Origin of the sequence: Vannielia litorea, assembly GCF_018424695.1 — a bacterium.
Taxonomy (GTDB): Bacteria; Pseudomonadota; Alphaproteobacteria; order Rhodobacterales; family Rhodobacteraceae; genus Vannielia; species Vannielia litorea_A.
Genome location: NZ_QTNQ01000005.1, coordinates 1 through 54052 on the forward strand (window position 1 = coordinate 1; position 54052 = coordinate 54052).

59 protein-coding genes and 2 tRNA genes (1 of these 61 cut by a window edge) are annotated in these 54052 nt (G+C 66.7%); 31 read left to right on the plus strand and 30 right to left on the minus strand.

Annotation, left to right across the window (positions count from 1 at the left end; all coding sequences use genetic code 11):
* Positions 1 to 42: 42 nt before the first annotated feature.
* The 5 genes from DYI42_RS03045 to DYI42_RS03065 all read right to left on the minus strand — a co-directional run bounded on the left by DYI42_RS03045 (position 43) and on the right by DYI42_RS03065 (position 3365).
* Positions 43 to 849: a substrate-binding domain-containing protein gene (locus DYI42_RS03045; protein WP_213544450.1), complete on the minus strand. Its 807-nt coding sequence runs from the start codon at positions 847 to 849 to the stop codon at positions 43 to 45.
* On the minus strand, positions 846 to 1589 hold the full coding sequence (locus tag DYI42_RS03050; RefSeq protein ID WP_213544451.1) for an ATP-binding cassette domain-containing protein: 744 nt from the start codon (positions 1587 to 1589) through the stop codon (positions 846 to 848). The genes DYI42_RS03045 and DYI42_RS03050 overlap by 4 nt, the downstream gene beginning before the upstream one ends.
* On the minus strand, positions 1582 to 2289 hold the full coding sequence (locus tag DYI42_RS03055; protein WP_213544452.1) for an ABC transporter permease: 708 nt from the start codon (positions 2287 to 2289) through the stop codon (positions 1582 to 1584). Before DYI42_RS03055 ends, DYI42_RS03050 begins: the two co-directional genes overlap by 8 nt.
* 165 nt (positions 2290 to 2454) lie before the next feature.
* A complete protein-coding gene (locus DYI42_RS03060) occupies positions 2455 to 3060 on the minus strand; it encodes an outer membrane protein (RefSeq protein ID WP_213544453.1) in 606 nt (201 codons plus the stop codon).
* 215 nt (positions 3061 to 3275) lie between these two features.
* Positions 3276 to 3365: transfer RNA gene (locus DYI42_RS03065), tRNA-Ser, on the minus strand.
* Positions 3366 to 3586: 221 nt separating this feature from the next.
* Between DYI42_RS03065 and DYI42_RS03070 the strand changes: the two genes are divergently transcribed.
* The 7 genes from DYI42_RS03070 to proB all read left to right on the plus strand — a co-directional run bounded on the left by DYI42_RS03070 (position 3587) and on the right by proB (position 9070).
* Positions 3587 to 4486, plus strand: a complete 900-nt coding sequence (locus DYI42_RS03070; protein WP_213544454.1) for a DUF2059 domain-containing protein — start codon at positions 3587 to 3589, stop codon at positions 4484 to 4486.
* A gap of 221 nt (positions 4487 to 4707) precedes the next feature.
* The gene (locus DYI42_RS03075; RefSeq protein ID WP_213544455.1) at positions 4708 to 5394 is read left to right on the plus strand and encodes a 50S ribosomal protein L21; all 687 of its coding nucleotides are present in this window, start codon (positions 4708 to 4710) and stop codon (positions 5392 to 5394) included.
* A 21-nt stretch (positions 5395 to 5415) separates the two neighbouring features.
* Positions 5416 to 5685, plus strand: coding sequence for a 50S ribosomal protein L27 (gene rpmA / locus DYI42_RS03080; RefSeq protein ID WP_213544456.1), 270 nt, complete (start codon positions 5416 to 5418; stop codon positions 5683 to 5685).
* Between the two features lie 150 nt (positions 5686 to 5835).
* Positions 5836 to 6390, plus strand: a complete 555-nt coding sequence (locus DYI42_RS03085; RefSeq protein WP_213544457.1) for a GNAT family N-acetyltransferase — start codon at positions 5836 to 5838, stop codon at positions 6388 to 6390.
* A gap of 3 nt (positions 6391 to 6393) precedes the next feature.
* Positions 6394 to 6939 carry a GNAT family N-acetyltransferase gene (locus DYI42_RS03090; protein WP_213544458.1) on the plus strand — a complete coding sequence of 182 codons (546 nt, stop codon included), beginning with the start codon at positions 6394 to 6396 and terminating at the stop codon, positions 6937 to 6939.
* A complete protein-coding gene (gene obgE / locus DYI42_RS03095; protein ID WP_213544459.1) occupies positions 6927 to 7967 on the plus strand; it encodes a GTPase ObgE in 1041 nt (346 codons plus the stop codon). The genes DYI42_RS03090 and obgE overlap by 13 nt, the downstream gene beginning before the upstream one ends.
* Positions 7955 to 9070 (plus strand): glutamate 5-kinase, encoded by a 1116-nt coding sequence (gene proB / locus DYI42_RS03100; protein WP_213544460.1) that lies wholly within the window; start codon positions 7955 to 7957, stop codon positions 9068 to 9070. Before obgE ends, proB begins: the two co-directional genes overlap by 13 nt.
* An 86-nt stretch (positions 9071 to 9156) precedes the next feature.
* Here proB and DYI42_RS03105 read toward each other — a convergent pair whose 3' ends face one another.
* Positions 9157 to 9789, minus strand: coding sequence for a DUF1638 domain-containing protein (locus DYI42_RS03105; protein ID WP_213544461.1), 633 nt, complete (start codon positions 9787 to 9789; stop codon positions 9157 to 9159).
* Positions 9790 to 9845: 56 nt separating this feature from the next.
* On the opposite strand from DYI42_RS03105, the gene DYI42_RS03110 reads away from it, so the two are divergent.
* Entirely contained in the window at positions 9846 to 10421 is a 576-nt protein-coding gene (locus DYI42_RS03110; RefSeq protein ID WP_213544462.1) for a TetR/AcrR family transcriptional regulator, read from the plus strand.
* Between the two features lie 33 nt (positions 10422 to 10454).
* Here the strand turns inward: DYI42_RS03110 and DYI42_RS03115 are convergent, their stop codons facing one another.
* On the minus strand, positions 10455 to 11159 hold the full coding sequence (locus tag DYI42_RS03115; protein WP_213544463.1) for a corrinoid protein: 705 nt from the start codon (positions 11157 to 11159) through the stop codon (positions 10455 to 10457).
* Positions 11160 to 11367: 208 nt separating this feature from the next.
* Between DYI42_RS03115 and DYI42_RS03120 the strand changes: the two genes are divergently transcribed.
* Positions 11368 to 12495, plus strand: coding sequence for a PA0069 family radical SAM protein (locus DYI42_RS03120; protein ID WP_213544464.1), 1128 nt, complete (start codon positions 11368 to 11370; stop codon positions 12493 to 12495).
* A 170-nt stretch (positions 12496 to 12665) separates the two neighbouring features.
* Here the strand turns inward: DYI42_RS03120 and bmt are convergent, their stop codons facing one another.
* Positions 12666 to 13679 carry a betaine--homocysteine S-methyltransferase gene (bmt, locus tag DYI42_RS03125; RefSeq protein ID WP_213544465.1) on the minus strand — a complete coding sequence of 338 codons (1014 nt, stop codon included), beginning with the start codon at positions 13677 to 13679 and terminating at the stop codon, positions 12666 to 12668.
* A 146-nt stretch (positions 13680 to 13825) separates the two neighbouring features.
* Here bmt and DYI42_RS03130 point away from each other — a divergent pair, with 146 nt between their 5' ends.
* Positions 13826 to 15415 (plus strand): AMP-binding protein, encoded by a 1590-nt coding sequence (locus tag DYI42_RS03130; RefSeq protein ID WP_213544466.1) that lies wholly within the window; start codon positions 13826 to 13828, stop codon positions 15413 to 15415.
* Here the strand turns inward: DYI42_RS03130 and DYI42_RS03135 are convergent.
* The 4 genes from DYI42_RS03135 to DYI42_RS03150 form a co-directional block, all read right to left on the minus strand.
* Positions 15399 to 16352: a glycosyltransferase family 8 protein gene (locus DYI42_RS03135; protein ID WP_342344597.1), complete on the minus strand. Its 954-nt coding sequence runs from the start codon at positions 16350 to 16352 to the stop codon at positions 15399 to 15401. The genes DYI42_RS03130 and DYI42_RS03135 overlap by 17 nt on opposite strands.
* The gene (gene guaA / locus DYI42_RS03140) at positions 16343 to 17932 is read right to left on the minus strand and encodes a glutamine-hydrolyzing GMP synthase (protein WP_213544468.1); all 1590 of its coding nucleotides are present in this window, start codon (positions 17930 to 17932) and stop codon (positions 16343 to 16345) included. Before guaA ends, DYI42_RS03135 begins: the two co-directional genes overlap by 10 nt.
* 79 nt (positions 17933 to 18011) lie before the next feature.
* A complete protein-coding gene (locus DYI42_RS03145) occupies positions 18012 to 18182 on the minus strand; it encodes a hypothetical protein (RefSeq protein ID WP_213544469.1) in 171 nt (56 codons plus the stop codon).
* Between the two features lie 58 nt (positions 18183 to 18240).
* Positions 18241 to 18957, minus strand: coding sequence for a DUF2270 domain-containing protein (locus DYI42_RS03150; protein ID WP_213544470.1), 717 nt, complete (start codon positions 18955 to 18957; stop codon positions 18241 to 18243).
* A 179-nt stretch (positions 18958 to 19136) separates the two neighbouring features.
* On the opposite strand from DYI42_RS03150, the gene DYI42_RS03155 reads away from it, so the two are divergent.
* Positions 19137 to 20696 carry a trimethylamine methyltransferase family protein gene (locus tag DYI42_RS03155; protein ID WP_213544471.1) on the plus strand — a complete coding sequence of 520 codons (1560 nt, stop codon included), beginning with the start codon at positions 19137 to 19139 and terminating at the stop codon, positions 20694 to 20696.
* Between the two features lie 27 nt (positions 20697 to 20723).
* Here DYI42_RS03155 and DYI42_RS03160 read toward each other — a convergent pair whose 3' ends face one another.
* On the minus strand, positions 20724 to 21071 hold the full coding sequence (locus DYI42_RS03160) for a DUF6477 family protein (protein ID WP_244867469.1): 348 nt from the start codon (positions 21069 to 21071) through the stop codon (positions 20724 to 20726).
* 229 nt (positions 21072 to 21300) lie between these two features.
* On the opposite strand from DYI42_RS03160, the gene DYI42_RS03165 reads away from it, so the two are divergent.
* Complete coding sequence (locus DYI42_RS03165; protein ID WP_440870619.1) at positions 21301 to 22425, plus strand: DUF6456 domain-containing protein; 1125 nt, start codon at positions 21301 to 21303, stop codon at positions 22423 to 22425.
* 76 nt (positions 22426 to 22501) lie between these two features.
* Here the strand turns inward: DYI42_RS03165 and DYI42_RS03170 are convergent, their stop codons facing one another.
* Positions 22502 to 23167 carry a VIT1/CCC1 transporter family protein gene (locus DYI42_RS03170; protein WP_213544473.1) on the minus strand — a complete coding sequence of 222 codons (666 nt, stop codon included), beginning with the start codon at positions 23165 to 23167 and terminating at the stop codon, positions 22502 to 22504.
* 257 nt (positions 23168 to 23424) lie between these two features.
* Between DYI42_RS03170 and DYI42_RS03175 the strand changes: the two genes are divergently transcribed.
* Entirely contained in the window at positions 23425 to 24339 is a 915-nt protein-coding gene (locus tag DYI42_RS03175) for a hydrogen peroxide-inducible genes activator (protein ID WP_213544474.1), read from the plus strand.
* 117 nt (positions 24340 to 24456) lie between these two features.
* On the opposite strand, the gene DYI42_RS03180 is transcribed toward DYI42_RS03175, so the two are convergent.
* The 8 genes from DYI42_RS03180 to DYI42_RS03215 form a co-directional block, all read right to left on the minus strand.
* A complete protein-coding gene (locus DYI42_RS03180) occupies positions 24457 to 25539 on the minus strand; it encodes a 2'-deoxycytidine 5'-triphosphate deaminase (protein ID WP_213544475.1) in 1083 nt (360 codons plus the stop codon).
* 77 nt (positions 25540 to 25616) lie between these two features.
* Positions 25617 to 25693, minus strand: a tRNA-Pro gene (locus DYI42_RS03185).
* A 76-nt stretch (positions 25694 to 25769) separates the two neighbouring features.
* The gene (locus DYI42_RS24145) at positions 25770 to 27023 is read right to left on the minus strand and encodes a MerR family transcriptional regulator (protein WP_244867471.1); all 1254 of its coding nucleotides are present in this window, start codon (positions 27021 to 27023) and stop codon (positions 25770 to 25772) included.
* A 50-nt stretch (positions 27024 to 27073) separates the two neighbouring features.
* Positions 27074 to 27376: an integration host factor subunit alpha gene (ihfA, locus tag DYI42_RS03195; RefSeq protein WP_213544476.1), complete on the minus strand. Its 303-nt coding sequence runs from the start codon at positions 27374 to 27376 to the stop codon at positions 27074 to 27076.
* Positions 27377 to 27568: 192 nt separating this feature from the next.
* Positions 27569 to 28543, minus strand: coding sequence for a beta-ketoacyl-ACP synthase III (locus DYI42_RS03200; protein WP_213544477.1), 975 nt, complete (start codon positions 28541 to 28543; stop codon positions 27569 to 27571).
* Between the two features lie 113 nt (positions 28544 to 28656).
* The gene (gene plsX, locus DYI42_RS03205) at positions 28657 to 29751 is read right to left on the minus strand and encodes a phosphate acyltransferase PlsX (protein WP_213544478.1); all 1095 of its coding nucleotides are present in this window, start codon (positions 29749 to 29751) and stop codon (positions 28657 to 28659) included.
* Positions 29752 to 29775: 24 nt separating this feature from the next.
* Entirely contained in the window at positions 29776 to 29982 is a 207-nt protein-coding gene (gene rpmF / locus DYI42_RS03210) for a 50S ribosomal protein L32 (protein ID WP_213544479.1), read from the minus strand.
* A 274-nt stretch (positions 29983 to 30256) separates the two neighbouring features.
* Positions 30257 to 30808 carry a YceD family protein gene (locus DYI42_RS03215; RefSeq protein ID WP_244867473.1) on the minus strand — a complete coding sequence of 184 codons (552 nt, stop codon included), beginning with the start codon at positions 30806 to 30808 and terminating at the stop codon, positions 30257 to 30259.
* Between the two features lie 78 nt (positions 30809 to 30886).
* On the opposite strand from DYI42_RS03215, the gene bamE reads away from it, so the two are divergent.
* The gene (gene bamE / locus DYI42_RS03220; RefSeq protein WP_213544480.1) at positions 30887 to 31366 is read left to right on the plus strand and encodes an outer membrane protein assembly factor BamE domain-containing protein; all 480 of its coding nucleotides are present in this window, start codon (positions 30887 to 30889) and stop codon (positions 31364 to 31366) included.
* Positions 31367 to 31452: 86 nt separating this feature from the next.
* A complete protein-coding gene (locus tag DYI42_RS03225; protein WP_213544481.1) occupies positions 31453 to 32715 on the plus strand; it encodes a tetratricopeptide repeat protein in 1263 nt (420 codons plus the stop codon).
* Between the two features lie 30 nt (positions 32716 to 32745).
* Here the strand turns inward: DYI42_RS03225 and msrB are convergent, their stop codons facing one another.
* Positions 32746 to 33138, minus strand: coding sequence for a peptide-methionine (R)-S-oxide reductase MsrB (gene msrB / locus DYI42_RS03230; protein ID WP_213544482.1), 393 nt, complete (start codon positions 33136 to 33138; stop codon positions 32746 to 32748).
* A gap of 102 nt (positions 33139 to 33240) precedes the next feature.
* Here msrB and DYI42_RS03235 point away from each other — a divergent pair, with 102 nt between their 5' ends.
* Both DYI42_RS03235 and DYI42_RS03240 read left to right on the plus strand, forming a co-directional pair.
* On the plus strand, positions 33241 to 33972 hold the full coding sequence (locus tag DYI42_RS03235; protein ID WP_213544483.1) for a GNAT family N-acetyltransferase: 732 nt from the start codon (positions 33241 to 33243) through the stop codon (positions 33970 to 33972).
* 93 nt (positions 33973 to 34065) lie between these two features.
* Positions 34066 to 34419, plus strand: a complete 354-nt coding sequence (locus tag DYI42_RS03240; protein ID WP_213544484.1) for a hypothetical protein — start codon at positions 34066 to 34068, stop codon at positions 34417 to 34419.
* A 391-nt stretch (positions 34420 to 34810) separates the two neighbouring features.
* On the opposite strand, the gene DYI42_RS03245 is transcribed toward DYI42_RS03240, so the two are convergent.
* On the minus strand, positions 34811 to 35359 hold the full coding sequence (locus DYI42_RS03245; RefSeq protein ID WP_213544485.1) for a peroxiredoxin: 549 nt from the start codon (positions 35357 to 35359) through the stop codon (positions 34811 to 34813).
* 225 nt (positions 35360 to 35584) lie between these two features.
* On the opposite strand from DYI42_RS03245, the gene DYI42_RS03250 reads away from it, so the two are divergent.
* The 5 genes from DYI42_RS03250 to DYI42_RS03270 all read left to right on the plus strand — a co-directional run bounded on the left by DYI42_RS03250 (position 35585) and on the right by DYI42_RS03270 (position 39233).
* Positions 35585 to 36025: a GNAT family N-acetyltransferase gene (locus DYI42_RS03250; protein ID WP_213544486.1), complete on the plus strand. Its 441-nt coding sequence runs from the start codon at positions 35585 to 35587 to the stop codon at positions 36023 to 36025.
* A 101-nt stretch (positions 36026 to 36126) separates the two neighbouring features.
* Positions 36127 to 37080 (plus strand): lipoyl synthase, encoded by a 954-nt coding sequence (lipA, locus tag DYI42_RS03255; protein WP_213544487.1) that lies wholly within the window; start codon positions 36127 to 36129, stop codon positions 37078 to 37080.
* The gene (locus tag DYI42_RS03260; RefSeq protein ID WP_213544488.1) at positions 37077 to 37616 is read left to right on the plus strand and encodes a hypothetical protein; all 540 of its coding nucleotides are present in this window, start codon (positions 37077 to 37079) and stop codon (positions 37614 to 37616) included. The genes lipA and DYI42_RS03260 overlap by 4 nt, the downstream gene beginning before the upstream one ends.
* Positions 37613 to 38125: a hypothetical protein gene (locus DYI42_RS03265; protein ID WP_213544489.1), complete on the plus strand. Its 513-nt coding sequence runs from the start codon at positions 37613 to 37615 to the stop codon at positions 38123 to 38125. The genes DYI42_RS03260 and DYI42_RS03265 overlap by 4 nt, the downstream gene beginning before the upstream one ends.
* Positions 38126 to 38132: 7 nt before the next feature.
* Positions 38133 to 39233: a cystathionine gamma-lyase gene (locus tag DYI42_RS03270; RefSeq protein ID WP_213544490.1), complete on the plus strand. Its 1101-nt coding sequence runs from the start codon at positions 38133 to 38135 to the stop codon at positions 39231 to 39233.
* 129 nt (positions 39234 to 39362) lie between these two features.
* Here the strand turns inward: DYI42_RS03270 and DYI42_RS03275 are convergent, their stop codons facing one another.
* Positions 39363 to 40250, minus strand: coding sequence for a cytochrome c4 (locus tag DYI42_RS03275; RefSeq protein ID WP_213544491.1), 888 nt, complete (start codon positions 40248 to 40250; stop codon positions 39363 to 39365).
* Positions 40251 to 40721, minus strand: coding sequence for a c-type cytochrome (locus tag DYI42_RS03280; protein WP_213544492.1), 471 nt, complete (start codon positions 40719 to 40721; stop codon positions 40251 to 40253).
* 261 nt (positions 40722 to 40982) lie between these two features.
* Here DYI42_RS03280 and DYI42_RS03285 point away from each other — a divergent pair, with 261 nt between their 5' ends.
* On the plus strand, positions 40983 to 41894 hold the full coding sequence (locus tag DYI42_RS03285) for a tetratricopeptide repeat protein (protein WP_213544493.1): 912 nt from the start codon (positions 40983 to 40985) through the stop codon (positions 41892 to 41894).
* Positions 41895 to 41921: 27 nt separating this feature from the next.
* Positions 41922 to 42833 (plus strand): tetratricopeptide repeat protein, encoded by a 912-nt coding sequence (locus tag DYI42_RS03290; RefSeq protein ID WP_213544494.1) that lies wholly within the window; start codon positions 41922 to 41924, stop codon positions 42831 to 42833.
* A 125-nt stretch (positions 42834 to 42958) separates the two neighbouring features.
* Here the strand turns inward: DYI42_RS03290 and hpt are convergent, their stop codons facing one another.
* Positions 42959 to 43504 (minus strand): hypoxanthine phosphoribosyltransferase, encoded by a 546-nt coding sequence (hpt, locus tag DYI42_RS03295; RefSeq protein ID WP_213544495.1) that lies wholly within the window; start codon positions 43502 to 43504, stop codon positions 42959 to 42961.
* Between the two features lie 70 nt (positions 43505 to 43574).
* On the opposite strand from hpt, the gene DYI42_RS03300 reads away from it, so the two are divergent.
* Positions 43575 to 44069 carry a type II toxin-antitoxin system RatA family toxin gene (locus tag DYI42_RS03300; RefSeq protein WP_213544496.1) on the plus strand — a complete coding sequence of 165 codons (495 nt, stop codon included), beginning with the start codon at positions 43575 to 43577 and terminating at the stop codon, positions 44067 to 44069.
* A gap of 7 nt (positions 44070 to 44076) precedes the next feature.
* Here DYI42_RS03300 and DYI42_RS03305 read toward each other — a convergent pair whose 3' ends face one another.
* Genes DYI42_RS03305 through DYI42_RS03315 form a run of 3 tightly spaced genes read right to left on the minus strand, consistent with a single transcriptional unit; the run spans position 44077 to position 46192 of the window.
* Positions 44077 to 44523, minus strand: a complete 447-nt coding sequence (locus tag DYI42_RS03305; RefSeq protein ID WP_213544497.1) for a CinA family protein — start codon at positions 44521 to 44523, stop codon at positions 44077 to 44079.
* Between the two features lie 23 nt (positions 44524 to 44546).
* Positions 44547 to 45044, minus strand: a complete 498-nt coding sequence (locus DYI42_RS03310) for a phosphatidylglycerophosphatase A family protein (RefSeq protein WP_213544498.1) — start codon at positions 45042 to 45044, stop codon at positions 44547 to 44549.
* Positions 45041 to 46192, minus strand: a complete 1152-nt coding sequence (locus tag DYI42_RS03315) for a bifunctional 2-C-methyl-D-erythritol 4-phosphate cytidylyltransferase/2-C-methyl-D-erythritol 2,4-cyclodiphosphate synthase (RefSeq protein WP_342344598.1) — start codon at positions 46190 to 46192, stop codon at positions 45041 to 45043. The genes DYI42_RS03310 and DYI42_RS03315 overlap by 4 nt, the downstream gene beginning before the upstream one ends.
* Before the next feature lie 183 nt (positions 46193 to 46375).
* Here DYI42_RS03315 and dusB point away from each other — a divergent pair, with 183 nt between their 5' ends.
* From dusB to DYI42_RS03345, 6 genes are all read left to right on the plus strand, one after another.
* Positions 46376 to 47344 carry a tRNA dihydrouridine synthase DusB gene (gene dusB, locus DYI42_RS03320; RefSeq protein WP_440870616.1) on the plus strand — a complete coding sequence of 323 codons (969 nt, stop codon included), beginning with the start codon at positions 46376 to 46378 and terminating at the stop codon, positions 47342 to 47344.
* Positions 47344 to 48435 (plus strand): two-component system sensor histidine kinase NtrB, encoded by a 1092-nt coding sequence (locus tag DYI42_RS03325; RefSeq protein WP_213544500.1) that lies wholly within the window; start codon positions 47344 to 47346, stop codon positions 48433 to 48435. Before dusB ends, DYI42_RS03325 begins: the two co-directional genes overlap by 1 nt.
* A gap of 12 nt (positions 48436 to 48447) precedes the next feature.
* Positions 48448 to 49818 carry a response regulator gene (locus tag DYI42_RS03330; protein WP_213544501.1) on the plus strand — a complete coding sequence of 457 codons (1371 nt, stop codon included), beginning with the start codon at positions 48448 to 48450 and terminating at the stop codon, positions 49816 to 49818.
* 55 nt (positions 49819 to 49873) lie between these two features.
* Positions 49874 to 52159, plus strand: coding sequence for a sensor histidine kinase (locus DYI42_RS03335; RefSeq protein ID WP_213544502.1), 2286 nt, complete (start codon positions 49874 to 49876; stop codon positions 52157 to 52159).
* A gap of 23 nt (positions 52160 to 52182) precedes the next feature.
* The gene (gene ntrX, locus DYI42_RS03340) at positions 52183 to 53589 is read left to right on the plus strand and encodes a nitrogen assimilation response regulator NtrX (RefSeq protein ID WP_213544503.1); all 1407 of its coding nucleotides are present in this window, start codon (positions 52183 to 52185) and stop codon (positions 53587 to 53589) included.
* A 224-nt stretch (positions 53590 to 53813) separates the two neighbouring features.
* Positions 53814 to 54052 carry the beginning of a CHAP domain-containing protein gene (locus DYI42_RS03345; RefSeq protein ID WP_213544504.1) on the plus strand. 334 nt of this gene lie beyond the right edge of the window, so the window shows 239 of its 573 coding nt (coding positions 1-239); the start codon lies at positions 53814 to 53816; its stop codon lies off the right edge, out of view.

The window sequence follows — 54052 nt, forward strand, 5'->3', positions numbered from 1 at the left end:
CTCCGGGGGTGTGGGGGCAGCGCCCCCACTCCGACGTCAGCCTCACTCGCTGGCGTTAGGAAAGAACAGCTGCTGGCCGTTCGGGGCGAAAGCGGCAATGGCGTCCTGCCCCTCGGGGCCGAGCAGCCATTTTGTAAAGCGTTCGGCCTCTTCCACCCGCGCGGTCGGGCAGGCGGCGGGGCTGACCACGATGACGCCATATTGGTTGAACAGCTTCGGGTCGCCCTCGACCAGAATTTCATGATCGCCCTTGTTGGCGAAGGTCATCCAGGTGGCGCGGTCGGTCAGCACATAGGCGCCCTGCGCGGTGCCGAGGTTGAGCGTGGCGCCCATGCCCGAGCCGGTTTCCAGATACCAGGCACCGGAGCCCGCCGCCGGATCGGCACTGCTCTCGGCCCAGAGCCGCATCTCGGCCTTGTTTGTGCCGCTGTCGTCGGCGCGCGACGCGAAGGGTGCCTTTGCCGCGGCGATGGCGGCGAGGGCGGCGGTGATGTCATCCCCCCGCGTGCCCGCCGGGTCGTCTGCCGGGCCGACGAGGACGAAATCGTTGTACATCAGCGGGTGGCGGGCCAGCCCCTTGCCCTCGGCCACGAAGGCCTCTTCGGCGGCGCGGGCATGGGTGATCAGCATGTCGCCGTCGCAGTTGCCCGCATTCTTCAGCGCCTGCCCGGTGCCCACGGCCACCACGCGCACGTCAATTCCACTGGCCTCTTCGAAGATCGGCAGCAGGTGATCGTAGAGGCCCGAGTTCTGCGTCGAGGTGGTGCTTTGCACGGTGATGTGGCTTTGGGCATGGGCGGGCAGGGCGAGCAGCGCGGCAAGCGCGGCGGCGAGGAGTTTGGCAGTCACAAGAACAGTCTTCCGTCAAGATAGGCCCGCGCTTCGGCGGACTCGGGGGTGGAAAAGAAACGATGGGCCGGGGCGTGTTCGACAACCCGGCCCTGGTGGAGAAAGGCGACATCACCCGCCAGCCGCTCGGCCTGGGCGCGGTCATGTGTGACGAGCACCAGCTTTACCCCGCGCCCGGCGGCCCGCAGCGCGATGGCCTCGATCGCGGCGGTGGCCTTGGGGTCGAGCGAAGCGGTGGGCTCGTCGAGCAGCAGCAGGGCCGGATCGGTGGCCAGCGCGCGGGCCACGGCCAGCCGCTGTTGCTCGCCGCCCGAGAGCCTGCGCGCGGGGGCGGCGGCGAGCGACGCAAGGTCACAGAGGTCGAGCAGCTCGGTGATCCGCCCCGCACGTTGGGCGCGGGGCACCCGGGCCAGCTTCAGCGCGTGGGCGAGGTTGGCGCGCACCGAGCGGCGCAGCAGAACCGGCTTCTGGAACACCAGCGCCGGCCGGGCAAAGCGCGGGGCCAACTCGACCTCGCCGGCATCGGGCTGGATCATGCCGGCGATGACCCGCAGCAGCAGGCTCTTTCCGGCGCCATTGGAGCCGAGCAGGGCGGTGATCCCGCCGCCGCCAAGCGCAAGATCGACCCCGCGCAGAAGCGCCCGACCGCCGCGCGAGAGGTAAACCCCCTGCACCGCGATGCCCGGTTCGGCGCCCCGCGTCTCGGGGCGGGCCAGCGGGATGACGCGGCGCTCAGCCATGGGCCGGCTCCCCGATCCGCTGGCGCAGGCCCATCAGCGCCCCGTTGATCGCCAGCGAGGCCACCAGCAGCACGAGGCCCAGCGCCAGCGCCAGCGAGAGCTCGCCGCGCGAGGTTTCCAGCGCGATGGCGGTTGTCATCACCCGGGTCAGGTGGTCGATGTTGCCGCCCACGATCATCACCGCGCCCACCTCGGCCATCGCCCGCCCGGTGCCCGCCAGCGCCGCCGTGACAAGCGCGGGCCGGGCCTCCCAGAGCAGGGTGGCCATGGCCTGAGCGCGGGTGGCCCGCAGGGCGCGCAGGGTTTCGGAATACTCGCTGTCCAGGTCGGCCACGATCTGCCGGGTCAGCGCCGCGACGATGGGGGTAACGAGCACCACCTGCGCAATCACCATCGCCGTTGGCGTGTAGAGCAGCCCCAGCACCCCCAGCGGCCCGGCGCGCGAGAACAGCATGTAAAGCGCCAGCCCCACCACCACCGGCGGCAGGCCCATCGCGGCAGACACCAGCAGCGAAAGCGCCCCGCGTCCGCGAAACCGCCCCACCGCCAGCAGCGCGCCGAGCGGAAAGCCGATGGCGCAGGCGATCAGCACCGCAAGCCCGGTCACCTGAACCGAAAGCGCGAGGATCTCCAGAAAATCCGCGTCCGCCCGGACAATCAGCCCGGCCGCCTCCGATATGGCCTCGCGGAATGCAGACATGGCAGCGCGCCCCTCCCGTGGCCACCTCCGTGGCCGTTGCGCGCATCCTAGGGCGGAATCGGCGAAGGCGGAAACCAGACTTTCGACTCTGTGGCGCGGTGGAGCGACATGCAAAAGGGGCGGCGCCTGCGCACCGCCCCTTCGCTCTTTCAAATTTAATCCGCCTCAGAAGGCGTAGTTCAGGCCGATCGAGAAGGTATCGGCCTTCACATCGACGCCATCGGTATCGCCGAAATCGTCGAACTGGTGGTTCAGGTATTCACCGCGCACGCGGATGTTCTCGGTCGCGGCATATTCGAGGCCCGCGCCGAGCACGTAGCCGTCACCGCTCTCGCCATCGACGTTCAGGTTGGCAAAGCCGGCGGTGGCATAGGGCAGGAACTGCCCGGCGTCATAGCCGATACGGCCCTTCAGCGCGAAAACGTCGCCATCTTCCTCGGCGCCATCGGCGTCAAGCTGAAGGCTCTGGTAGGCGAGTTCACCGCCGTAGACGAGCGAGCCGTTGTCCCACAGGTAACCCGCCTGGGCCCCGAAGGAGTTGTTGATGTCGAAGTCGGCGTCGCCGGCATCGGTCTCGATCGAGCCGCTGCCGGTGCCGAGCGACAGACCGCCGTAAAAGCCGGTCCAGTCGGAGCCGTAATCCACCACCGGGGCAGGGGCCGTGACGACCTCTTCCACAACGGGCTCTTCGAGGTTGCCTGCAAGGGCGGGCGCCGCGAAGGCCGCGGTCAGGGCGACCGGGGCGAGGCTGGTGAGCATGATCTTACGCATAGGTATAGTCCTCTGTCCTTGTTACTGCGTCGGTGGGGGAAACGCAGGCCAAAGCCGCCTGTTCCTTCACGAAATCCGGCGTGGTCGTGATGTGACGCAGGGGCAGGAGCGTGTAGGCCGGGCGGCACAAGGGCAGCCGCTCTCACGCAGGGTGAGAGGCCCCGGGCGGAGCGCAACAAATTGCAACGATCTGGGTGCATCCCGAGGGAGGAATGTGGCGGAGAGACAGGGATTCGAACCCTGGGACCCCGTGAAGGGTCAACGGTTTTCGAGACCGCCCCGTTCGACCACTCCGGCACCTCTCCGCGATCCTGTGGCCTCAGGTGGCGCGGATGTATAAGAGCGCCGCAGCGGGCGCAACCCTCAAGATGCGCCAAGATGCGATCTGGGGTTGGATTGGCGGGCCGGAGGCGCGGAAGCGGTCGAAATCAGCCGCTTGGGGTTCAAATTCCTGGGACCGGCTTGGAAATGCTCCGCCGAAGGCCTATTGCAGGACCAGCTTTTATTTACCGGAGCCCTGCCGCCCATGTTGCGAGTCCCCGCCCCGTTTTGCGCCGCCCTGGCGCTGGCCTTCACCGCCATTCTGGTGGCCCCGGCCCCGATGGCGCTTGCCGAGGCGGCGGAGGCGGGCACCGCCGAGAGTGCGGCCGAGCCTGCGCCGCTGCCGGCCGCCGAAACCGAGGAGCTGCTCACGGCGCTGGGGATGGACCAACTCTTTCCGATCCTGCGCGAGGAGGGCCTGGCCTATTCCAAGGCGCTGGAGCGCGAGCTGTTTCCGGGGGCCGGGAACGAGGAGTGGCAGGCACTGGTTGGCGATATCTACGCGCTGGACAGGCTGGAGCGGGTCATGGCACGCCGCTTTTCCGAAGAGATGGCCGGGGTGGATACCGCACCGCTTCTGGCGTTCCTGCAAAGCGAACGGGGCCAGCGGATCATCGGGCTCGAGGTCTCGGCCCGCGAGGCGCTGCTGGATGAGACCGTGGAGCAGATGAGCCGCGAGGCGCTCGACGAGATGCGGGCCGAGGACTCGCCGCGCATGGAGGCCCTGCGCGCCTATATCGAGGCCAATGACCTCGTGGAAAGCAACATTGCCGGGGCGCTCAACTCCAACCTCGCCTTCTACCAGGGCCTCTCTGCCGGGGGTGCGCTGCCCCTGGAGATGACAGAGGAAGACATGCTGCGCGACGTCTGGTTGCAGGAGCCCGATATCCGCGAAGAAACCGAAAGCTGGGTCTGGTCCTATCTCGCCATGGCCTACCGCCCGCTGGAGGATGCCGACATCGAGGCCTACACGGCCATGTCCCAAACCCCCGAGGGCCGGGCCCTGAACCGGGCGATCTTTGCCGCCTTCGACGAGCTCTTCACCGATATTTCCCGCGATCTCGGGCTCGCCGCCTCGCGTTTCATGCTCAGCGAAGACATCTGACGCGAAACTGCGGCAGCGGCGGTGCAGGGTGGCCCGAACCCCCTTGACACAAAGGCCTTTCCGCCCGATAAGCCGCGCTCTACCCGATCCTGGGTGGAAAACGGACGTAACAAGGCCCATATGAAGGGCACGCAGTTCGAGGTGGCTACGCTCAACCAGGGCAGGCCGGCAACACCCCGCACGGGGGACCGCAGGAACGCGAAAGACGTAAGGAAAACAATATGTTTGCGGTTATGAAAACCGGCGGCAAGCAATACAAGGTGGCGAGCGGCGATGTGCTGCGCGTCGAGAAGCTGGCCGCAGAGGCGGGTGAAACCGTCCAGTTCAACGAGATTCTCATGGTTGGCTCCACCGTCGGTTCCCCGATGGTCGACGGTGCCGCCGTGCAGGCCGAAGTGATCGACCAGATCAAGGGCGAGAAGGTCATCCACTTCGTGAAGCGCCGCCGGAAGCACGGCTCCAAGCGCACCAAGGGCCACCGCCAGCAGCTCACCCTGCTGCGCGTCACCGACATCCTGGAAAAGGGTGGTGACAAGACCGGCGTGAAGGCCGCCATCGGTGCCGGTTCCGTCTCGGGTGCTGCCGTGGCTGCTGCCGTGAAGGACGCGCCTAAGAAGGCCGCCAAGAAGGCCGAAGAGAAGCCCGCCGCCAAGAAGGCCGAGGCTCCGAAAGAAGAAGAGAAAGCCGCCCCCAAGAAAGCCGCAAAGGCCGAAGGTGGCGACGACCTCAAGCAGCTCTCGGGTGTTGGCCCGGCGCTTGAGAAGAAACTGCACGAAGCGGGCGTGACCACGTTCGCCCAGATCGCTGCCTGGACCGAGGCCGATATCGCCGAGATGGACGAGAAGCTCTCGTTCAAGGGCCGTATCGAGCGTGAAGGTTGGGTCGCACAGGCCAAAGATCTGGCCTGAGCCGAGAAGGAGTAGAGAGATATGGCACACAAGAAAGCAGGCGGTTCCTCCCGTAACGGCCGCGACTCCGCGGGCCGTCGCCTCGGCGTCAAGAAATTCGGCGGCGAAGCCGTGATCCCGGGCAACATCATCGTGCGTCAGCGCGGCACCAAGTGGTGGCCGGGCGAAGGCGTGGGCCTCGGCAAGGATCACACCATCTTTGCGACCGCCGAGGGCCAGGTGACCTTCCACAAGGGCATCAAGGGCCGCACCTTCATTTCGGTTCTTCCGGTTGCGGAGGCCGCCGAGTAAGCCGAACCCGAAGCGAAATCACATTTCCGGGGGGGACGGCAGGCGCCGATCCCCCCCGCTGCGTTTTCGGGCCATGTTGGCCCTGCGGCGGGAGAGGGGGCCCACCGCATGCCGGAGAGGAGATCCGGCGCACCGGAGGAGTAACGACACATGCAACAAGACCGGATTTCGGGTCAGCCCGTCATCACCGCAGAGCGGGTGACCCTGCGCCCGCTCCAGCAGAGCGACGCGGGCCTGATTACCCTTTACGCCAGCGACGAGCGCGTGGCGCGGGCCACCCGCCACCTGCCGCACCCGCTGCCGCCGGGCACGGCGGAGGCCTTCATTCGCGGCTCCCACGCCGAGAACCGGCGCGAGGATGTCTGGGCCATCGACGGCACAGCTGCCGGCATGGGCGAGTTGGTGGGCATCGTCGCGCTGGCCCGGATGGAAGACGAGGAAGAGCGCCGCAGGCAATCGGAGATCCGCTACTGGGTTGCGCCGGCGATGTGGAACACCGGCCTCGCCTCCGAGGCGGTATCGGCAATGGTCGAGGCCAACCCGCATGAGGCGCACACCATGTTTGCCGAGGTGTTTCAGGATAATCCGGCCTCGGCCCGGGTGCTGACGAATGCGGGCTTCGAATACCTTGGCGATGCCGAGGCCTATTCCGTTTCCCGCGGGGGCACCGTGCCCACCTGGACCTACCTGAAGAAGCTGGCCTGACCCATGCAGGCGGAGCAGCTCGACATCCTGACCGAGCGGCTCCGCATACGCCCGCTGGAGGCCGGTGACGCGCCGCGGCTCGCCGCGCTTGGCGGGCGGCCCGAGGTGGCGCGGATGATGCTCACCTTCAAGGCCCCCTGGCCCGAATCCGACGTGCTGGCCTGGATCGAGGCCTCGCGCTATCGCGGCGCGCCCGGCTTTCGTCTTGCGATCGAGGCGCGGGAAACGCCCGGCCTCATCGGCATCATCGGGCTGGGCGCGAACCCGGCGACGCTGATGTATTTCATCGCCGCCGCGCAGGGCGGGCGCGGCTATGCCACCGAGGCGGGCCGGGCGTTTCTGGCCTGGGCTTTCGCCACCTTCGGGCTCGAGGCGGTGGAGGCCGATCACTTCCACGACAACCCGTCATCGGGCCGGGTGCTGCGCAAGCTGGGCTTCGAGATCATCGGCCAGGGCAGCGCCACGAACCCGCTGAGGCTTGAGCCCGAGCCCATCACCCTATATCGCCTGACGCGAAACGCTTTCGAGGCCACGCAATGCAATTCCTAGATCTGGCAAAGGTTTACATCCGCTCGGGCGCGGGCGGCAACGGGTGCATCTCGTTCCGCAAGGAGAAGTACATCGAGTTCGGCGGGCCGGACGGCGGCGATGGCGGCACCGGCGGCGATGTGATCGCCGAGGCCGTGAGCAACCTGAACACGCTGATCGACTTTCGCTACCAGCAGCATTTCTTCGCCAAGAACGGCCAGCCCGGCATGGGCCGCCAGCGCACAGGGGCCGATGGCAAGGATATCATCCTGCGCGTGCCGGTGGGCACCGAGATTCTGGAGGAAGACGAGGAGACGGTGATCGCCGACCTCACGGAAGAGGGCCAGCGCGTGGTGCTGGCCAAGGGCGGCAACGGCGGCTTCGGCAACCTGCACTTCAAGAGCTCCACCAACCAGGCCCCGCGCCGCGCCAACCCCGGCCAGCCGGCGGTGGAGCGCACCATCTGGCTGCGGCTGAAGCTGATTGCCGACGCGGGCCTGCTGGGGCTGCCGAACGCGGGCAAGAGCACCTTTCTCGCCGCCACGTCGAACGCGCGGCCCAAGATCGCCGACTACCCGTTCACCACCCTGCACCCCAACCTCGGGGTGGTGGGCGTGGATGGGCATGAGTTTGTCATGGCCGACATTCCCGGGCTGATCGAGGGCGCCCATGAGGGCCGGGGCATCGGCGACCGCTTTCTTGGCCATGTCGAGCGCTGCGCGGTGCTGTTGCACCTTGTCGATGGCACCTCGGAGGACGTGGCGGAGGATTATCGCACCATCACCCACGAGCTGGAGATGTATGGCGGCCACCTTGCCGAAAAGCCGCGCGTGCTGGCGCTGAACAAGGTGGATGCGCTCACCGAGGAGGAGCGCGCCGAAAAGCAGGCCGAGCTTCAGGAGGCCGCCGGGCAGCGGCCCTTCCAGATTTCCGGCGTGGCGGGCGAGGGCATCCAGGAGGTGCTGCGCGCGCTACGGGCGCAGATCGTGCGGGCGCGCAAGGATGAGCGCATGGAGGACGACGACGAGGACGCGCCGTGGCAGCCGTGACATCGGGGCTGAGCGCGGCCCGCCGCCTCGTCGTGAAGATCGGCTCGGCCCTGCTGGTGGATCGGGAAACAGGCGCGCTCCGGCAGGAATGGCTGGTGGCCCTGGCCGAAGACATCGCCGCACTCAGGGCGCGGGGCTGCGAGGTGCTTCTGGTCTCTTCCGGCTCCATCGCACTGGGGCGCGGTGTGCTGGGCCTGGGCCTCACCGAGCTGCCGCTGGAGCAGAGCCAGGCCGCCGCCGCCGTGGGCCAGATCCGGCTGGCCCGCGCCTATGAAGAGGTGCTCACCCCCCACGGGCTGAAGGCCGCCCAGGTGCTGCTGACGCTGGAAGACAGCGCCTCCCGCCGCCGCTACCTGAACACCCGCGCGACGCTGGAAACGCTGCTGTCGCTCGATGTCATCCCCATCGTCAACGAGAATGACACGGTGGCGACCGACGAGATCCGCTTTGGCGACAATGACAGGCTCGCCGCGCAGGTGGCGGTGACGGTGGGTGCCGATACGCTGGTGCTTCTCTCGGATGTCGACGGTCTCTACACCGGTAATCCCGCCACCGATCCGGCGGCCACCCGCTTCGACGTGGTCGAAGAGATCACCCCCGAGATCGAGGCGATGGCGGGCGATGCGGGCTCGGGCCTGTCGCGCGGGGGGATGAAGACCAAGCTGCTCGCCGCGCGGACGGCGACCACCGCTGGCTGCGCCATGGCGATCACCCACGGCTTTGCGCTCGGGCCGCTGCGGCGGCTGGAAGAGGGCGCCAATGCCACATGGTTCACCGCCCAGACCACGCCGCAGGCCGCCCGCAAAGGCTGGATCGGCTCGATGAAGCCGCGTGGAACGGTCACGGTGGATGCGGGGGCCGCCAAGGCTCTGGCAGAGGGCAAATCGCTGCTGCCCGCCGGGGTGCGGCGCGTGGAGGGGGCCTTTCTGCGGGGCGATCCTGTGGAGATCGTCGGGCCAGCCGGGCACCTCGGGCAGGGGCTGGTGCGCTACACCGCCACCGAGGCCGGGGTGATCGCCGGGCACCGCTCGGAGGAGATCGAGGCGCTTCTGGGCTACCCGGGGCGGGCCGCGCTGATCCACCGGGATGACATGGCGTTATAGCGGCAACTCATCGGCCCTCGCGGTCCTCTTCGCAGCTGCGTCGTATATGCGATGAGTGGCCGAATGGCCTCGAAGAGCAGCCCGGCTCACGCCTTCGCTAGCGCCCCCTCCAGGTCTCCGTAGCCGGTAAAGCGCCGCTCGAAGGCCAGCCCGAGCGTTTCGGCGTGCTGCATCGCCAGCGCGGTCAGCGCCGGATCATCCGTCTGCGCCTGGTAGACCAGCGTTTCGTAATGGCCGAAGTACATCTCCTTCAGCTCCGGGTGCTTGTCGAACTTCAGCGGCCTGGTCACGAAGGCGTCGAACTGGCGCACCAGGAAGTCGGTAAGATAGAACGCCGTGATCTCGTCGTCATGGGCGGCGAAGGCCGCATTGCCCTCGAAGAAGCTGTAGCAATGCGGGCCGCGGACCATCTCGACGCCCAGCCTGGCGCAGCGCGCCTCCAGCAGCCCGCCGGTGCCGCAATCGGCGTAGACCACAAAGATCCGTTCGAAGCTGTCGCGATGCTTCTCCACCGCCGCCTCCACCGCATCGGGGATCTGCTCCGGGCGGTTGTGCAGGATCGCGGGCAGGCAGGTGAGGGCCATGTGGTGCCAGCCGTTGGCCTCGATCAGGGCGAGGATTTCGCGGGCCAGCGCCCCGCAGGCGATGAGCAGCAGCTCGCCCCGGCCCGCCCGGGCCAGCCCGTCTTCGGTCAGGGCCTGATCGCTGGGAAGTTTCACACCGCGTGCCCCGGAAACGAATTGACCATGGTCATGTTTTGCGCCACCAGACCGCCATGACAGAACCCGTTCAGCGCCGTGCCCGCGCCACCCGTGCCAATCTTGTCGCCGCCGCCGAAAGCATCGTGGCCCGCGAGGGCTTCGGCGCGCTCAGGGTGGAGCAGGTGGTGAAGGCCGCAGGCGTGGCCAAGGGCACCTTCTTTGCCCATTTTGCCGATAAGGACGTGCTGATGGAACAGCTCGTCGCCAAGCGGATCTCCCGCCTGCTCGACGCGCTGCAAACCGCGCGGCGGCCCTCCAGCGCCAAAGGCCTGGCGGCCACGCTCGGGCCGATCGTCGAGCTGCTCACCTGCGAGCGTTATGTCTTCGATCTGGTGCAACGTGCCTCCCTTGCCGACGGCCCGGTGGCCGAGGCGCTCTCGCGGCTCGATCTCATCCTCACCGGCTGGTTCGGAGGCCTCTTCGGCGCGCCGCCCTTTCGGACCGACCTGCCGCCGAAGGTGATGGCCGAGGGCATCCGCGCCTTCACCCTCATGGCCATGGCCCGCCACGTGGCCAACCCCGGGAAGGGCACCAACCCGGGCCGCGCCCTTGCGGTTCATGTCGAAGCCTTCCTGATGCCGCCAGAGTAGGGCGGGGCACCTGGCCCCGCCGACAGGCAAGCGTCAGCCCGCCATCTGGTTGTGCTTGCGGGCAATGAAGTCCTTCGCCGTTTCCACCGCCACGGCAGCATCGCGGCAATAGGCATCTGCGCCGATGGCGCGGCCGAACTCTTCGTTCAGCGGCGCACCACCAACAAGCACGATGTAATCGTCGCGCATGCCTTGCTCGACCAGCGCGTCGATCACCACCTTCATGTAGGGCATGGTGGTGGTCAGCAGGGCAGACATGCCGAGGATGTCGGCCTCTTCGGCTTTCAGCGTGTCGATGTATTTCTCGACCGGGTTGTTGATGCCGATGTCGACCACCTCGAAGCCTGCACCCTCCATCATCATCGAAACGAGGTTCTTGCCGATGTCGTGGATGTCGCCCTTGACGGTGCCGATCACCATCTTGCCCATGCGGGGCGCGCCGGTTTCGGCCAGCAGCGGTTTGAGGATCGCCATGCCCGCCTTCATCGCGTTGGCGGCCAGCAGCACCTCGGGCACGAAGAGGATGCCATCGCGGAAGTCGTCGCCAACCACCTTCATCCCGGCGACAAGTGCCTTTGTCAGCACGTCATAGGGGGCCCAGCCGCGTTCCAGCAGGATGTTCACGCCCTCCTCGATCTCCTCCTTGAGGCCATCGTAGAGGTCATCGTGCATCTGGGCGGTGAGATCCTCATCGGAAAGTTCGGACAGGATGATGTCGTCTTCGTCATCCGCAGACATGGGCATTTCCTTTGCTTGGCCGGGGTGCGGCCGGTGCGGTTTCTGTTACGAGCCATTGCCAGAATGTCGCAGGCGGACTTTCCGATTTACGACATGGCGCGCGCATTTGCCGACTTATAGCCGGGATTTGGGGCAAGGTGGCGGGAAAAATATGCATGAAGGTCATGTGGTTCTTTCAAATGTTCCGTATATGTTCTATGTTCGGCACATGGAACGGCGCGCGACACATGGGTTTGAGGAGGCGGCCACCGCGGGCTGGGCGGTGCCTGAGCATCGCCGCCGCGGGCGTGCGGCCATCTCCAATGTGGCCAACCGGTTCGATCCCTATGCCGTCGAGCGAGCTGATGATGGCTGGGAGAGCGGGGCGGAGGCCGATCTGCCCCCCTTGCGCACCGAGGTGGCGCTGGAAAGCCCCCGCAAGATCATCACCCGCAACAGCTCGCCCGATCTGTCGTTCGACCGTTCGATCAACGCCTATCGCGGCTGCGAGCATGGCTGCATCTACTGCTTTGCCCGGCCCACCCATGCCTACCTCGGCTTCTCGCCGGGGCTGGATTTCGAAACCCGGTTGGTGGCCAAACCGAACGCCCCCGAGCGTCTGGAGGCCGAGCTGGCGAACCCGCGCTACGAGGTGGCGCCCATCGCCATGGGCACCAACACCGACCCTTACCAGCCGATCGAGCGCAGCCACCGCATCACCCGGCGCCTGCTGGAGGTGCTGCGGGCGCATAACCACCCGGTCGGCATCGTCACCAAGGGCAGCCTGATCGAGCGTGATCTGGATATTCTGGGCGACATGGGTTGGGAGGGGCTGGCACGAGTGGGCATTTCGGTGACCACGCTGGATGCCGGGCTGTCCCGAAAGATGGAGCCGCGTGTGCCATCGCCTGCGCGCCGCCTCAAGATGATCGAGCGGCTTGCGGGGGCGGGCGTGCAGGTGCGGGTTATGGCCTCGCCGATGATTCCGGGGCTGACCGACCATGAGTTGGAGAAGATTCTGGAAGCGGCGCGGGATGCGGGCGCCGTGGCGGCCAGCTACATCGTTCTGCGGCTTCCGCGCGAGGTCTCGCCGCTGTTTCGCGACTGGCTGGAGGCCAATGTGCCCGAACGCGCGGCCCGGGTGATGGCGCGGGTGCGCGAGATGCATGGCGGGCGCGACTATGATCCGGAATGGGGCCGCCGGATGAAAGGGCAGGGCACCCATGCGGCGCTGCTCTCGCACCGCTTCGAGGTGGTCTGCAAGCGGCTTGGGCTGAAGCGGAACCTGCCGCCGCTGAGGTGCGATCTGTTCAAGGTGCCGCCGAAACCGGGGGACCAGCTCAGCCTGTTCGGCTAAGCTGGCGGCTGCTCAGCAATCCCTTCGGGCTTTCTTCGCATGCGCGCGGGCGAAGACGCCTCGGAGGGCGGATGAGCCCGCCTCCCGGGCGGCTCATCGGAGCCTTCGGCTTCTCTTCGCAGATGCGATGAGGGCCGCAAGGGCCGAAGAGCGGCCCCGGGTGCGTTCCGTCAGCTCCTGCGGCGGCCGCGGCGCTGGCGCTCGGGGCCCGGCTCGTCGCCGGTGCCGTCGCTTGCGGAGGAGAAGCCGCCGAGCTTTTCGGCGATCTCTTCCAGCGTCGGCGCGGGCGCGGCGGGGCGGGTATCGAGCGCTTCGCGCATGGCGGCGAGGTGCTCGGGCGTGGTGCCGCAGCAGCCGCCGATGATCCGCGCGCCCATGTCACGGGCCATGCAGGCGTAATCGGCCATCAACTCGGGCGTGCCGTTGTAGTGGATGTGCCCGTCAACGTATTTCGGAATGCCCGCGTTGCCCTTCGCGATCACCGGAATTTCCGGCCCTTCGGCCAGAAAGCCCTTCACCGTGCGGAGCAGGTCGGAGGCGCCGACGCCGCAGTTGGCCCCGAAGGCCAGCGGCGGCCTGGGCAGCTTGGTGACCATCTTCACCATGTCGGCAGAGGTCACGCCCATCATCGTGCGTCCGGCGGTGTCAAAGCTCATCGTGCCGACCCAGGGCATGCCGGCCAGCGCGCAGGCCTCGGCGGCGGCCTTGTATTCTTCGGGGGCCGAAATGGTTTCGACCCAGAGCACATCGGCCCCGCCCTCCTTCAGCCCCTCGGCCTGCTCGTGGAACATCTCCACAGCATCCTCGTGGCTCAGCGTGCCGATGGCGCCCATGATGTCGCCCGTCGGGCCCATCGAGCCGGCCACCACCACGGTGCGGCCCGCCTTGTCGGCCACCTCGCGGCCAATCTCGGCGGCCTTGCGGTTGAGCTCGCGCACCCGGTCTTGCGCATCGTGCAGCTTGAGGCGGGAGGCATTGCCGCCAAAGCTGTTGGTCAGGAACAGATCGGAGCCCGCCTCGACGGCGCCCGAGTAGAGCGCGGCAATCCGGTCGGGGTGCTCGTCGTTCCACAGTTCGGGCGCATCGCCTGATTGCAGCCCCATGTTGAACAGTGTGGTGCCGGTGGCGCCATCTGTCAGCAGAAAGGGGCGTTCGGCGAGGAGGGTGCTCAGGGCGTCAGGCATCAGGGGCTCCGGTAGATCGGTTGCGCAGGGGGTGCCACAGGCGGGCCGGGGGCGCAATCTCGAATGCTGCAAGATGATCTTGAGGCCCGCACACCCGTTGGCAAACCAGGGCCTTCGCGGCACTGTGGCTGCAGGGAGGACATGGGATGATCGAGATCGAAGGGCGGGTGATCGGCGAAGTCTTCGCCGAGGCGGTGGCCCGGGTGCCGGAGGCGGAGTTTCTGGCGGCACCGGGGGGGCTGTCGTTCAGCTATGCCGCAGCGGCGGCGGCGGTGGCGGAGGCCAGGACTGCGCTGGCCGCGGCTGGCTACGGCCCGGGCCACCGGGTGGCGCTGCTGCTCGGCACGCGCCCCGAGCACTATGTCCTGAAGCTGGCGATGAACGCCCTCGGCATCTCCTGCGTGCCGATCAACCCCGATTATCGCCCCGGCGAGCTGGCCTATGTGCTGGAGGATTCCGCCGCGCTGCTCCTCGTTGCCGCGCCTGAGCATGCGGGCCTGGCCAGTGACGCGATGAAGGACATGACAAAACCGCCTCTTCTCAGCCTCTTCGAGGGCGATCTTGAAGTGCCGCCCGCGCCCTGTCCGGCGGGTGCCGGGCCGCTCACGGCAGAGAGCGAAGCCAGCCTTCTCTACACCTCCGGCACGACCGGGCGGCCCAAGGGCTGCATCCTGAGCCATGACTACGAGCTGCTGATGGGCGCCAGCTACCTGCGCCCGCGCGGCGCAATGGCGGTGACAGGGGCGGACCGTGTGTTCAACCCGCTGCCAGCCTTCCACGTCAACGCGGGCGTGCTCACCTTCTTCGGCGTGATGCTCGCTGGGGGGTGCCTGATCCAGCCGCCACGGTTTTCGGCCAGCTCCTTCTGGGACGACTGCGCCGAAACCCGCGCGACGCTCTTTCACTACCTCGGCGTGGTGATCTCGGTGCTGATGGCCGACCGCACGGCGGGGTCGGACCGGCTGGGCGCACTGCGGGCGGGCCTCGGCGCCGGGGTTGAGCCAGCGCTGCACGTGGCGTTCGAAAACCGCTTTGGCATCCCTCTGGTGGAACTCTGGGGGATGACCGAGATGTGCCGGGTGCTCTCGATGGAGGAGGAGCCGCGCCACATTGACACGCGGGCCATGGGCCGGCCGCGCGACGACCTCGAAGTGCAGGTCTGGGATGATGCTGGCCGCGAGGTTTCGCGCGGCACGCCCGGCGAAATGGTCATCCGCCACTCCCAGGCGACGCCCCGGCGCGGCTTCTTCTCGGGCTATCTGAACAAGCCCGAGGCCACCGCAGAGGCCTGGGAGGGCGGTTGGTTTCACACCGGCGATACGGTGGAAATGGATGAAGAGGGCGTCATAACCTTCTTGGATCGCAAGAAAAACATCATCCGAAGGGCAGGAGAAAACATCGCCGCCGCCGAGGTTGAGAACGTGCTGTTCGAACATCCGGCGGTGGAGAACGTGGCGGTGGCACCATGCCCCGATGAGACCCGCGAGGAGGAGGTGCTGGCCGCCATCAAGCTGGCGCCGGGCCATGCGGCCAGCGCCGAAACCGCCCGCGCCATCTTCGACGCCGCCTTCGCCCGCATGGCCTATTACAAGCCGCCGGGCTGGGTGCTCTTCGTCGAGGAAATCCCGGTGACAGGCACGCAGAAGGTGCAAAAACACGCGCTCTTCCCCCCCGGCGAAGACCCGCGCGAAAGGCCGGGCATCCACGACCTGAGGGCGCTCAAGAAACGGCGCTAGCGGCTTTGCGGCGGGCGAGTGCAGTGGCGAGATCTTCGCCCATGCAGGCGACAGCCAATGCCATCTCTTCACGGTAGCGCGCGAGCACACCCGCCGCCGGCGGGTTGATGGGCGTGGCATCGGGAGCCCATGGTTTGACGCTGCCCCAGCAGTGCAGGATTTTCGGTGCATTGCGGGAAGCACGATAGGCGAGGCGGCGATGCAGCGGCATAGGGGTCTTGCCGGAACGGTGGTTGCACCAGCCAGAGTTCCATTCCGGCGCAAGCTGGGTGATCGCCCCGCGCATGACGTGGTTGATCCAATCCTGATCGACAAAGGGTGTTTCATGGGTTTCCCGAAACGCCAAGGCCGCCTCTACATCGCAGAGCTTGTCGAACAGCGCCGCATGGTTTGGGTTTTCGAAGTCCACCACGAGAACACCGGTGTTGATGTAGCTGTCCAGATCAACAAGATGCCCGATCCGTTGCAGTTTTGTGGGCAACCATGGCTCCCGCTGTGCAGGGTCTCGGCCACGGCGCACGAAGGCCTGCATGCGCTCGCAGGGGTAGTCGCGCACGCCTCCCACCGGATTGCCCCTCAGTTTGGCCCGAAAAAGCGGGCCGATATCGGCGCAGACCAGCGTGTCTCCATCGAGGTAGATGAGGCGCTTTCCAACAAGGTCGCGGAGCAGAAGGCGGCCATAGGTCGCCAGGGTCCAGCTTGGCCCCACTGATCCGGTGGGGAGGTTCATTTTTGTCAGGTGGAAACGCGCCTGGGGGAATTTCGCCCCCAACCGCTCGACCCATCGCTCGGCATGTGGAGTGATTTGATCGAGGCAGAGCCAGATCTCCGTTGCACCGCTCCTGTGCCGCAAGAGGGAGTGCGCCGTCACCAGAGAGGGGGCAAGAAAGCCGTCATCGCAGCAAAGTGCAACGCGCGGTATCTCGCTCATTCCCATTCGATGGTGCCGGGAGGTTTCGAGGTGATGTCATAGGTCACCCGGTTGATCCCCGGCACCTCGTTGATGATGCGCGTGGCGGTTTCGCCCAAGAAGTCATGGGTAAAGGGGTAGTAATCCGCCGTCATCCCATCGACCGACGTGACGGCCCGCAGCGCGCAGGCGTAGTCATAGGTGCGGCCATCGCCCATCACCCCCACCGTGCGCACCGGCAGGATGGCGACGAAAGCCTGCCAGATCTCGTCGTAAAGCCCGTGCTTGCGGATCTGGTCGATGTAAACGGCATCGGCCTCGCGCAGGATATCGAGCTTCTGCGGGGTGATCTCGCCGGGGCAGCGAATGGCAAGGCCCGGGCCGGGGAAGGGGTGGCGCCCGATGAAACTGGCGGGCAGGCCCAGCTCGCGGCCAAGGGCGCGCACCTCGTCCTTGAAGAGCTCGCGCAAGGGTTCCACCAGCTTCAGCCCCATCTTCTCGGGCAGGCCGCCCACGTTGTGGTGGCTCTTGATCGTGACCGAAGGCCCGCCGGAGAAGGACACGCTCTCGATCACGTCGGGATAGAGCGTGCCCTGCGCCAGAAACTGGACGCCCTCAATCTCGTCGGCGTGCTTCTGGAACACGTCGATGAAGAGCTTGCCGATGATCTTTCTCTTTGTTTCCGGGTCGCTTACGCCGTTGAGTTCACCCAAAAACAGGTCCGCCTCATCGGCGTGGATCAGCGGCAGGTTGTAATGCTCGCGGAACATGCCCACCACTTCCTGCGCCTCGTCCTTGCGCATCAACCCGTGGTCGACGAAGACGCAGGTCAGCTGCTCGCCGATGGCCTCGTGGATCAGCACGGCAGCCACCGAGGAATCCACGCCGCCCGAGAGCGCGCAGATCACCTTTGCGTCGCCCACCTGCTCGCGGATGCGCGCCACCGCCTCCTCGCGATAGGCGCCCATCGTCCAGTCGCCGGCAAAGCCCGCGAGCTTCACGAAATTCTGGTAGAGCGTCGCGCCGTTGGGCGTGTGGTGCACCTCGGGGTGGAACTGCACGGCAAAGAAATTGCGGCTGACGTCGGCGGTGATCGCGAAGGGCGCGTTGGGCGAGGTGCCATAGACTTCGAAGCCGGGCGCGAGCTTGGCCACGTGGTCGCCATGGCTCATCCACACCTGCTCGGGCCCGTCGAGGAACCAGCCTTCGAGCAAGGGCAGGCGCGCCTCGCTCGGCGTCACCTTGGCGCGGCCGAACTCGGCCGTGCCGCCGCCGCCGGTGTTCTTGCCGCCGTGGACCTTGCCGCCCAGGTCTTCCATCATCGCCTGCTGGCCATAGCAGATGCCGAGGATCGGCACGCCGAGGTCATAGACCGACTGCGGCGGACGCGGCGAGCCTTCGCGGGTCACCGTATCCGGCCCGCCAGAGAAGATCACCGCCTTGGGGGCAAACTCGGCCAGAAAGGCATCATCCACCGTGTTGAAGGGGTGGATCTCGCAATACACGTTCAACTCGCGCAGCCGCCGCGCGATCAGCTGCGTCACCTGGGAGCCGAAGTCGATGATGAGAAGGCGCTCGTGGTGGCGCTCGGGAAGGGATGTGCTCATGGGGCAAGGCAATATTGCGCGGCGGGGCAGGGTGCAAGCCTGCAAAGCTTCGCAACCCAAGCCGCGCGGGCATGCACTCCTAGCGGGTGAACAGGTTCACCAGCACCGCGCCCATGATCCAGATCGCAAATGCGACAACGATCGCCGTGGTGAAGGAATAGGCACCGCCCGGAACGCCGATCAGAAAACCCACCACCCCGGCGCCACCGACAAGACCCATCAGCTCCCTGCGTTTGGCTTTCAAACTCATCGCAGCCTCCATTCTTCTGGAGCCTGCCACGCCCACGCCCGCGCTGCCTTGATCTGCCTCAGCCCATCGAGCTGGAACTCTTCTTGCCCCGGCGTTCGGCGAGAGCCGCATCGTGGCGGTAACTCCAAAGCGCGATGCCCGCCCAGCTCACCACGTAGATCACCCCGATCCCGATCACCACCTCACCGGGCAGCGGCCCCACATCGGCCCGCGCGACGACCTGTGCCCAGCTTTCCACCGAGGTCGGGTGCACCACAAGCTTGCCGCCATAGGCGAGGGACTGGATCAGCAGGATCCAGAGGTAGTTGCGCCGGATGCGCCGCCCGAGGGCCACGAACATGCTCACATGGTAGCGCGGGCGCAGGTAATCCTCGCTCAGCACCTTCTGCCACTCGTCTTCCATGTGCAGATCGCCGTCATAGAGCATCGGCGCGTAGAAATGGGTTTCCATCCATCGCGCCCGCGCCCGCCAGACGTTGAAGTAACGGTAGCGCCGCGCCTCCAGCATCAGGAACAGCAGGATCAGCACGCCCACCAGCACCAGCGGCAGGGGCGAGGCTTCGCGGGAGGAGTAGGAAATGGACAGCGCCACGCCCAGTGTCACCACGGCCCAGTTGGTGGTGGTGTCCAGCCGGGTGCGCCAGATCGTGCTGCGATAGACCTCGCCGCGATAGAGGTGCGCCAGCGCGGTGATCTCCGAGGAGGTGAGCGTCAGCCGTTCTTCCGTGCCGCGCCGGGCCTCTCGCGCAGGGGCGGTGCTGGCGGATGCTGTCATGGCGGCCTCCCTCCGCAATGGAAGGCCATTGTGCACGGGGCAGCGGCCCCGGTCAAAGGTCGTGCCTGGGGTGGTTCATGTCGCTTTTCCCCCCGAGGCGGCGCAATCCGGCCTCGGCGTGCCGCTGCCATCGGCTATCAGGCTGCAAAGGCAACCCTTCTGAGGGAAAGGATTCGCATATGGCCGAGGCAGCAGCGGCAGAGGGCAGGCGGCGCGGACGTTCGGGCGGCGGAGCCGCGCGGCGGGCCGAGCGGACGGGGATGAAGATCGAGGCGGCCAGGTTCATCACCCGCGCGATCCCCAACCTGGAGATCCTCAACGAGGAGGCGCTGGAGATCATCGAGGCCAATGCCGAGACCGTTCTGGAAGAGATCGGTGTGGCCTTCGTGGAGAACCCCAAGGCGCTGGAGCGCTGGCGCGAGGCAGGGGCCACGGTGGAAGGCGAGCGCGTGCACATCCCGCGCGGCCTGGCCCGCAAGCTCTGCGAAACCGCGCCCGGCCAGTTCACCCAGATCGCCCGCAACCCCGAGCGCAACGTCGAGATCGGCGGCAAGAACCTCGTGCTCGCCCCGGTCTACGGCCCGCCCTTCGTGCGCGACAACTCGGGCGGCCGCCGCTATGCGGTGATGCGCGATTTCGAGAACTTCGTGAAGCTTGGCTACATGTCCAAGTGGCTGCACCACTCCGGCGGCACAGTCTGCGAGCCGACCGACATCCCCGTCGCCAAGCGCCACCTCGACATGCTGATGGCGCATATGACCCTCAGCGACAAACCCTTCATGGGCTCCGTCACCGAGCCGAGCCGCGCCGAGGATTCGGTCGCCATGGCCGAAATCCTCTTCGGCGGGCTCGAAGGCGGGCTGAACGGGCGCTGCGCGATGACCTCGCTCATCAACATCAACTCGCCGCTCACCTTCGACTCGGTGATGATGGGGGCGCTCGAGACCTATGCCGAAGCGGGCCAGGCCTGCATCATCTCCCCCTTCATCGTCGGCGGCGCGATGGCGCCCGTTTCGGTGGCGGGCACGCTGACGCAGGTGCTGGCCGAGGTGATGGCCGGCGTGGCCTACTCCCAGCTCGTCAAGCCCGGCGCGCCGGTGATCTTCGGGGCTTTCGTCACCTCGATCGACATGAACTCCGGCGCACCCACCTTCGGCACCCCCGAGGCCAGCCAGGTGACCTATGGCGCAGGCCAGCTCGCCCGCCGCATGGGCCTGCCGTTCCGCTCCTCGGGCTCGTTCAACGGCTCCAAGCTGCCCGATGCGCAGGCCGCCTATGAAACCGCCAACTCGCTGAACATGGGGCTGCTCTCGGGCGTCAACTTCATGCTGCACGCCTGCGGCTGGCTCGAAGGCGGGCTGGTGAGTTCTTATGAGAAATTCGTGATGGACGCCGACCAGCTCGGCATCCTCCACCGCCTCGCCGCGCCGGTTCCGGTGGATGACAACGGGCAGGCGATGGATGCCATCCGCGAGGTCGGCCCCGGCGGCCACTACCTCGGCTGCGCCCATACCCAGGCCAACTACCAGACGGCCTTCTGGAAATCCGAAGTGCTCGACTACAAGCCCTTCGAGACCTGGGAGGAAGAGGGCGGGCGTGATACCTCCACCCTCGCCTCCGAGCGGGTGGCCAAGCTGTTGGCCGCCTATGAGGCCCCGGCGCTCGACGCGGGTGTGCGCGAAGAGCTTGAGGCCTTCGTGGCCAAGCGCAAGGAAGTGCTGCCCGACTCCATGTCTTGAGCAGGCCTGAGCGGTCGGGCGACGGCTTCAGCCCGGCTGCACGGGGCCCTGCGGCAAGAGCCGTGCCTCCGCCATGAGGGCAATGAGCACCTCGACATGGCGGATGACCGAGTAGGTTGAAAGGCCCGACTGGCGCCCCTCTTCCATTTCGGCTTCCGTGTCCATCAGGTCGCGCAGGGCCTTGGTCGGTGCGGGCAAGGTCGTCACCCGCATGATCCGCTTCAGGTCGCGGGTGCGCGAGTAATCGGACAGCCCGAGGCGCGCGGCGCGAATCAACAGCCTGGGGCGGCGAAGCCCTCCCAAAGGGCCGTCGGTCTTTCTCTTCTGGTGGCCGCCGGTGGCTTGCGGGTTTGGACTTGGGGTCTGGTCGGTCATGGTTTTGCTCCTCGTGATTGCCGGTTGAGCCTGACACAGCCAGAGCGGGTGTTGCGCAATCAGTGGGAGAGCGAACGCAGCCGCAGCGATTTATCATGAATTTTCTACAATTCTGAATCACACGACGCATTGTTAACTTCTGGGTAACTAATTCGCCTCTAGGTTGTATGTGCTGGAGACATACAAGACAGACCAAAGACTGCCGAAGGGGACGGACGGAATGACCGGAATTCACGGAGACGTGGAGGACTCCGAAGCGGTGCCTGACTGGGTGCCCAGAAGTGCCTTGCACTACCTGAACCACATCGAGGCGGGCCATTCGATCCGCGGACTTGCGCGGCGCGAGGGCGTCCATGCCTCCACGATCCTCAGGCAGATAAGGCGATTTGAACAGCGTCGGGATGATCCGCTTGTCGATGAGGCTCTTGCCAGCCTCGGGCAAGCTCACTTCAACCTCAGGGCTGCCACCGGCCAGGGCCGGGGCGCCAGGGAGACGCTGTCCATGAGCCGCCATTTCACCCCCGACCGCAAAGTCTGTGACGAAGCAACCATCGCCCGCGAGGGCCGCCGCATCCTGCGCCGCTTGTCCGAGAGCGGCGCGGTGCTCGCCATCGCCGTCGACATGGAAAAGGCCGCCGTGGTGCGCAGCCTCGCCGATGGCCGCTCCACCCGCACCGCCGTGGTGGACCGCGAGGTGGCGCAGGCCTTTGCCCTGAAAGAGTGGATCGCGCTGCGCAAGCCGGGCCGGGTGGCCAGCTACGCCATTACCGCCGCAGGCCGCGCCGCGCTGAAGCGGATGCTGGCCGAGACCGAAGGGGCAGGGGGATTCGCCGAGGCGATGACCCCCTTTGCGATGCAGCATGCCGACATCGAAAAGGCCGATGCCGGCGAAGAGCGGCCTCGCAAGATCCGCTACAACCGCGCCGAAAGCCCGATCACCGCGCTGGCCCGCCGCCGCGAGAAGGATGGCAAGCCCTTCCTCTCCGCCGATCTCGTCGCCGCCGCCGAGCGCCTGCGCGAAGATTTCGAGATGGCCCAGATGGGCCCGCGCGTGGCCCAGAACTGGGATAATTTCCTCACCGCCGGCACCCGCGGCCAGTTCAACGCCGCCTCGGGCCCTGCAAACGGACCCTCCGCCAGCCGCGAGCGGGTGGCGGGCGCGCTGCGTGATCTTGGGCCGGGCCTTGGCGACATGGTGCTGCGCTGCTGCTGCTTTCTCGAAGGGCTGGAAGCCGCCGAAAAGCGCATGGGCTGGTCGGCCCGCTCGGGCAAGATCGTGCTGCGCATCGCCCTCCAGCGCCTGAAGCGCCACTATGAGGAAACCTACGGCCCCGAGGCCAACATGATCGGCTAAGCCCGGCCGTCTAGAAAACAGGGCGAGCCACCGGCTCTGCCGAAACCCGCGCGTGCCCTGCCTCGCGCGGGTTTTCTCACCCCACGATCGCGCCCACGGCAAAGGCGACAAGGGCACAGAGCACGCCAACGCCGAGCACTTCGGCCAGAGCCCGCCACAGCGCCTCGCCGGTGGCCCGGGCCCGCAGCGCGCCGAGCGCAACCAGCGCCAGCAGGCTCGCGCCCACCGAGGCGCCGAGGCTGCCGGCCTCCGGCCCTGCCAGCAGGTAGGGCAGCAGCGGCACAAGCCCGAAGGTGAGAAACGCGCCGAATGTCACCAGCCCGTCCACCAGCGGCCGCGCGCCGCGCAGGTCGGGCATGGCCACGCCCGCCCCTGCCAGGAGGTCCGCCACCAGGTCCGGGCTTTCCTCCAGACAGGCGGCGGCCCGTGCCGCGGTGGGCTGCGACAGGCCCCGGGCCTCCAGCATCCGCACCAGCGCAGCCCCATCGGCCCCCGCCAGCACCCGGGCACGTTCGGCCCGGTAGAGCGCCCGGGCAGAGCGGGTGGAGAGAAACTCGCCCAGCCCCATCGACACGCCGTCGGCAAAGAGATTGGCCAGCCCGAACACGAGCACGGCCAATGCGCCAATGCCCGCCGCGCCTTCTGCCTCGGCCCCTGCGAAGCCCGCCACGATGGCGAAGGTGGTGACGATGCCGTCATTGCCACCGTAGGTGATCTGCTTGAGATGCTGCGTGAGCCGCATGGGGGCCTCCGTTGCAAGTGGGGCCATTATCCCCGCGCCAGCCTGCCACGCCTTGCGCAAGGTCAAAAGGCGGGTGCCGGCTGGGGACAGGCACCCGCCAGAAACCAGGCCTTCTGGCACGGTTTCATTCGTCGAGACCGAACCCAGAGGGTTCGCCTCCTGCCACGCGGCGCGGCGGCGGCGCTTGAGCGGGGGTGTGCCAGAGCATTGGCATAAATTGAAATTGCATATTCTATAGCCTGCCATTAGCTGAAGTTATGAACCTGACCCTCCGACAGCTCCGCTCCTTTGCCGCGCTCGCCGAAACCGGCAGCTTCGTGCGCGCCGCCGAGCGGGTACATGTTTCGCAACCGGCCCTGAGCCAGCAGATCAAGGAGATGGAGGCCCAGACCGGCCTCAGCCTCGTGGAGCGCCAGCCGAGGCGTGCCGTGCTCACACCGGCGGGCCATGAGTTGCTGACCCATGCGCGCGCAGTGCTGGGCGAAATGGATGCGCTGGAACGGGCCGCGCGCTGGCAGGAGGGGCTCGGCGGGCGGCTGGCGCTTGGGGTGATCCCAACGATCGCCCCCTATCTGCTGCCTGTCGCCCTCCCGCTGATCCGGTCCCGCAACCTTTCGCTGGAGCTTCGTGTGCGCGAGGCCCAGACCGAGCGCGTGCTGGATGGCCTGGAGTCCGGTCGGCTGGATGCGGCGGTGGTGGCGCTGCCCTCCGGGCGGCCCGGCTTCGTGGAAGAGGAGCTGTTCGAAGACCGGTTTCTGCTGGCGGGGAATGCGGCGACGCTGACGGGGCAGGGCGCCGGGCTTCGTCCCGAGGCGCTCGATCCGGGCCGCCTTCTGCTGCTGGAAGAGGGCCATTGCCTCGCTGATCAGGCGTTGGAAGTCTGTGCGCTGCGGCGGTCCGACACGCGGGTCGATCTTGGGGCCTCCTCGCTCGCAACGCTGGCCGGGCTCGTGGCCGAGGGCTTCGGCTTTACCTTCCTGCCCGAGCTGGCCGCCGCCTCCGAATGCGCCGCCTCGCCCAACCTCGCCCTGCGCCGCTTCGGTGCACCTGAGCCAGCCAGGCGAATCGGTCTGTTGCGCCGCGCCACATCGCGGGACGATGGCTGGTTTACCGGGCTCGCAACGCTCTTGCGCGAAGCCGGACAGGCCCGCCTCGCCCAGGCCCCGGTCTGAGCGCCAAGTAGAAGAAAATTCCCGAATTTTCTTCCTGCCCTCAAAAATCTTCCTGAAGATTTTTGCGTCCGGGTGGCTGGTGTGAAAAATCTTCGTGAAGATTTTTCTGTGCCGCCCTCAGGTCTGGAAGTGTTTCGACAGTTTCAGCCCCTGGCCCTGATAGTTCGAAGCGATTTCGGCGCCGTAGAGCCGCTCGGGTCGTGCGGCCATCTGCTCGTAGATCAGCCGCCCCACGACCTGCCCGTGCTCCAGCACGAAGGGTGCCTCGTGACAGCGCACCTCCAGCACGCCCCGGCTGCCCGCACCGCCCGCCTCTGTGTGGCCGAAGCCGGGGTCGAAGAAGCCCGCATAATGCACCCGGAACTCCCCCACCAGTGCGAGGTAGGGCGCCATCTCGGCGGCGTACATCGGCGGAATCGTCACCGCCTCCCGGCTGACGAGGATGTAGAAGGCCCCCGGGTCGAGGATGATTCGCCGCTCATCGGTCTCGATCCGCTCCCAGAACGCGGCAGCCGGGTAGGCGCCGATCCGGTCGAGGTCGATGATCCCGGTGTGCGGCTTCGCGCGGTAGCCCACCAGCCCGCCATCGGCCGGCGCCAGATCGACCGAAAAGCCAAGCCCGTCGTCGATCACCGCTTCACCGTTCACCAGTGGCACCTCGGCATGGAGCGCGCGCAGCGCCGCGTCATCGAGCACGGCCTGACCCTGGCGGAACCGCAGCTGGTTCAGCCGCATGCCGGGCCGCACCAGAACCGAAAAGCTGCGCGGGCAGATCTCGGCATAAAGCGGGCCCTCGTAGCCTGCCGGCACCCGATCGAATTCGACGCCCCGATCCGTCACCAGCCGGGTCAGCAGATCGAGCCGCCCGGTGGAACTCTTGGCATTGGCCACAGCCGTCAGACCGGGCTCCAGCGCGAGGCTCTCCATCAGCGGCACCAGATAGACGCAGCCCTTTTCCAGCACCGCGCCTTCCGCCAGCGAAACCTCGTGCATCTGAAACTCGGCCAACCGCTCACGCACCGTGGCTTCCTTGCCCGGCAGAAATGAGGCCCGGACGCGGTAAGCGACTGTGCCCAAACGCAAATCAAGGCTCGCGGGCTGGATCTGCTCTGCCGTGACATCGGGCTTTCCGCGCAGACTTCCCCGCGCGATCATTGCCGCAATCGCCTGTCCCGGCAGCACGCCCAAGCCTTCCGTCATCGCTCACGGCCTCCTGTTCGGACCTGTTCAATGCAAACGCCCGCGACCCTTTCGGGTGCGGGCGTTCATGAAACTCTTGGTCGGGCTAGCAGGACTTGAACCTACGACCTTCCGTCCCCCAGACGGACGCGCTACCAGACTGCGCCATAGCCCGACGTTCGGGCTTTTTAGACGATTCTGCGGTCCATGCAAGGGGAGATCGGTGCCCTCTATTTGCGGAGCCGAAAACCTCAGCCCATCCTCTCGCGCAACGCCAGCAGGCGCTCGTAGAGCGGGCGCAGCTGCCCGGTGTCGAGGGTGGCCTGAGGGCGGGCGGTGAGCCGCTGGGGCATCGGCATCTCCGGGTCGGGAGAGACAGCGGCGGCAAAATCCACGGGCTCGGGGGCAGGGGCCTCGTCTTCGGGCGCCTCCTCGGTGACGTCTGAATGAGCCTCGGCCCTGTCCGGCATTTCTGCCGCACCAACGCCCGCAAACCGCGAGTCGCCCAGCGGCGGCGGCCCGGGGCTGACAGGCGGAATCGTCGTTTCGCGGCCTTCCATCGGCTTTCGGATGAAGCTCGGCAGTGCCAGTTCGTCGTCGTCCTCTTCCGCCGTGGCGGCAGGATCGGCAGGTGAGATGGGCGCCACCTCGCGCGCGGCGGCGGCGGCCTCCTCTTCCGTGTCGGCGCTGAAGATATTCTCAGGCGGTTCCGGCTCCACCGCAGGCGCAGGCTCTTCGCCGGTCATGTCCACGGCCTGCTCCGGGCCATCGCGCTGAATGTGCACCTCTGCCGCGGGCGCAGGTTCTTCGCCTTCCATGCTGACGGCAGCCTCGAAGACGTCGGGCTGGCGCTCCACTGCCGGGGCGGGCTCTTCGCCGGTCATGTCCACGGCCTGCTCCGGGCCATCGCGCTGGATATGCACCTCCGCCGCCGGTGCAGGCTTTTCACCTTCCATGCTCACGGCAGCCTCGAAGAGATCAGGCTCTACCGCCGGGGCGGGCTCTTCGCCCGTCACGTCCACGGCCTGCTCCGGCCCGTCGCGCAGGATATGCACCTCCGCCGCAGGGGCCGGGTCCTCGCCGGTCACTTCGATTGTCGCCGCGGGCGCGGCTGAGGGCTCAGGGGCCGGATGAACATGCACCTCGGCCTCCGTCTCGGGCACCATTGCTGCTGCGGCCTCGACGCCTGAGGCGGGGGTTTGGGCGTCCGCCGGGGCCTCTTCCGCTGCGTCAACGGGGGGCGACAGCGCGGCCACGGCCTTTACGCCGTTCTCGCGGATGAACTTCTGCGCGCCCTTGATCGTCAGCCCGTCTTCATGCAGCAGCTTGCGGATGCCGCCCAGCAGCTCCATGTCGGCGGGGCGGTAGTACCGCCGCCCACCGGCCCGTTTGAGCGGTTTGACCTGCGAAAACTTGCTTTCCCAGAAGCGCAGAACATGGGTCTGCACGCCCAGCCAGTCGGCCACTTCGGAGATGGTGCGAAAGGCGTCGGGCGCTTTTCCCATGGGCTATCCCTTGCTCTATTCCCTCTCGGCCCCCGCTCTCGCGGCGGGAGTCACTTCCGGTTGCCGTCGGCGACCCGGTCTTTCATCAGGTGCGAGGGCCGGAAGGTCAGCACCCGGCGCGGGCTGATCGGCACTTCCTGGCCGGTCTTGGGGTTACGGCCCACCCGGGCGGCCTTGTCGCGCACCGAGAAGGTGCCAAAAGACGAGATCTTCACGCTCTCGCCCGCCACCAGCGCATCCGACATATAGGCCAGCACGCTCTCGACCAGCTGTGCGCTTTCGTTTCGGCTGAGGCCCACCTCGCGGAACACCGCTTCGCTCAAGTCCATCCGCGTCAGTGTCTTGCCGGCCATGTTCGGTCCCCCGTTGGTTTCGGATCAGGATGGGGCAGGGGATATTCCGAGTCAATATCAGGGGCTTGGAAGGTGCTGTTTATTCACCAGTTTCAGCTAAAGAGGGCGGAGGAGGCGCGGGATTTCCTGCCCGCGTGGTGAAACTGAGCGCCCAAGCCGCGCCTTCGCCAAGGGTGAGTCGGCCCGCGCGGGCTACCAGCGCAGCACCACCGCGCCCCAGGCCAGCCCGCCGCCGATCGCCTCGCAGACCACGACCTGCCCGGGTTGAATATGGCCTTCGGCCACGCCCACGGAAAGCGCCAGCGGGATCGAGGCGGCGGAAGTATTGCCGTGGTCCTGCACGGTCACCACCACCTTTTCCATCGGCAGGCCCATTTTCTTGGCGGTGGCGCTGATGATCCGAAGATTGGCCTGGTGCGGCACCAGCCAATCCACCTCCGCGCCACTCAGCCCGGCCTTGTCCAGCGCGGTGTGGGCGGTGGCGGCCAGCTTTTCCACCGCGTGGCGGAACACTTCCTTGCCCTGCATCCGCAAGAAGCCGGTCGTGCGGGTCGCCGAGGGGCCACCATCGACGTAGAGCAACTCGCGGTAGCGCCCGTCGCTGTTGAGATCGGTTGCCAGCACGCCCCTGTCGGCAGAGGTGCCGTCGCCCTCTTCGGCCTCCAGCACCAGCGCGCCCGCCCCGTCGCCGAAGAGCACGGCGGTGGCGCGGTCTTCCATGTCGAGAATGCGGCTGAAGGTTTCTGCGCCGATCACCAGCACCCGTTTTGCCTGCCCGCCGAGGATCAGCCCCTGGGCGTTCGACAAGGCAAAGACGAAGCCTGCGCAGACCGCCTGAATGTCGAAGGCAAAGCCGTTCTCCATCCCCAGCTCGGCCTGCACCATGGTCGCGGCGGAGGGAAAGGTAAAATCCGGGGTCGAGGTGGCCACCACGATGGCGTCGATGTCCGAAGGTGCCAGTCCGGCCTGCGCCAGCGCGGCGCGGGCGGCCTTCGCGGCCATCTGGCTGGTGGTTTCGCCCGGGGCCGCGAAGTGCCGCCGCTCGATGCCCGAGCGCGAGACGATCCATTCATTGGACGTGTCCAGACGATCCTCGAACCAGGCATTCGGAACCACGCGGTCGGGCAGATAATGCCCGACGCCCTTCACAACGGCTCGCACCACCATGCTCTCAGATGCCTCTTGTTGTTCGTTGTCGGACGCCACAGCGCCCGCCGTCATTCTATTCGGGCGCTCTAGCGCCCGCCTTCATTACATTACGGGCGCCCCAGTGCCCGGGGTCAGTCGCTATCAGGCGCATCCTGCCCCGCGTGGCCCACCGATGCAAGGCGGGCTGCCAGCCGCTCGGTAAAGCCCGACTGGGCGAGCTGAAACGCCAGCTTGATTGCGGCGGACACGCCAGTGGCATCGGCGCTGCCATGGCTCTTCACCACCGTGCCGTTGAGCCCGAGGAAAACGCCACCGTTCACCCGTCGCGGGTCGATCCGCTTGTTCAGCCGCTTCAGCGAGGTGAGCGCCAGCAGCGCGGCAAGGCGCGACAGCGGCGTGTGCTTGAAGGCCTGGCGCAGCAGATCGCCAATCAGCTTGGCGGTGCCTTCGCCGGTCTTCAGCGCGATGTTGCCGGTGAAGCCGTCGGTCACGATCACATCGACCCGGTCACTCGGAATGTCGCCGCCCTCGACGAAGCCGACGAAGTCGAAATCGTTCTTCGCCGCGGCGTCCTCGATCAGATCATGGGCCACCTTCAGCTCGGCCCGGCCCTTCGTCTCCTCGGTGCCCACGTTGAGCAGGCCCACCCGCGGACGGCTGAGGCCCATGCCGTTGCGGGCATAGCTCATGCCCATCAGCGCGTATTGCAGCAAGTCCTGCTGATCGGCGCGAATATCGGCGCCGACGTCGAGCATGATATTGAAGCCCGCCGGGTTGCGCGAGGGCCAGAGGCAGGCGATGGCGGGGCGGTTCACACCCTCGATCTTGCGTAGCCGCAGCATGCTCACGGCCATCAGCGCGCCGGTGTTGCCGCAGCTCACCGCCACCGCGGCCTCGCCGTTCTTCACCGCCTCGATCGTCGACCACATCGAGGTGCTCTTGCCGTGGCGCATCACATGGCTGGGCTTGTCATCCATCTGCACCACGTCCTTGGCGTCGCGCACCACGACGCGCGCGGCCAGCCGGCGCTTCTCGACAAGCGGACGCAGCTCGGCGGCGGGGCCGTGCAGGATGAAGGCGATGTCGGGATTTTTCTCGGCGGATTTGGCGATGCCGGCCACAACTGCAGCCGGCCCCATGTCGCCGCCCATCGCATCGACAGAAATGACAACCCGGCCCGAAAGGGCCGGGAGCTTGGGTGCGTCGGTATCGGCGGCGTCACTCATGTCCGCGCGCGCGGGCCCTTACGCTCAAGCAGCGTCTTCGTCGAAATCGATCTCGTCCGCAGCCGCGACGATTTCCTTGTCGTCATAGTGGCCACAGGCGCCGCACACGTGGTGCGGACGCTTCAGCTCGCCGCAGTTCGAGCACTCGGCGGGGTTGTCGGCCACCAGCGAGTCATGCGACCGGCGCATGTTGCGGCGCGACTTGGTGATCTTGTTCTGAGGGACAGCCATGTCTCAACCTCGGGTCTGGGCAGGGCACGCCTCTTGCGGCCCCGGCGTCTTCGGGAATCTCGTCCGGCGCGTCATACGCCGCCCTGCGGCACCGATCAAGCGCCGATCCGCAGGGAGGCGGCAAAATACGAAAGTTTCTGTGAAAGGCAAGGAGAGAGTTCCCGCACCAGGGCCAAACCACCCGACGTCTGGCTGGCTGCCCGAACCCGCAGCATTTTCTTGCCCCAAATATCTCCCGCCGGAGGCCCAAACTCTCTTCGGGCCCGCCGCAAGCCTACTCTTCCATCCGCTTCTTCAGCGCGGCCAGCCCGGCAAAAGGCTTCACCTTCTCCTCGGTCATCGGCTCCGCGCCCGGCTCGGTGTAGACCGCCTCGCCAAGCTCCACGCCCTCGGCCCGGGGGAAGGCGGGCAGGGCGAGCGCGAGCGCCTCCTGCATGACCTCCGACAGGTCGAGCACGGCGGGCAGGGGCTCGGCCTCGTCATCCTCGGGCATCTCCGACTCCTCCTCCTCGGGAAAGGTGAAATCGGCCAGGTAGCGGCGCACCACCGGCTCTTCGATCCGGGTGGTCACCGGCTCGAGCGTGACCACGCAGTTCTGCACCACCGTGGCGCCCAGCTCGCCCTCCAGCCGCCAGTCCTGCCGGCCCATCGGGGTGAGCGTGCCGGCAAAGCGCAGCTTGCGCAGGCCAAGCACCCCCAGGGCTTCCACCAGCCGGGCGAGGTCCCCGGTGCCGGGCACCAGCTCAAACCGCGTGGGCCGCTTGGTGGTCAGCTCCGAAAGCCGCATCACGTGGGAGTGTCCGGAGGTATCGGGGTCAGAGGCCATGCGCTTCCTTTCTTGATGTGGGCACTATCCTTCTGTAAGCCGATTAACAGACAAAAGAAACTGAGGCACGAGGGGAAGATGGCGGCTTTCAAGGCGGCTCTGGCGGGAGCAGGCTCCGGCGCGGCAAGGGGGCTGGTGCTTCTGGCACTGGTCGTGTCGCTCGCCGCGTGCACCGCGCGCATGCGCAATTACGGCTACACCCCCACCGATTCAGACCTCGCCGCGCTCCAGGTGGGCGTGGACACCCGCGAAACCGTGATCGAGGCCGTCGGCTCGCCCGCAGGCTACGGCGTGCTGCGCGAAAGCGGCATCTACTACCTCTCCGCCAAAACCCGCACCTGGGGCCCGCGCGAGCCCGAGTTTGTCGACCGGCAGCTGGTGGCGATCTCCTTCGATCCGGCCGGGCGCGTCAGCAACATCGAGCGGTTCACCCTGCGAGACGGCAACGTGGTGGCGCTCTCGCGGCGCGTGACCGACAGCAACGTTCGGGGCGTCAGCTTCCTGCGCCAGTTGCTCGGCAACCTCGGCCGCTTCCGCGCAGAGAACTTCCTCGACTAAACGCCTCCGCCCGGCGTGGCAGGCAGCGTTTTGCGAAAGCTGTCGCCTGCGCTAAGCTTTCCCCCGTAAGACCGGCGGAGGGGCGAATGGCACAGCAGGATCTCTACGGAAACGCGCTGTCCACCCGCAGCCCCGAGGCCGTCGCCGGGTATGACGCCGGGCTAACGGCCTTCCTCGCCGCGGCCCATGGCGCCTCCGATCACTTCCGGTCCGCCGTCACCGCCGACCCCGAATTCGCCCTCGGCCACGCCGCCCTGGCCCGCGCGCTGATGATGGAGGGCCGGATGGCAGAGGCCCGCACCGCGCTGGAAAAGGCGCAAGGATGCACCGCTGCCGCGAGCGACCGCGAGGCGAGCCATATCGGCATTCTTGTCCTTCTCTTCCAAGGCCGCGCCGCCGAATGCCGTGCCGCTGTGCAGGCGCATGTGCAAACCCATCCGCGTGACGCGCTCATCGCCCAACTGTGCACCAACGTCTTCGGGCTCATCGGCTTTTCCGGCGAGGTTGCGCGCGAGGCCGAACTGCTGGCCTTCACCGAGGCGCTGCTGCCGCAGTACCCCGGCGACTGGTGGATGATGTCGATGCACGCACTCTCGCTCTGCGAAACCGGCCAGATCCACGCTTCGCAGGTGCTCATGGAAAAGGCCCTCGCGCTCAACCCCGCCAACGCCCATGGCGCGCATTTCCGGGCCCACGCCCAATATGAGGAGGGCGACACCGAAGCCGGGCGCGCGATTCTCGCCGACTGGCTGGCAGGCTATGACAGCCGCGCGCTGCTCCACGGCCACCTCAGCTGGCACCTTGCGCTCTGGACGCTGGAAGACGGCGACGCAGAGGCGCTCTGGCCTCTGCTCGATGCCCAGATTGGCCCCGGCGGCTCCAGGGGCCTGCCCATCAACATTCTGACCGACACCGCCGCGCTGCTCTATCGCGCCGAACTGGCCGGTTTCGAGGTGGACCCGGCCCGCTGGCGCGCGATCAGCGACTACGCCGCCGAGAAATTCCCCGAGCCCGGCCAGAGTTTTGCCGACCTGCATGCCGCACTCGGCCACGCGATGGCGGGCGAGGGGGCGCGGCTGGCAAAGCTGGTTGAGGCCAGCAAGGGCTTTGCCGCCGATCTCATCGGCCCCGTCGCGCTGGCCTGGGGCAATGTGGCGCGCGCCGAATGGACCGAGGCGCTTGAAGAGTTGCTGCGGGTCATGCCCACCGCCCAGCGCCTCGGCGGCAGCCGCGCCCAGCGCGACCTGCTGGAGCTGACCTACGCCAATGTTTTGATGAAGCTCGGCCACAGCGACGAGGCCCGCCGCACCCTTGCGCTGCGCCGCCCGGTGCTCGTCCCGCCAACATAGGGTGCGCATTTATGGCGCACCCCATGCGCCTCACGCCTCCGGCTCGAACTCCAGCGCCACGCCGTTGATGCAATAGCGCAGCCCGGTCGGCTGCGGCCCATCGGGGAAGACATGGCCCAGATGCGCCTCACAACGGGCGCAATGCACCTCGGTGCGGGTCATGAAAAACTTGCGGTCCACGCTCTCACCCACCTCGGCCCCTTCCTTGGGCGCCCAGAAGCTCGGCCAGCCGGTGCCGCTGTCAAATTTCTGACCCTGGTCAAAAAGCGGCGCGCCACAGCAGGTGCAGAAAAACGTGCCCGGATCCTTCGGAAAATCATCATGGGTGAAGGCGCGTTCGGTGCCGTGCTTGCGGGTCACCTTATAGGCAAGGTCGCTCAACTGCGCCCGCCACTCCGCATCGCTCTTCTCGATCTCGGCCATCCGGCTCCCTCCATGTTCCCGTCATATCTTGCGCCTATCGTCGCGCCCAACCATATCTAGGGGCACACCCAGATTTCGCAATCACGCGGGGAGGCCGGGCAGATGAGGGCGCTGACAAAAGGCCGTTACCGGGTGCGGCTGGCCGGTGAGGCCGACCTGGCAGATGTCTTCGCCCTGCGCGCCCGGCTGTTTCGCGGCGATGCCAGCGCCGCCGATACCGACAGCTTCGATGCCCGTGCCATGCACGTGGTCGTCGAGGATCTGGCCGCCGGCAAGCTCGCCTGCGCCTTCCGCCTGCTGCGCCTCACCGGCGGTGAAGACATTGCCACCGGCTACACCTCCCAGTTCTACGACACCGCGCCGCTGGCCGGTTACGCGGGGCCGGTGCTGGAGATGGGCCGCTTCTGCATCGACCCGGCCTTTCGGGGCGACCCGCATGTGCTGCGCACCGCCTGGGTCGGCATGACCGACTATATCGACAGCCACGGCGTCCGCTTTCTCTTCGGCTGCTCCTCCTTCCACGGCATCGATCCGGTGCTGCACATGGATGCGCTTGCCCTCCTGCGCGCCCGCCACACCGGCCCCGCCGCGCTGCTGCCGCAAGTGAAGGCCGCGAAAGTGCAACGCTTCGCCGATCTGCCCGCGCACACCCCCGACAAACGGAACGCCACCCTCCAGATGCCGCCACTTCTGCGCAGCTTCCTCATGCTCGGCGGCTGGGTCTCCGACCATGCGGTTGTGGATGACGACCTCGGCACGCTCCACGTATTCACCGGGCTGGAAATTGAGGCAATCCCCCCCAACCGCGCCGCCGCCTTCCGCGCCACCGTGTGAACCCGTCGTGAAACCGTGTGCGCCCGGCGGGCTGCCGCTTGACGGGCCGGGCAGGGGCCGCAGGCTTTTCCTCATTTCACGAGGAGAATTGCCATGACCCACCCCTTCGACATCTGGGCGCCGATCCTGAAGGCCCCGTTTTCCGGCGATGTCACCCAAGAGATCGTGCCGCGCATCCTGTCACCCGAAATCGCCGGCATCCCCGAGATCGAGCAGGAGATCCAAACCGAAGTCGCCAGCTACGGCACTCAGCTCGGCAAGGTTCTGGAGGCCTTGAAGGCACTGTCAGCGGCCACGGGCACGCCGCTGCCGGAGATCGACGCGCTGGTGGCCGAGGTGGAAGAGGTCAAGGAAAAGAGCCGCGCCGCGTATCGTGCCGAGGCGGTGGCGGCACTGGAGCGGCTGAGGCGCGTGGACGAACCCGCATGGCGGGCGCTGACCGCGTAGGTCGGGACGTATCCCGACTTCTCCCCCCCGCAAAAGAAATGGGGGTGTCCGCATATCGTGTTGGTCCGCCTTGCGGACGAAGCAGACATTGATCCGCAAGCCGTGCAGCGCCGTCCCGCGGGGTGGCGCCCGACCTGATGAGCGGCGCGCTTTATGGTAGCCAAGCACCTTCTTCCCTGGGAGCTCAGCGCCAACGGCAGCCAAGCGCCGCCCCAGGGGGCGGGACGGCGCTGCGCGGCGGCTTCGCCTTGATTCCGCGCGGGTCCAGGCGGCAAAACGGGCTCATAGCCGACCAACACGATTTTCGAACCCCTCAAAAGAAAGAAAAAGGCGCGAGGTCTCCCCCGCGCCCGTGGGGCGGGACTTGTCCCGCCGCTCCGGTCTTCCCGGCTTACGCAGCCACGGCCGCGTTCGCCTCCTTCAGCCAGGCCAGCACCGTCTCTGGCGAACTCACCCCATAGGGGTCTTCGCCGTGGTTGTCGCAGAGCCCCGGCTCCTCGAACCACGCTTCCACCACGCCGTCTTTCACAACGGCGGCATAGCGCCACGAGCGCAGGCCGAAGCCGAGGTTGTCCTTGCGCACCAGCATCCCCATCCGCCGGGTGAACTCGCCCGAGCCGTCCGGGATCACGGCCACGTTCTCCAGCCCCTGCGCCTTGGCCCACTGGTTCATCACGAAGCTGTCGTTCACGCTCATGCAGTAGATCGCGTCGACACCTTCGGCCTGGAAGTCGGCAAAGCCGTTCTCGAAACCGGGCAGCTGGTAGGTCGAGCAGGTGGGGGTGAAGGCGCCGGGCAGGGAGAACAGCACAACGCGCTTGCCGCCAAAGTAATCGGCGGTGGTCTTGTCTTCCCAGCGGAACGGGTTGGGGCCGCCCACGGCCTCGTCGCGGACCCGGGTGTGGAAGGTGACGTCAGGAAGTTTCATTCCGGTTTTCATGGGCTTGCCTCGCAAAGTTCATCCAGTCAGGCCCATAGGAGGGCACCGACCGGACCTGTTTCATCCGATCTGCCACCCCGTCGGGGCAGCGCTCCTCCTGCGGTCTGCCTAGAACGATTCCAACTGCCCCGCAACCGCCTCGCACCCAGCCCTGCGCCCTGCGCATGGCCACCGCCCCGAGCCTCCCGTCTGGATCATGGCGCTCCCGCGTCCTAACCTGCGCCCATGTCCGTCACCTACCGCCCCGCCACGTCCGAGGACGCGACCGCCTACGCCCGGATCATCCGCGCTTGGGGCGCGGAGGTCTCCGACTGGATCGACCCGATGGACGCGCTTGCCCCGATGGCCGCCTTCTGGGCCGAGGTCTTTCGCCAGCACCCCACCTGGGTGGCCGAGGAGGGCGACGCGATTGTGGGCTTTGCCAACCGCGAAGATCACCACCTCTGCGGCCTCTATGTTTCCCGCGCGGCGCGGGGCAGGGGCATCGGCAAGGCGCTGCTCGATCTCGCCCGCTCGGGCCAACCCCGCCTGATCGCTTGGTCCTACGAGCAAAACCGCGCCGCCCGCCGCTTTTACCGGCGAGAAGGCTTCGTCGAGCTTTGCCGCGAGCGCGAGCCGGGCACCGGGCTAATGAACGTCGCGCACCTCTGGACCCGCCAGGCGTGACCCAGCCCTGCACCCGCTGCATGGGCCCGGCGGCAAACCCTTTCCCCCACGCGGCCCACGCGCTATCTAGACCCAAGACGCGCCCCGAAAGGCCAAGCCAGATGAACGATCAGACACCGCCCCGCCTGCGCCACCCCGAGAAGGCCCGCAAGCCGGACAATCCGCAGCCGAAAAAGCCGGACTGGATCCGGGTGAAGGCGCCGACGTCGAAGGGCTACCACGCCACCGCGAAGATCATGCGTGAGAACAGCCTGAAGACGGTCTGCGAAGAGGCGGCCTGTCCGAACGCGGGCGAATGCTGGAGCCAGGGCCACGCCACCATGATGATCATGGGCGATGTCTGCACCCGCGCCTGCACCTTCTGCAACATCGCCACCGGCAAGCCGCCCGAGGCGCTCGACGTGTTCGAGCCGGGCCGGGTCGCCGATGCTGTGAAAAAGCTCGGTCTGAACCACGTGGTCATTACCTCTGTGGACCGGGATGACGTGGAAGACGGCGGCGCCGAGCACTTTGCGATGACGATCCGCGCCATCCGCAAGCAGGCGCCCGGTACCACCATCGAGATCCTCACGCCCGACTTCATCCGCTGCGACCCGGCGGTGCTGGAGGTGGTCGTCGAAGCGAAACCGGATGTCTTCAACCACAACCTCGAAACCGTCCCCGGCCTCTACCCCGAGGTCCGCCCCGGCGCGCGTTACTTCCACTCCCTGCGCCTGCTGCAACGGGTGAAGGAGCTGGACCCGACGATGTTCACCAAATCCGGCATCATGGTCGGCCTCGGCGAAGACAAGCAGGCCGTCCACGCCGTGATGGACGACATGCGCGCCGCCGATATCGACTTCCTTACTATCGGCCAGTACCTCCAGCCCACGCCCAAGCACCACGCGGTCGACCGCTTCGTGACGCCGGAAGAATTCGCCGCCTACGAAAAAGCGGCTTATGGCAAGGGCTTCCTCATGGTCTCCGCCAGCCCGCTCACCCGGTCGAGCTACCACGCGGGGGATGACTTCGCGCGCCTGCGGGAGAACCGGCTGAAGAAGCTGGGGATGGCGTGAGAGGACCGCTCCGCGCCGCGCCGGGGCTGCCCGGCCTGGCGCTCTGCCTGTCGCTGGCGTTTCCGGCCATGGCACAAGGCACTCCGTCGGGCTGGGCGCTTAACATCCAGCCCGACGCCGCCACCTGCACCGCCAGCCTCACCTCCGAAGAAGGCGCCGCGCTGGCGATCACCGCGCCTGCCTTGGTCGAAACCGCGCCAGAACCGCTGCCCTTCACGCTCGACCTCTGGCTCTCCGCCACGCTGCGCGACCTGCTGCCGCTGCCCGATGGCGACACCGCCATCGCCTTCCGCCCTGCCGGGGCCGCCGCCGTGCAGCTCGAGGGCACGCTCGCCCCTGATGCCGCCTTCTGGCGCTTCACCCACAGCTTCGCCTCCCCGCAGGACGCGGGCCGCTTCTTGCTCGCCACGCGCTCCGGGCGGCTGACGATCTTCCACCCCGAGGCGGGCGTTCTGGCGGGTTTTGAAACCGATGGGGCCGATGAAGCCCTCGCCGGGCTTCTGGCCTGCGCTCCCCTGCCGGAGGTCACCCGATGACAAGGTTCCTCGCCGCCCTTGCCCTCGCGCTGCTCCCCTCCGTCGCCTCCGCCACCGGTTGGACGCTGCAAAAGCACTCCGCCCGCGCGCCCGGCGTAGGCCGCTGCGAGCTGCACGCCCGTGACGAGATCGGCAACCGGCTGATCCTCTCGATGTGGGATCACAACCGCCGCAAGTCGCGCTTCCGTCTCGTACTCATTCTCACCCCCGGCGGGCGGGCGACCCTCCCGATGCCCAACGGCCCCGTCGCGCTCGGTTTCGCGCCCTCCGGCATGAAGGCGAGCCCGCTCGAAGGCCGCCTGTCGGGGTCCGACGAAGTGCCGCGCTTCACCCATGACTTCCCCAGCCTCGACGCGATGCGCGCCTTCACCGGTGACATTACCGGCCCCACGCTCTTCGTCGCCCAGCCCGATGCCTCGCCCCACACCGAGCTTCTCGCCCGCTTCGCCCTCTCCGACGGCAAGGCCGCGATGAACCGGCTGCTCTCCTGCTCCTTCCCGCTCCGCTAGGCCCGATATGACTGAAACCAAAGCCGCCGAACTCCTTCACCTGAGGGGCCAGACCCTCGCCAAGGGCGATCCGATCGCCCCGCCGATCACCCTGGCGTCGATGTATCACCTGCCGGGCGAGCCGGGGGGCGTGCCGGGCTATGGCCGCTCCGACCAGCCGACATGGGAGGCGACCGAGCACCTGCTGTCGCACCTCGAAGACGCGCCCGCGCTGCTTTTCCCCTCCGGCATGGGCGCGATCTCGGCGGCGCTCTTCGCCACGCTAAAGGCCGGCGACCGGCTGCTGGTGCCGTCGGACGGCTATTACAACGTGCGCAAGCTGGCAGACGGCTTCCTGAAGGGCCTCGGCGTGGAAGTGGTGGAACGGCCCACGGTTGGCTTTGCCGAGGGCGGGTTCGAGGGCTTCGCCGTGGTCTTCATCGAAACGCCCTCGAACCCCGGGCTCGATCTGGTGGACCTCGCCGCCACCTGCGCCGAGGTGCGCGGGGCAGGGGGCGTGACGGTGGTGGACAACACAACCATGACGCCCCTGGGCCAGCGCCCGCTGGAGCTGGGGGCCGATGTGGTGGTGGCCTCCGACACCAAGGCGCCGGGCGGGCATTCTGACACCCTCATGGGCCATGTCGCCAGCCGCGACGCGGCGCTGATGGAGCGCGTGGGCGCATGGCGCACCGTCGCGGGCGGCATCCCCGGCCCCTTCGAGGCCTGGCTTTTGCATCGCAGCCTCGAAACCCTGCACCTGCGCTTTGCGGCCATGTGCACCAACGCCGAGGCCCTCGCCCCGCGCCTTGCCGCCCATCCCGTCGTGGCGCTCTGCCGCTACCCCGGGCTGCCGGGCGACCCCGCGCAAAACCTGGCGGCCAGCCAGATGGCGACCAACGGGTTTCTTATCGGGGTGACGCTGAAAGACGCGGACACCGCCGAACGCTTCATCGATGGCTGTCCGTTTCTGCGCCCCGCCACCTCCTTCGGCGGCGTCCATTCCTCCGCCGAGCGCCGCGCCCGCTGGGGCGATGCCGTTGCGCCGGGTTTCGTGCGGCTCTCCGTGGGCTGCGAGCCGGTGGAGCCGCTCTGGGCGGCCCTTGAAGAAGCGCTGGACGGGCTGTGAGCAACTGGTGGTTGCCACCCCACCTGCGTTCGGCTCGGGCGGGGCCGTTGGAGCGGGGGGCCAGCCCCCCGCACCCCCCGGAGATATTTAGAGCAAGAAAATGAACAGGCCGCGGCAATGTGACCGCGGTCAGTTCTCTACCGGCGGCACCGCCTTCAGATAGGCGGCAATCGCAGCGCGATCCTCGTCCGTCAGCATCGCGGTGCTCTCCACCACAACAGCCATCTCGCCGCCCGCGGTGTCGAACTCTGGGGTGAAGCCGCTTTTCAGGTATTCGGCGATATCGCCTTCCGACCAGTCCAGCCCGCCGGGGGTGATGTTGGGGATGCGCCCCTTGCCATCGGGGGCGGGCGCGCCTGCGAGCCAGTCGCTCGTCCAGCCGCCGAGCGCATTGCGCGGCGTGTGGCACTCGCCGCAATGGCCCATCACCTCGACGAGGTAGCGCCCGCGCAGCTGCTCGTCGGTCAGGTCATCCTCCACCTGCCAGCCCTCGCGCATGAACAACATCTTCCAGCCCCCGAGGCTGCGGCGGATGTTGAACGGAAAGCCCACCTCATGCGGCTGGCTCGGCGTGGCATCGGGCGGCAGGGTTTGCAGGTAGGCGTGGATATCGGCCACGTCCTGCATCTCGGCCATGTCGTAGGAGTTATAGGGGAAGGCCGGGTAAAGATGCTCGCCCTCGCGGCCCACGCCCTTCACCATCGCGCGGGCGAGGTCGGGCAGGCTCCAGCCACCGATGCCCTGCTCCGAGGGGCTGATGTTGGGCGCCAGGAAGGTGCCGAAGGGCGAAGGGAACTTCTGCCCGCCCGCAAGCACCAGCTTGGCCTCGCCCTCCGCGCCCGGCGCGGCGTGGCAATTGGCGCAGCCAGCGGCCCAGAACAGGCCTTCGCCGCGCGTCGGGTCGCCCTCCAGCCCGGCCAGGGCCTCCTCATCCACGTCACCCGGGATGGTCACGACCCAGAAAACGGCGGCGCCCAGGAGCGCCACCGCGATGATCCAGCGAAAAAACGGATGCATTTACTCTTCCGGCGCGCGGTAAACCTTGTGGCAGCCGCCGCAGGCGCCGCCCAGGTCTCCCATCGAGGCCTGAACTGCCTGCAACCCTTCGCCCGTGGCGGCCTGTGCGCCTTCGATGGCGGCGATCAGCGTGGCGCCCTTGTCCTTGAAGTCGTCGTAATTGGCCCAGATCTCGGGCAGGGCGCGGCTGTCGTCGACCGACATGCTGTCGATGCCCTCTTCCCACATGTCGTCGGCCAGCACCTTCACGGCGGCCTCGTGCAGCGCATCCGCGGCGGCGGCGGCGGCGGCACCGTCAAAATCCACCTCGCCCTTGGCCATCTTGCCCAGAACGCCGAGGTTCTGGCCCATCACCTTCATCAGGTCTTCGCGGGCCTTTTGCTGCTCCATCGCATGGCTGGCGGCAAAGGCGCTGCTGGCCGCGAGGCTCGCGGCAAGGACAAGGCCGACGCGCTTGGCTGTGATCTTCATGTAAACCTCCAACTGTGGGTTGAACCGCGATCAGGCTACCTCACCCGACGCAATCTTCCTGTTCGTCATTTCCGCAGCCACTTGGTGCGGTTCCGCACAGACTGACCTTCGCGCGCGCACTTCGACAAGCGCTTTCCTTGGCGGCAGGCGGCTGCTCGCTCAGATGTTATCTGCCTTGCATGACAGTTTCTTTCACTTCCCTCATGCGGGCAGGCTGTTACAGTGAAGCTGAATTTTTGGTCGATATTCAAAGGACATCCCTTGCTCCGCAGTGCAGCCGTTTCCCTCAGCCTCCTGTTCGCCCTGCCTCTTGCGGCCCAATCCGCCGAGGAGGTGGAGGCCGCTCGGGCCCTGTTTCGGGACGGGCAGTTCGGGGCCGCGCTGGAGGTTCTGGACCCGGCGGCCAAGGCGGGCGATGCGGCGGCCCAGAACGCCCTTGGAAACGCCTATCACTACGGGCGCGGTCGCCCGGTCGATGCCGCTGCCGCCATCGCCTGGTATGAAAGATCCGTCGCGCAGGGCAACCCGCTGGCCATGCTGAACCTCGCCCAGCTCTTCCGCTGGGGCATGGAGGGGCAGGGGCCGGATCACCCCCGCGCGCTGGCGCTCTTCCGGCAGGCCACCGAGGCCGGGCTGGCCTATGCGCACGGGCCGCTCGGGCAGATGCATGAGCTGGGTCTCGGCACCCCGGTCGATTACGCCCGTGCCGCCGCGCATTATGCCGCCGCCGAGGGCAATACCGAGGCGCTTGTCGACCTCGGCAGCCTCTACCTTCGCGGCGACGGCGTTGCGCAAGACGGCGCCCGCGCCCGCGCACTCTTCGAGGAGGCCGCTGCCGCCAACCACCCGCGCGGCTTGACCGCGCTGGCCCAGATGCTCGATTTCGGCCTGCTCGAAACCCCGCCAGACCACGCCCGCGCGCTGGCCCTTTATCAGCAGGCTCAGGCCCAGGGCTATGCCTATGCGGGCCAGCTTCTCTCGCAGTTCCTGTCGACCGATGCCCGCCCCGGCCCGTGGCATGATCCGGTCCGGGGCCATGCCTTTTGCCTCTGGGCGCTCGCCGTCGCGAACAGCGATGAGCACCCCCGCATCGCGCCCACCTGCGAGGCGCAATCTGCTGCGCTCACCGCGCCACAGCGCGCCGAAGCTGCCGAAATCGCCAAGACACTCTAAGATTCGACCATCCGAAAGGAGCCGCCCATGCGTGCCACAACTCTCGCCCTCTGCCTTCTCGCCAGCCCGCTTGCCGCCCAGACCGCCGAAGAGGTGGAGGCGGCCCGCGTCGCCTATAACGACGGCCATTGGGATCTGGCGATGACAGTGCTCATCCCCGCTGCCGAGGCCGGCCACCCCGATGCGCAGAACGTCTATGGCATTGCCTTGAAAGACGGCGAGGGCGCCGAGAAAGACCCGGTGGCCGCCGTCGAATGGTATGAGAAGGCCATCGCCCAGGGCCACGTGAAGGCCATGCACAACCTCGCCCATCTCTACCAGTATGGCGCCGAGGGCGTGCCGCAGGATTTCGACAAGGCCCGCGCGCTTTATGAGCAGGCGCTCGACGCCGGGTATGGCGCAGCGGGCAACGGGCTGGCGCTGATGTATGAGCGCGGCGAAGGCGTCGAGAAGGATCTCGCCAAGGCGGTCGAGTATTTCACCATCGGCGCCGAGGCGGGCGAGCGGAACGCGCTCTATAACCTCGGCAATTACTACCGGCTGGGACAGGAGGTGGAGGAAGACCTCGCCAAGGCACTCGAACTCTACACCGAGGCCGCGCTGGCCGGCCATTCGCAGGCCTGGAACGCGGTGGCGCTCTTCAACCAGCACGGCATGGTCAGCGCCCCCAACCCCGAGGCCGCCTATATCGCCTTTCGGCAGGCGGTGAACGGCGGGCTGGCGCTTGCGGGCATCAACCTTGGCGAGTTCGTCACCGCCACTGAGGGCTGGTGGCAAGACCCGGTCGAGGGCTACGGCTATTGCCTTTGGGGAATCAACAACGCCGCCGACCGGGACCGCGAGAATTTCATCCAGACCTGCGAGCCGCTGGTGGAATACCTGACGGTGGAAGAAGAAGACGCCGCCAAGCGCTTCGCCGAGGCCATCGGGGCCGAATAGCCGTGATCACAGGGGCGCGCGGTGCATTGATTAATCCGCTCTATGTCATCCGACATGTGCATGGGTTGTGCATCACTTGTGCACGGGGGTGTTGCCCTCTGCTTTCCAGGGTTAACGGCGCGAAATTAACCTTCGTCGGTAAAACGCACCTTGCCGATATAGGGCAGGTCGCGGTTGCGCTGCGCATAGTCGATGCCATAGCCCACGACAAACTCGTCGGGAATCTCGAAGCCTATGAAATCGGCGGCAAAATCCACCTCGCGGCGGGAGGGTTTGTCGAGCAGGGCGATGGTGCGCAGCTTGGCGGGCTCGCGCGCCTTCAGCATGTGGATCACGTGATGCAGGGTGAAGCCGGTGTCGACGATGTCTTCCACCACCAGCACGTCGCGCCCGTGTATCTCACCGCGCAAGTCCTTGAGCATGCGCACTTCCTTGCTGCTTTCCATCGCGTCGCCGTAACTGGATGCCTCGATGAAATCCACCTCCAGCGGCAGGTCCATCTCGCGCACCAGATCGGCGATGAACACGAAGGAGCCGCGCAGCAGGCCGATCACCACCAGCTTGTCGGTGCCCTTGAACTCGGCTTCGATCTTGCGCGCGAGCTCCTCGATCCGTGCGGCAATGGCCTTGGCCGAGATCATCTGGTCGATGACATACGGTCGCTGCGGCATGGCTCCCCCTTGCATTCTCCGGCGCGTTGAGGCTCATCATGGCCCAATCTTTCGCCATGTTACAGGCCCCATGACCCGCCACGCCGAAACCCGACAACTCCCTTATTCCGCTCAGGAAATGTACGATCTGGTCGCTGATGTCGGGTCTTACCCCAAGTTTCTGCCCTGGACGGCGGCGGCCCGCGTGCGCTCCCGCCGCGAGGTGCCCCAGGGTGAGCTGGAGCATGGCCAGCAGCGCTTCGGCCCCTGCGAGATCATGGAGGCCGACCTGGTCATTTCCTTTAAGGTCTTTCGTGAAACCTTCCTGTCGCGGGTCTGGCTGTTCCGTGAGGTGAAGCGGATCGAGACGCGCTACATCGACGGGCCGTTCAAGCACATGCGCTCGGTCTGGCAGTTCAAGGATGTGAAGGGCGGGTGCGAGGTGCAGTTCGAGGTGGACTTCGAATTCAAGAACCGCATCCTGCAAGGCGCGGCGGGGATGTTCTTCAACGAGGCCATGCAGCGCATCGTGCGGGCTTTCGAGAAGCGGGCGGAAGAATTGTATGGGGTGAAGAAGGGCGTGTAACGTGCTGTTATTTTTTGGTAATTGAAGATATAAGCAGCTCGATCGCATGGTTAACGGTGGCCTGCCGCACCGCGCTGCGGCCAATCGGGCCAAACTCCATGGTTTCTGTGATCACACCTGCGTCGGAGGCCAGCCCAAAGCACACGCGCCCCTCCGGCTTGTGCTCCGATCCGCCCGGTCCGGCGATGCCGGTCACCGACACGGCCAGGCTGGCAGCCGAGCGCTCCAGCGCGCCGCGCGCCATCTCGGCGGCCACCTCTTCCGACACCGCGCCATGGGCCTCCAGCGTGGCCTCGCTCACACCCAGCATGTCGCGCTTGGCGGCGTTTGAGTAGGTCACAAAGCCACGGTCGACCACGTCCGACGAGCCTGCAACCTCCGTCAACGCCCCGGCGATTAAACCCCCGGTGCAACTCTCTGCAGTGGCGATCATGACGCCGGATTGCCGTGCCATATCAAGTAGTTCCGCCACGCGGCTCACATCAGCACCCCATGCGCCAACCCGGCGAGGAGGGTCACCACCACGGCGGCAAACACCCCGGCGATCACGTCATCGAGCATGACTCCCAGCGCATCGCCGCGCCGGTCCGCCCAGCCGACGAGCCAGGGTTTCCAGATGTCGAAAAGACGGAAGAACAGGAAGGCCGCGACCCACTCGGGCCAAAGCCGCCACAGGTCGGCTCCCATCATTCCGGCGCCGTAAGCCACTGGAAACAAGGCAATCCACTGGCCCGCCACCTCGTCGATGACAATCTCGGACGGGTCATGATCGGCCTTGCCTCGCGTCTCCTCGCCGGTCGCCCAGAGCCCCAGGGCAAATGCCGTGATCGTGGCCACCAGAAGGCCCCAGAATCCGGTGTAATGGGCAATCGCATAGCCCGCCGGAAGTGCGGCAAGCGAGCCCCAGGTGCCCGGAGCGGGCCGCAGGTGGCCGACCCAGAAAAACGTGGCTATTCCGTGGGTTATCGCCTTCATGCTGCCACCAGAACAACCGTCGCCATGGCTGCGATTCCCTCTTCTCGCCCGGTGAATCCAAGCCGCTCCGAGGTGGTCGCCTTCACTGAAACGCGGCCCCCGTCGCAGCCCATGATCCGCGCCATCTCTGCCTGCATCGCCCCCGCGTGCGGTCCGATCTTCGGGCGCTCGCAGATCAGCGTGAGGTCCACATTGCCCAGCCGAAACCCGCGCGCACCGGCCAACTCCACGGCATGCTTGAGAAAAATCTCGCTCGCCGCGCCTTTCCACTGCGGGTCCGAGGGCGGGAAGTGCCGCCCGATGTCCCCCTCCGCCAGCGCGCCATAGATCGCATCGGTCACCGCGTGCATGCCAACATCCGCATCCGAATGCCCCTGAAGTCCGCGGCCGTGGGGCACGGTGACACCGCAGAGCACCACGTGGTCACCCGGCCCGAAGCGGTGCACGTCAAACCCGTTGCCAACCCGCATATCCATCTGATCTTCCTTCAAAATCCGTTCCGCGCGGGCAAAGTCGCCTGGGTGCGTGACCTTGATGTTCCGCTCTTCGCCCGGCACCAGCGCCACCGCCAGCCCCGCCGCGAGTGCCACCTCCACATCATCCGCCGCCACGCCCTCGAATGCTGCGTGGGCTGCCCGGATGGCCTCCAGCGCAAACCCCTGAGGCGTCTGTGCCCGCCAGAGCCCGTCGCGCGGCTGAATGCCCGTGACAGCGCCGTCTCCTGCGCGCCAAAGCGCATCCGTGACCGCCAGCGCCGGGGCCGCGCCCTGCGACTCCTCCAGCGCCTGAATCACCTGTGAAATCAGCGCCTTCGACACGAGCGGGCGGGCGCCGTCATGGATCAACACGTGGCTCACTCCCTCCGGCAGCGCCGCCAGCCCGGCTGCCACCGACGCCCCGCGGGTCGCGCCGCCTGTGACCCGCGCCACACCCTCCGGCAGCGTCGCCTCGGCCAACGGGCCATCGCCCTCTCCGATCACCACCACCACAGCTGCCACTTTTTCATGCGCGGCAAAAACAGCCACCGTGCGGCTGAGCAACGGCATTCCGCCAAGGCTCTGGTATTGCTTTGGAATCCCCCCACCAGCGCGGGTCCCGCGCCCGGCAGCCACGATGAGCGCGGCAATATGGGGGGTGTCTGCTGGCACCCGTTCCCTCTAATCCCTGCCGCCAGCCGGGGCAATACAAAGCCCTTGGCCGGTATGAACCGCACAAAAAATGGGCGGTTGGTGTCTGGAGCGTTAAAACCGCTGCCCAACTCTTTGCAATTCGGCGCGAACCGTCCGATATGTAGCAGGCGTTGCTCAAGGATTAAGCATTTGTCCGTTTCCGTGGCAAACATAGATCTGGCCCCACCGGTCCTCCTCGCCCCGCTTGCGGGCATCACCGACTTGCCGTTCCGCCAACTCGTGGCACGCTTCGGGGCAGGGCTCGTGGTGTCGGAGATGGTGGCGAGCCAGGAAATGGTGCAGGCCAAACCCGGCGTGCGCGAACGCGCCGAACTGGGCTATGGCGAGCAGGCCACCTCGATTCAGCTCGCCGGGCGCGATGCCACATGGATGGCTCGCGCCGCCGCGATGGTCGAGGACAACGGCGCAAAGATCATCGACATCAACATGGGCTGCCCCGCCAAGAAGGTGACGGGCGGCCTGTCCGGCTCGGCCCTGATGAAGGATCTCGACCATGCGCTCACGCTGATCGAGGCCGTGGTGGACGCGGTCAGCGTGCCGGTGACGCTCAAGTGCCGCTTGGGGTGGGACGACGACCGGATCAACGCGCCAGAGCTCGCTGCCCGCGCCGAGCAGGCGGGGGTGCGCATGGTCACCGTTCACGGCCGCACTCGCTGCCAGTTCTACAAGGGCGGGGCGGATTGGGGCGCAATCCGGGCCGTGAAGGAGGCCGTTTCGATCCCCGTGATCGCAAATGGCGACATCACCGATGCCGCCTCGGCCCGCGCGGCCCTCAAGGCGTCGGGGGCAGATGGGGTCATGGTGGGCCGTGGTGCCCAGGGTGCCCCGTGGCGGCTGGCGGAAATCGCCCATGCGCTGGGGCAGGGGCCTGCGCCCGACATCCCGAGGGGCGCCGCGCTGGCCGGAATGATCCTCGATCACTACGATGCGATGATTGCCTTCTATGGCCCCGAGCTGGGCAACCGCGTCGCCCGCAAGCACCTCGGCTGGTACATGGACAGCTGCGGCACACCCGGCTCCCTGCGCCGCCGGATCCTGACTGAAACAGATACGCGTCAGGTGCGCATGCTTATCGCCGATATCCCGGCCCGACAGAGCGAGGCGGCCTGATGGTGGACGAGAACATCATCTGGGTTTCCCTGCCGATGCCCGCGCTCCTGCTCGATGAAGAGGATCGGATCGTCGATATCAACCCGGCGGCGGAGACCTTCCTCAACACCTCCCTGCGCTCGCTTGAAGGCCACCACGTCTGGGACAAGATCATGGTGGCCGCGCCGCTGGAGGGCGGGTTTGAGCGGGTCCGGAAAAACCAGTCGGCCCTTTTCGTGAATGACGCCGAGGTGGGCACCGGAGAGCGCCCGCCGATGCATTGCAACCTCCAGGTCGCGCCGCTGAATGATGACAGCAAGCGCCTTATCATGCTGATTTCACCGCGCGAAATCGCCGGCAAGCTGGGCCGCGCCCATTCGGTTCACGCCACCGCCAAGAGTGCCATCGGCATGGCCGAAATGCTGGCCCATGAAATCAAGAACCCGCTGGCCGGGATCACCGGGGCAGCGCAGCTCATCTCGATGAACCTGCCCAAGTCGGAGCTGGAGCTGACCGATCTGATCGTGGAAGAGAGCCGCCGGATCGTGAAGCTGCTGGAGCAGGTCGAGCAATTCGGCAATGTGCGCCCGCCGCTGATGAAGGCGGTGAACATCCATGACATCCTCGACCGGGCCCGCAAGTCTGCCGAAGTGGGCTATGCCGCCGGGATCAAGTTTACCGATGATTACGACCCCTCGCTGCCGCCCACGCTGGGAGACGCCGACCAGCTGCTCCAGGTCTTCCTCAACCTCTTCAAGAACGCTGCGGAGGCCGCGGCGAAGATGGGCCCTGACCACGAGGGCACCATCAAGATCCGCACGTTCTATGACCTTTCGCTGCGGCTGCGGGGCAAGGATGGCAAGGGCGCGGCGGTACCGCTTCAGGTGGAAATCACCGACAACGGCCCCGGCCTGCCCGAGGAGATCGCCGAAGACATCTTCGAGCCCTTCGTGTCGGGCCGCGAAAACGGCACCGGCCTTGGCCTTGCGCTGGTGAGCAAGATCATCGGCGAGCACAACGGCTGGATTCAGGTGGAATCGGTGCCCGGAAAAACCGTGTTCCGGGTGTCGCTCCAGGTGGCGCCCGATTTGAGCAACAGTGAATATTACTAGGAGCAACGACCGATGGACGGAACGGTACTGGTAGCTGACGACGACCGCACGATACGCACGGTGCTGACCCAGGCGCTCACCCGGGCAGGCTGTCGGGTGCATGCCACCTCGTCGCTCGTCACGCTGATGCGCTGGGTCGAGGAGGGCAAGGGCGACCTGGTGATCTCCGATGTCGTCATGCCGGATGGCAACGGCTTGGAAACATTGCCGAAAATCTCATCCGAGCGGCCCGGCCTGCCGGTGATCGTGATTTCGGCGCAAAACACCATCATGACGGCAATCCAGGCCGCCGAGGCCGAGGCCTACGATTACCTGCCCAAGCCCTTCGACCTGCCCGACCTGATGAAGCGCGCGGCCCGCGCGCTGGAAAGCAAGCGGCGCTTGGCCTCGCAGAAATCGGAGGCCTCCGAGGCCCCGCAAGCAGATGGCGATCTGCCGCTCGTCGGCCGCACACCGCAGATGCAGGGGCTTTACCGGCTCGTCGCCAAGGTCATGAATACCGATCTTCCGGTGCTCATCACGGGCGAGAGTGGAACTGGCAAGTCATTGATAGCAAAGGCTATTCATGACTTCTCCGACCGGCGCACCCTGCCTTTCGTGGTGGTGTCGCCCGGTGATCTGCAAGGCGCCGACGGGCCGGCGCAGGTGGTTGCCCGGGCGCGCGGTGGCTCGCTGCTGTTTGACGAAATTGCCGATCTCGATGACGAGGCGCAAGGCCGGATCGTGCGGATGCTCGATGCCTTCGGAGACACCGCGCCGCGCGTGATGTCCACCTCCCAGGGCAATCTGATGGAGCGGATGGAGGGCGGCGGCTTCCGGCAGGATCTGTTTTACCGGCTCGGTGGCGTCACCATCAACGTGCCGGCGCTGCGCGAGCGGGTCGATGACATCCCGCTGCTGGCCGAGCATTTTCTTGCGCGCTCCGAGCCGGGAAGTGCCCCGCGCCGCATCGGGTCTCAGGCCATGGAACTGATCCGCGCCTACAGCTGGCCCGGCAACGTTCGCCAGCTCGAAAACACCATTCGCCGCCTTGTCGTGACCGCAACCGAAGAACAGATCGGCCTGCCCGACGTGGAGGCGGTGCTGTCTTCCCAACCCGAGATCGAACCGCTGGTCGGCGGCGGCGATGGCGAGAAGCTTTCGGCCTCGGTGGCAAAGCACCTGCGCCGCTATTTCGATCTGCATGGCGGCGCCCTCCCGCCGCCCGGCCTCTACACGAGGATTCTCAAGGAAGTGGAGCTTCCGCTGATCGAAATCGCCCTCGATGCCACTGGAGGAAACCAGGCCAAGTGTGCGGATTTGCTGGGCATTAACCGAAATACCCTCCGCAAGAAGATAAATGACCTCGATATTCAGGTGACACGCCGCCGCAAATTGATGTAAAAGGGCAACAGAGCCGTGGCAGAGGGGTCTCAGACCCCCGGTGAGATCACGGGATATGGCGGTATGCCCCTTCGGGGGCACAAGATATGTGAGGCATGCGGTGGGATCCTCCGCACGAGCGTTTGGGTGGGAACGCCTGGTAAAACTGCGTAGATTGCGCCGTTTGCGCAACGCGGCGACGCTCGCGTTGGTGGTTCTCGGCCCGGCGCTGGCAATCGGAACATACCTGACGCTCGGACCCTTCGGGCAGGGTGCAAACTCGCCTGCGCTACGCGCGATTCTCCTCGCCGACATCGTCTATGTGCTCATCGTCGCGGCCCTGGTGCTGTGGCAGGTGGGCAAGCTGGTGGCCGCGCGCCGCCGCAAGTCGGCGGGCTCGCGGCTTCACCTGCGGCTCACCGGCGTCTTTGCCCTGATCGCCGCGGTGCCCACCATTCTCGTCGCGGTCTTTGCCGGGCTCACCATCAACCTCGGGCTGGAAAGCTGGTTTTCCGACCGGGTGCGCGAGGTGGTGGGCGCTTCGCTGGAGGCGGCACAGGCCTACAAGGCCGAGCATCGCCACGATCTCGAACAGGACGCCGCCGTGCTGGCGGGCTATCTCAACGTCGCCCGCGCAGCGCGCGGCGCGGTGACCGACGGGCAGATACGCCAGGTGCTGGGGCAGGGACAGGCCCAGGTGCAGCGGGGCCTGCGTGAGGCCTATGTGATTGACGGTGGCGGGGAGCTCCGGGCGCGTGGCGAGCGCTCCTATCTCTTCGATTTCGAGAAACCCTCCGAAGAGCAGCTGGAGGCCGCGCGGACAGGCGAGACGGTCATCATCGAAGATTGGGAGAACAGCGAGTTCCGCGCGCTGCTTCGGCTACAGGCATTTCCCGACCGCTACCTTTACGTGTCCCGCGAGGTCGACGGCCAGCTTCTGGGCCTGCTCGACGACACCGAAGAAACCGTCACAGTCTACAACCAGCTGGAGCAGGAGCGCGGGCGGCGGCTGTTCGAGTTCGGGGTGATCTACCTCGGTTTTGCCGTCATCCTCATCCTTGCCTCGGTCTGGCTCGGCCTGTGGTTTGCCGAGCGCCTCAGCCGCCCCGTCGGGCGCCTGACCGGCGCGGCGCAGCGGGTGGGCGAGGGGGACCTCGAGGTGCGGGTGATCGAGGATTCCGGCGATGATGAGATCGCCATGCTTGGCCGGATCTTCAACCAGATGACCCGGCAGCTGAAAGGCCAGCGCGACCGACTTCTGGATAACTCGGCCAGGATCGAAGAGCGGCGGCGGCTGTTCGAGCAGGTGCTCTCTTCGGTGACTGCGGGCGTCATCGGGCTGGACCCGGACGGGCGCGTTCAGTTCATGAACCGCTCTGCCCACACCCTTCTCGACCTCGAGGAGGAAAGCGATCCGCTCGTGGCCATAGGGCAGGCTGTGCCCGAATTCGCGGGCCTTCTGGAGCGGTTGCGGATGGGCGAAAAGGACGTGACCCGGGAAGAGATCAAGATCAACCGCAAGGGCAAGCTGGAAACGCTGCTGGTGCGCATGGCCCGGCGACGCGGCGAGGAAGGCGAGATCGAAGGCTACGTGGTGGCCTTCGATGACGTTTCCGAGTTGGTGACGGCCCAGCGCATGGCCGCCTGGGGCGACGTGGCCCGCCGCATCGCCCACGAAATCAAGAACCCGCTCACCCCGATCCAGCTTTCTGCCGAGCGCATCCGCCGCAAGTTCACCCCGATGGCGGGCGATGAGGCCGAGAGCCTGGATCAGCTCACCGGCGTTATCGTGCGCCAGACCGGCGACCTGCGCCGGATCGTCGACGAGTTTTCCAAGTTCGCCCGCATGCCGGAACCTGACCGCAAGCCGGTGGATCTGGCCGCGGTGCTGCGCGATGCGGTTCTGCTGCAACGCGAGAACCTCGGCGAGGCTCTGCAGTACACCGATGACACCGGCGGTGTGGTGGCGGACCTCGATGAAACCATGGTCAGCCAAGCGCTTATCAACCTCATCAAGAACGCAGGCGAGGCCATCGAGAGCCTTCAGGAAAAGGGCGCTCCGGAGGGCCACGCGCCGGAAGTCCGGGTGCGGCTCTTCATCGACGGCAGCGAGGCCGTGGTGGAAGTCGCCGACAACGGAATCGGCCTGCCGGAAGACCGCGGGCGCCTGTTCGAGCCCTATGTGACGACCCGCGAAAAGGGCACCGGCCTCGGCCTGCCCATCGTGAAGAAAATTATCGAAGAACATGGCGGCAGCCTCGACCTCACCGATGCCGAGCCCTTCACGGAAGGCGCGCACCGTGGCGCGCTGGCCGTGGTGCGGCTTCCGCGCAGCGTCGAGGTCAGCGCAGCCGCCGAATGACAGGAAAGGAAGGAAGAGCAGAGATGACCGATATTCTGATAGTGGACGACGAAAGAGACATTCGCGAGCTGGTGGGCGATATCCTGCGCGACGAGGGCTTTCAGACCCGGTTGGCCGGCAATTCCGACGATGCCATGGCGGAAATCAACGAGAGCCCGCCGGCGCTGCTGATCCTCGACATCTGGCTGAAGGACAGCCGGATGGATGGCATCGACATCCTCAAGACCGTGAAGCGCGACAACCCCGACATCCCGATCGTCATCATCTCGGGCCACGGCAACATCGAAATCGCGGTGGCGGCGATCAAGCAGGGGGCCTACGACTTCATCGAAAAGCCCTTCAACATCGACCAGCTCATGGTGGTAATCCGCCGCGCAATGGAAACATCGCGCCTGCGCCGCGAGAACAGCCAGCTCCGCCGCAAGGAAGTGAGTGTGACCGACATGGTCGGCACCTCCACGGCCTTCAAGGCGCTCAAGAGCCAGCTCGACAAGGTCACCAAGTCGAACGGCCGGGTGATGCTGACGGGCCCGGCAGGCGCCGGCAAGGAAGTGGCAGCGCGCTACATCCACGCAAATTCGTCGCGCGCCTCGGCGCCTTTCGTATCCGTCAACTCCGCCTCGATCGAGCCGGACCGGATGGAAGAAGTGCTCTTCGGGCGCGAGAGCGACGCGCGTGGGGTGGAGCCGGGCCTGCTGGAAGAGGCCCATGGCGGCGTGCTCTACTTCGACGAGGTGGCCGACATGCCGCTCGGCACACAATCGAAGATCCTGCGGGTGCTGGTGGAGCAGCAGTTCCAGCGCGTTGGCGGCAACGATAAGGTGCGTGTGGATCTGCGGGTCATTTCCTCTACCAACCGCGATCTGGAAGCGGAGATTGCGCGCGGCAGCTTCCGTGAAGAGCTGTATCACCGGCTGAACGTGGTCCCGATCCGGGTGCCGGGGCTGGAGGAACGGCGCGAGGATATTCCCGAGTTGGCGCGACATTTCATCGCCGAGTTCAACGCCAGCCAGGGCCTTACCATTCGCGAGCTGTCGCAGGAGGCCGATGCCCTGCTGCAAACGATGCACCTGCCCGGCAATGTCCGGCAGTTGAAGAACATCATCGAGCGCGCCCTCATTCTGGGCGAAACCACCGATCCCATCGACGCGCGCGAGCTGAAGAGCGGCGAGAGTTCGGAAGAAGAGGACGGGCGCGTGGTGCTCTCGGGCGGGCTGGCCACACTGCCGCTGCGCGAGGCGCGGGAGCTGTTCGAGCGCGAGTATCTGCTGACCCAGATCAACCGCTTCGGCGGGAACATCTCCCGCACGGCGACTTTTGTTGGCATGGAGCGGTCCGCGCTGCACCGCAAGCTGAAGTCGCTCGGCGTGGTGACCTCCACCAAGGCCGGAGCCCGGGTGGCGCATATAGAGAGCCAGGCGGCGGAATAGGGCGGCGCGCGGCAGGGGCGGAAGGGGAAGGCCGGGCCGGAAAGCGCCTGGCCCCGGCACGCCAGCGTCACCATCTGCCGGGCGTAGACTGCTCAAAAAAGCGGCGAGTTGGCAGAATGTCGCCCACGAGCAGGCAGGATTACCGCCACGATTTCAGCCGAGCTTGAAATTTGTTCACGTATCGGAGAGAAAAACCGCAGCGAGAACAAATACTCGAGGGACGGATGAGGCTGGGGACAACCAATCGGGCAAAAGCCCTGCGATTTCCGCTGCTTTGCGCAGCACTTTTGCTGACGGCGGCCTGCGGGGCCAAGCGCGGCAATGAGACCCTTTCCACCATGACGGCGCCGCAGCTCAAGCCCGAGTTGCTCGACTATGCCATCTCGGAAGCGCGCAGCCTGCGGTCGCGCGGCGCGCGCGTGTGGTGTGTGCCCTTTGCGCGCAACGCGAGCGGCGTGGAAAT

Coding starts and splice junctions, on each gene's coding strand:
- DYI42_RS03050 (WP_213544451.1), bottom strand. CDS start 1,589: ATGGCTGAGCGCCGCGTCATCCCGCTGGCCCGCCCCGAGACGCGGGGC.
- DYI42_RS03055 (WP_213544452.1), bottom strand. CDS start 2,289: ATGTCTGCATTCCGCGAGGCCATATCGGAGGCGGCCGGGCTGATTGTC.
- DYI42_RS03060 (WP_213544453.1), bottom strand. CDS start 3,060: ATGCGTAAGATCATGCTCACCAGCCTCGCCCCGGTCGCCCTGACCGCG.
- DYI42_RS03070 (WP_213544454.1), top strand. CDS start 3,587: ATGTTGCGAGTCCCCGCCCCGTTTTGCGCCGCCCTGGCGCTGGCCTTC.
- DYI42_RS03075 (WP_213544455.1), top strand. CDS start 4,708: ATGTTTGCGGTTATGAAAACCGGCGGCAAGCAATACAAGGTGGCGAGC.
- rpmA (WP_213544456.1), top strand. CDS start 5,416: ATGGCACACAAGAAAGCAGGCGGTTCCTCCCGTAACGGCCGCGACTCC.
- DYI42_RS03085 (WP_213544457.1), top strand. CDS start 5,836: ATGCAACAAGACCGGATTTCGGGTCAGCCCGTCATCACCGCAGAGCGG.
- DYI42_RS03090 (WP_213544458.1), top strand. CDS start 6,394: ATGCAGGCGGAGCAGCTCGACATCCTGACCGAGCGGCTCCGCATACGC.
- obgE (WP_213544459.1), top strand. CDS start 6,927: ATGCAATTCCTAGATCTGGCAAAGGTTTACATCCGCTCGGGCGCGGGC.
- DYI42_RS03110 (WP_213544462.1), top strand. CDS start 9,846: ATGACAGAACCCGTTCAGCGCCGTGCCCGCGCCACCCGTGCCAATCTT.
- DYI42_RS03115 (WP_213544463.1), bottom strand. CDS start 11,159: ATGTCTGCGGATGACGAAGACGACATCATCCTGTCCGAACTTTCCGAT.
- DYI42_RS03120 (WP_213544464.1), top strand. CDS start 11,368: ATGGAACGGCGCGCGACACATGGGTTTGAGGAGGCGGCCACCGCGGGC.
- bmt (WP_213544465.1), bottom strand. CDS start 13,679: ATGCCTGACGCCCTGAGCACCCTCCTCGCCGAACGCCCCTTTCTGCTG.
- DYI42_RS03130 (WP_213544466.1), top strand. CDS start 13,826: ATGATCGAGATCGAAGGGCGGGTGATCGGCGAAGTCTTCGCCGAGGCG.
- DYI42_RS03135 (WP_342344597.1), bottom strand. CDS start 16,352: ATGGGAATGAGCGAGATACCGCGCGTTGCACTTTGCTGCGATGACGGC.
- guaA (WP_213544468.1), bottom strand. CDS start 17,932: ATGAGCACATCCCTTCCCGAGCGCCACCACGAGCGCCTTCTCATCATC.
- DYI42_RS03145 (WP_213544469.1), bottom strand. CDS start 18,182: ATGAGTTTGAAAGCCAAACGCAGGGAGCTGATGGGTCTTGTCGGTGGC.
- DYI42_RS03150 (WP_213544470.1), bottom strand. CDS start 18,957: ATGACAGCATCCGCCAGCACCGCCCCTGCGCGAGAGGCCCGGCGCGGC.
- DYI42_RS03155 (WP_213544471.1), top strand. CDS start 19,137: ATGGCCGAGGCAGCAGCGGCAGAGGGCAGGCGGCGCGGACGTTCGGGC.
- DYI42_RS03160 (WP_244867469.1), bottom strand. CDS start 21,071: ATGACCGACCAGACCCCAAGTCCAAACCCGCAAGCCACCGGCGGCCAC.
- DYI42_RS03170 (WP_213544473.1), bottom strand. CDS start 23,167: ATGCGGCTCACGCAGCATCTCAAGCAGATCACCTACGGTGGCAATGAC.
- DYI42_RS03175 (WP_213544474.1), top strand. CDS start 23,425: ATGAACCTGACCCTCCGACAGCTCCGCTCCTTTGCCGCGCTCGCCGAA.
- DYI42_RS03180 (WP_213544475.1), bottom strand. CDS start 25,539: ATGACGGAAGGCTTGGGCGTGCTGCCGGGACAGGCGATTGCGGCAATG.
- DYI42_RS24145 (WP_244867471.1), bottom strand. CDS start 27,023: ATGGGAAAAGCGCCCGACGCCTTTCGCACCATCTCCGAAGTGGCCGAC.
- ihfA (WP_213544476.1), bottom strand. CDS start 27,376: ATGGCCGGCAAGACACTGACGCGGATGGACTTGAGCGAAGCGGTGTTC.
- DYI42_RS03200 (WP_213544477.1), bottom strand. CDS start 28,543: ATGGTGGTGCGAGCCGTTGTGAAGGGCGTCGGGCATTATCTGCCCGAC.
- plsX (WP_213544478.1), bottom strand. CDS start 29,751: ATGAGTGACGCCGCCGATACCGACGCACCCAAGCTCCCGGCCCTTTCG.
- rpmF (WP_213544479.1), bottom strand. CDS start 29,982: ATGGCTGTCCCTCAGAACAAGATCACCAAGTCGCGCCGCAACATGCGC.
- DYI42_RS03215 (WP_244867473.1), bottom strand. CDS start 30,808: ATGGCCTCTGACCCCGATACCTCCGGACACTCCCACGTGATGCGGCTT.
- bamE (WP_213544480.1), top strand. CDS start 30,887: ATGGCGGCTTTCAAGGCGGCTCTGGCGGGAGCAGGCTCCGGCGCGGCA.
- DYI42_RS03225 (WP_213544481.1), top strand. CDS start 31,453: ATGGCACAGCAGGATCTCTACGGAAACGCGCTGTCCACCCGCAGCCCC.
- msrB (WP_213544482.1), bottom strand. CDS start 33,138: ATGGCCGAGATCGAGAAGAGCGATGCGGAGTGGCGGGCGCAGTTGAGC.
- DYI42_RS03235 (WP_213544483.1), top strand. CDS start 33,241: ATGAGGGCGCTGACAAAAGGCCGTTACCGGGTGCGGCTGGCCGGTGAG.
- DYI42_RS03240 (WP_213544484.1), top strand. CDS start 34,066: ATGACCCACCCCTTCGACATCTGGGCGCCGATCCTGAAGGCCCCGTTT.
- DYI42_RS03245 (WP_213544485.1), bottom strand. CDS start 35,359: ATGAAAACCGGAATGAAACTTCCTGACGTCACCTTCCACACCCGGGTC.
- DYI42_RS03250 (WP_213544486.1), top strand. CDS start 35,585: ATGTCCGTCACCTACCGCCCCGCCACGTCCGAGGACGCGACCGCCTAC.
- lipA (WP_213544487.1), top strand. CDS start 36,127: ATGAACGATCAGACACCGCCCCGCCTGCGCCACCCCGAGAAGGCCCGC.
- DYI42_RS03265 (WP_213544489.1), top strand. CDS start 37,613: ATGACAAGGTTCCTCGCCGCCCTTGCCCTCGCGCTGCTCCCCTCCGTC.
- DYI42_RS03270 (WP_213544490.1), top strand. CDS start 38,133: ATGACTGAAACCAAAGCCGCCGAACTCCTTCACCTGAGGGGCCAGACC.
- DYI42_RS03275 (WP_213544491.1), bottom strand. CDS start 40,250: ATGCATCCGTTTTTTCGCTGGATCATCGCGGTGGCGCTCCTGGGCGCC.
- DYI42_RS03280 (WP_213544492.1), bottom strand. CDS start 40,721: ATGAAGATCACAGCCAAGCGCGTCGGCCTTGTCCTTGCCGCGAGCCTC.
- DYI42_RS03290 (WP_213544494.1), top strand. CDS start 41,922: ATGCGTGCCACAACTCTCGCCCTCTGCCTTCTCGCCAGCCCGCTTGCC.
- hpt (WP_213544495.1), bottom strand. CDS start 43,504: ATGCCGCAGCGACCGTATGTCATCGACCAGATGATCTCGGCCAAGGCC.
- DYI42_RS03300 (WP_213544496.1), top strand. CDS start 43,575: ATGACCCGCCACGCCGAAACCCGACAACTCCCTTATTCCGCTCAGGAA.
- DYI42_RS03305 (WP_213544497.1), bottom strand. CDS start 44,523: ATGGCACGGCAATCCGGCGTCATGATCGCCACTGCAGAGAGTTGCACC.
- DYI42_RS03310 (WP_213544498.1), bottom strand. CDS start 45,044: ATGAAGGCGATAACCCACGGAATAGCCACGTTTTTCTGGGTCGGCCAC.
- DYI42_RS03325 (WP_213544500.1), top strand. CDS start 47,344: ATGGTGGACGAGAACATCATCTGGGTTTCCCTGCCGATGCCCGCGCTC.
- DYI42_RS03330 (WP_213544501.1), top strand. CDS start 48,448: ATGGACGGAACGGTACTGGTAGCTGACGACGACCGCACGATACGCACG.
- DYI42_RS03335 (WP_213544502.1), top strand. CDS start 49,874: ATGGCGGTATGCCCCTTCGGGGGCACAAGATATGTGAGGCATGCGGTG.
- ntrX (WP_213544503.1), top strand. CDS start 52,183: ATGACCGATATTCTGATAGTGGACGACGAAAGAGACATTCGCGAGCTG.